Genomic DNA, 56,877 nt, shown 5'->3' on the forward strand with positions numbered 1-56,877 from the left:
GGTCAAGCCCGCTCCCACAAGGTTATCCACAACGCCTGTGGGAGCGGGCTTGACCCGCGAAAAAGGCCCGAAGGGCCTTCAACCCGCTCTGACGACCTGCCCCGTGGCCAGGTCGCGAATCACGCTCGGGTTGCGCCGCCCGCCCAGGCTGCCGCCCAGGATCACATCCAGCTGCCCGTGGAAGTACTGTTCCACGCGCAGGCGCGAGCGCGCTGCCGGCCGGCCCTGCGGGTTGGCCGAGGTCGACACCAGCGGGCCCACCAGCGAACACAGGTCGCGCACCACCGGGTGGTCGCTGACCCGCAGCGCCACGGTGTCATGCACGCCGGTGATCCATTCCGGCAACATGCCCTGGTGCGGCACCAGCCAGGTATTGGGCCCCGGCCAGGTGCTGGCCATGCGGTCCAGCCACAGCTCGGGGAAGTCCTCGAACAAGAAGTCGAACTGGCGGATGTTGTCCGCAATCAGGATCAGCCCCTTGTTCACCGAGCGGGACTTGAGCGCCAGCAGGCGGTCCACCGCCTCCTCGTTCCACGGGTCACAGCCCAGGCCCCAGACCGCCTCGGTCGGATAGGCCAGTACCGCACCCGCCCGAATTTCCCGCGCGGCTTGTTGCACACGCCAACTGTTCACCATCGTTGTCACTCCGCGTTCAAAGGCTGGTACGCAGTGTACTTAGCCCGGCCGGGCAAACCAACGCCCCGCGTCACTGCACACACGCCCGTCCAGCTCCAGTTCGGTGAGCGTGGCCAGCACCTGGGGCAGGGCCTGACCGCTGGCCAGCGCCAACGCCTCGGTGGTGTGCGGCGCCGCCAGCAGCAATCCCAGCAGCGGGTGCACCACCGGCTCGGGGGCGGCCGACGGAAGGTTCTGCCAGCCACGCAAACTTTCCAGAATCTGCTCTATGCTCTCCACCAGCATCGCGCCATCACGTATCAATTGATGGCAACCCCTGGCCCCCGGATGGTAGATGGAGCCAGGAATCGCGTACACCTCGCGCCCCTGTTCGGCCGCCAGGCGCGCGGTGATCAGCGAACCGCTGGCCAGGCTGGCCTCCACCACCAGCACGCCGAGCGACAGCCCGCTGATGATGCGATTGCGCCGCGGGAAGTTGGCCGCCACCGGTCCGGCATCCAGCGGGAACTCCGAGACCACTGCGCTACCGCGCTCGGCCATGGCCTGCGCGAGGGCATGATGTCGCTGTGGATAAAGTTTTTGCAGGCCGGTGCCGAGCACGCCGATAGTGCGTCCGCCAGCATCCATTGCAGCCTGGTGAGCGGCACCGTCCACCCCCAGCGCCAGGCCGCTGGTAATCACGAAACCGGCCTGGGCCAGTTGCCTGGAAAACGCGGCCGCGGTGTCCAGGGCCGGGCGTGAAGCGCGCCGGCTGCCGACGATGGCCAGCTGCGGCTGCTCCAGAATCGTCGGGTCGCCGGCAATGAACAGAAGGGGCGGGGCATCGCAAAGCTCGGCCAGCAAGCCAGGGTAGGTGGGGGCGTCCCACATCAGCAAATGCTGCCCGGGCCGCTCTAGCCAGGCCATTGCAGCCGCTGCACCGGCGTAAGCCTCGGCACTGTGGCGGGCCGTTATGCTGGCCGGGCTGCGGCCCAGCGCCCGCCATTGTGTGGCGGGCGCATCAAGCGCGGCGGCCGCGCTGCCAAAGGCTTCCAGCAGCAGGCCAAAGCCCTTTGGCCCGATATCGGGAAGGCGCTGCAGGCGCAGACGTGCCTCGAGTTCAACCGGCGAGCACGCCGCAACAGGCGGGAGGGGCATCGGATCATCCTTGATCGAAGGCGGGTCAGCCACGCGTGAAAACCTGTGGATAACTCTGTTGATAATAGTTTGACAACTCGCCGCCCGGTGCGGGCCGCCAGTCGCCTTCAAAACCCTAGCCGACCTTGAGAAGGGTGCCGAACGCGCCGAATACCTTTATTATGTGCATTCATGTTTGCAACCCATCGCACAGTGCAGCTCATACGCTTATGGCCATCTTGAACATCCTCGAATTCCCGGACCCGCGCCTGCGCACCATCGCCAAACCGGTGACGGAAGTGGACGACAGCATCCGTCAGTTGATCGATGACATGTTTGAAACCATGTACGAAGCCCCTGGCATCGGCCTGGCCGCCACCCAGATCAACGTGCACAAGCGCGTGGTGGTCATGGACCTGAGCGAAGACCGCAGCGAACCGCGGGTCTTCATCAACCCCGAGCTGGAAATGCTCACCGACGACATGGACCAGTACCAGGAAGGCTGCCTGTCGGTACCCGGCTTCTACGAGAACGTCGACCGCCCGGTGAAGGTCAGGGTCAAGGCCCTGGATCGCGACGGCAAGCCCTTCGAACTGATCGCCGAAGGCCTGCTGGCCGTGTGCATCCAGCACGAATGCGACCACCTCAACGGCAAGCTGTTCGTCGACTACCTGTCGAACCTCAAGCGCGACCGCATCAAGAAGAAACTGGAAAAGCAGCACCGCCAGAACGCTTGATCCCTCATTCCAAAAGGCTTGCTCCGGCAAGCCTTTTTCTTTTTAAGCGAGAACTGCATGCGCATCGTCTTCGCGGGCACCCCCGAGTTTGCCGCCGAACACCTCAAGGCCCTGCTGGCCAGCCCCCATGAAATCGTCGCGGTCTACACCCAGCCAGACCGCCCGGCCGGCCGTGGCCAGAAGCTGATGCCCAGCCCGGTCAAGCAGCTGGCTGTGGATAACGCCATCCCGGTGCTGCAACCGCCGACGCTGCGCAGCCCCGAGGCGCAGGCCGAGCTGGCCGCACTCAAGCCCGACCTGATGGTGGTGGTGGCCTACGGCCTGATCCTGCCCCAGGCGGTGCTGGATATTCCGCGCCTGGGCTGCATCAACAGCCACGCCTCGTTGCTGCCACGCTGGCGCGGCGCCGCGCCGATCCAGCGCGCGGTGCAGGCCGGCGACGCCGAAAGCGGCGTGACGGTCATGCGCATGGAGGCCGGCCTGGACACCGGGCCGATGCTGCTCAAGGTCAGCACCCCGATCAGCGCCAGCGACACCGGCGGCAGCCTGCACGATCGCCTGGCCGAACTGGGCCCGCCCGCGGTGCTGCAGGCCATCGACGGCCTGGGCGCGGGCACCCTGCACGGCGAAGTGCAGGACGACGCGCTGGCCACGTATGCCCACAAGCTGAACAAGGACGAGGCGCGTCTGGACTGGTCGCGCCCCGCCGAGGAACTGGAGCGCCTGATCCGCGCCTTCAACCCGTGGCCGATCTGCCACAGCACCCTGGGCGGCGAAGCCCTCAAGGTGCTGGGTGCGCGCCTGGCCGATGGCAAGGGCACGCCGGGCGAGGTCCTGTCTGCCAGCAAGGACGGCCTGATCGTGGCCTGCGGCGAGCAGGCGCTGTGCCTGACCCGCCTGCAACTGCCCGGCGGCAAGGCGCTGAACTTCAGCGACCTGTACAACAGCCGCCGCGAAAAATTCGCCAGCGGCACGGTGCTGGGCCAATGAACCCGCGTCTGGCCGCCGCCCGCGCCCTGGCCGCCGTGCTCAGCGGCAAGGCCTCGCTCAACAGTTCGCTGCCCGCCCAGCTGGACAAGGTCGAGGCCCGCGATCGCGGCCTCACCCAGGACCTGGCCTTCGGTACCGCACGCTGGCAGCCACGCCTGTCGGCACTGGCCGAGCGCCTGCTGCAAAAGCCGTTCAAGGCCGCCGACGCGGATGTCGAGGCGTTGCTGCTGGTGGGCCTCTACCAGCTGCTGTACACCCGCGTGCCGGCCCACGCCGCCATCGGCGAAACGGTCGGGTGCGCCGACAAGCTGAAAAAGCCCTGGGCCAAGGCCCTGCTCAATGCCGTGCTGCGCCGCGCCCAGCGCGAGAGCAGCGAGATGCTTGCCGAACTTGAACGCGACCCGGTGGTGCGCACCGCGCACCCGCGCTGGCTGCAGAAGTCGCTCAAGGCGTTCTGGCCCGAGCAGTGGGAAGCCATCTGCGCCGCCAACAATGCCCACCCGCCGATGATCCTGCGGGTCAACCGCCGCCACCACAGCCGCGATGCCTACCTGGGCCTGCTGCGCGAAGCCGGCATCGATGCCGCGCCGTGCACGTACAGCCGTGACGGTATCCTGCTCGCCGAGGCCTGCGACGTGCGCGGTTTGCCGGGCTTCGAACAGGGCTGGATCAGCGTGCAGGACGAAGCCGCGCAGCTGGCCGCCGACCTGCTCGACCTGGCGCCCGGCCAGCGCGTGCTCGACGCCTGCTGTGCCCCCGGCGGCAAGACCTGCCACCTGCTCGAGGCGCATGCCGGGCTGGAGGCGGTGGTGGCCATCGACCTGGAAGCCAAGCGCCTGACCCGCGTGCGTGAAAACCTCGACCGCCTGGGCCTGGAGGCCCAGTTGATCGCCTGCGATGCCCGCGACACCGCCAGCTGGTGGGACGGCAAGACCTTCCAGCGCATCCTGCTGGACGCTCCCTGCTCGGCCACCGGTGTGATCCGTCGCCACCCGGACATCAAGCTGACCCGCCAGGCCGATGACATCGCTGCCCTGGCCAGCCTGCAGGGCGAGCTGCTCGACGCGCTGTGGCCAACCCTCGAAGTGGGCGGCATCCTGCTCTACGCCACCTGCTCGACCCTGCCGACCGAGAACACCGAAGTGATCGAGGCGTTCCTGGCCCGCACGCCGGGCGCGCGCGAGCTGGACCTGGCCACCGAGGCTGGCATCCGCCAGCCCCATGGCCGGCAGTTGCTGGCGCAGGAAGGCGGCCACGATGGCTTCTACTATGCCAAGCTGATCAAGATCGCCGCCGTTCGCGGACACTAACCAGCACAAGGGAGAGCGGATGAAGATCATCATCCTGGGCGCGGGGCAGGTCGGCGGCACGCTGGCCGAGCACCTGGCCAGCGAAGCCAACGACATCACCGTGGTCGACACCGATGGCGACCGCCTGCGCGATCTGGGCGATCGCCTCGACATCCGCACCGTGCAGGGCCGCGCCTCGCTGCCGACGGTGCTGCGCCAGGCCGGTGCGGATGATGCCGACATGCTGGTGGCGGTGACCAACAGCGACGAGACCAACATGGTCGCCTGCCAGGTGGCCTACACCCTGTTCCACACCCCGACCAAGATTGCCCGGGTTCGCGAGTCGGCCTACCTGACCCGCAGCGGCCTGTTCAACAACGAGGCGATCCCGGTCGACGTGCTGATCAGCCCCGAACAGGTGGTCACCCACTACATCAAGCGCCTGATCGAGCACCCCGGCGCCCTGCAGGTGATCGACTTCGCCGAGGGCAAGGTCCAGTTGGTGGCGGTCAAGGCCTACTACGGCGGCCCGCTGGTGGGCCAGCAGCTGCGCCAGATCCGCGAGCACATGCCCAACGTGGACACCCGCGTGGCGGCGATCTTCCGTCGCGACCGGCCGATCAAGCCACAGGGCGACACGGTGATCGAGGCCGACGACGAGGTGTTCTTCATCGCCGCCAAGAACCACATCCGCGCAGTGATGGGCGAGCTGCGCCGCATCGACGAAACCAACAAGCGCGTGGTGATCGCCGGCGGCGGGCAGATCGGCGAACGCCTGGCCGAGGCCATCGAGAGCCGCTACCAGGTCAAGATCATCGAGATGAACGCGGCGCGTTGCCGCTACCTGTCCGACACCCTCGACAGCACGGTGGTGCTGCAGGGCAGCGCCTCGGACCGCGACCTGATGCTGGAAGAGAACATCGCCGACGCCGACATCTTCCTGGCCCTGACCAACGATGACGAAGCCAACATCATGTCCTCGCTGCTGGCCAAGCGCCTGGGCGCGAAGAAGGTGATGACCATCATCAACAACCCGGCCTATGTCGACCTGGTGCAGGGCGGCGAGATCGACATCGCCATCAGCCCGCAGCAGGCCACCATCGGCACCTTGCTGGCCCACGTGCGCCGCGGTGACATCGTCAGCGTGCACTCGCTGCGCCGTGGCGCGGCCGAAGCCATCGAGGCCATTGCCCACGGCGATTCGAAGTCGAGCAAGGTGATCGGCAAGGCCATCGAGGACATCGCGCTGCCGCCGGGCACCACCATCGGTGCGATCATCCGCGACGAGCAGGTGCTGATCGCCCACGACGACACGGTGATCGAGTCCGGCGACCACGTGATCCTGTTCGTTGTGGATAAAAAGTACATCCGCGACGTGGAGAAGCTGTTCCACGTGGGCCTGAGCTTCTTCTAGGGAGAAACCGGAATGCGCGAATCGCTGGAAAAGATGCTGGCCAAGGGTGTGGATAACTCGCTGCTGCGCTTCGGCCTGGGCAAGGCCTGGCTGGATGAGGGCAACGGCGCAGAGGCCGCGCTGCACCTGCGCCGCTGCGTGGAGTTCGACCCCAAGTACTCGGCGGCGTGGAAGCTGCTGGGCAAGGCGTATCAGGTGCAGGGCGACGTGGCCGGCGCGCGCCAGGCCTGGACCGAAGGGCTGGCTGCAGCGCAGGCGCATGGGGACAAGCAGGCGGAGAAGGAGATGACGGTGTTTCTCAGGAAGCTCGACAAGGCTGTTTAGGGCTGCTGTGCAGCCCATCGCGGGTCAAGCCCGCTCCCACAGGTACAGAGCAGATCCTGAGATCACTGATATCCCTGTGGGAGCGGGCTTGACCCGCGAAGGGGCCATCAGTACCAGCGCGTCTCGCCCGGCGGGCGCTTCTTGAAGCGCTTCATGCTCCACATGTACTGGCTTGGATACGCGCGCACATAACGCTCCACCACCTTGCTCATGGCCGCCGCCGAGGTCTCCACGTCGGTGCTGTACATCGCATCCGGCGCCGCTTCCAGGATCACCTTGAAGCCCGAACCGTCCGGCAGGCGCAACGCATGCAGGAACACCCCCACCGCCTTGCCACCGGCCAGCATGTTCGGCACGAACTTGCTGGTCAGTGCCTTGGTGGCAAAGAACGGCACGAACACCCCCGCCGATTCCGCCGGCTCCGGGTCGGCCGGAATACCCACCTGGCCGCCCTTGCGCACTTCCTTGATGATGCTGAGGATGCCTTCCTTGGTCGACGCCGCCACGCGGTTGCCCAGTTGCACGCGCTGTTCGCGCAGCAGGTCATCCACCGCCTTGAGCTTGGGCGGGCGGTAGAAGATGATCGGCTTGCACTGGCTGCAATAGAAGTGGTTGAGCACTTCCCAGTTGCCCAGGTGGCTGGTGATGCCCACCACGCCCTTGCCCGATGCCAGTGCCTCGTGCAGCACCTCCAGGCCCTCGACCTCGCGCACCAGGTCGATGGAGCGCTGCGCTGGCCAGATCCACGCACAGGCGCTTTCGGTGAACGACTTGCCGATGTCCATCAGCGTGCGGCCCACAAGGCGCTCGCGTTCGGCCGGGTCCATCTCGGGGAAACACTTGGCCAGGTTGATGCGCACAACGTTGCGCGAGCTGTTGGGCACCTTCCACATGATCCAGCCGATGGCCGCGCCAACCCGCTGCACCGCGCCCCAGGGCAACTTGGCAAACAATCGCAACACCCCGACCATCAAGGCGCCCTTGAACTTATCCACAGGCAGGTTCCTCCTTCTGCAAGCCGCGCATTGTAACCGTCAGCGGCGCAGGGCGGCGTAACGATCGCAATCGGTGGTGTGATCCATGACCATGCCAGTGGCCTGCATGAAGGCATAGCAGATGGTTGGCCCGACAAAGGTGAAGCCGGCCTTCTTCAGGGCCTTGCTCATGGCCGTGGCCTCGTCGGTCACGGCCGGCACCTCGTTGCGCTGGCTGAAATGATTGATTTTCGGCACCCCGCCGACGAACGACCAGAGCCACTGCGCCGGCTCGTCCAGCGCCAGCCAGGCCCTGGCGTTGCGCCGCGCGGCGTTGAGCTTGAGGCGGTTGCGGATGATGCCGGGGTCGAGCATGCGCTCCTCGATCTCGGCATCGGTCATCTGCGCCAGGCGCTGCGGGTCGAAGCCGAACAGCACCTCACGGTAGCGCTCGCGCTTCTTCAGCACCGTGATCCACGACAACCCGGCCTGAAAGCCTTCGAGCAGCAGCATTTCGAACAGCGCGCCGGGCTCGCGCTGGGGCGTGCCCCACTCGCTGTCGTGGTAGGCCTGGTACAACGGATCATCGGTACACCAAAAGCAGCGTGGCATAAGGCTCCAAGGGTAGAGGCGGGGGCGAATCGGGTTATACTCCCGCTCTTTATATTCGCAGCCCTGGAAAAGGTGAATTTCGTGAGCCAGCCTACGCCAGCCGTGCGTACCTTCCAAGACCTGATCCTCGCCCTGCAGCAGTACTGGGCCGAGCAAGGTTGTGTGGTACTTCAGCCCTACGATATGGAAGTAGGCGCCGGCACTTTTCATACCGCCACCTTCCTGCGCGCCATCGGCCCGGAAACCTGGAACGCCGCTTATGTGCAGCCCAGTCGTCGCCCGACTGACGGCCGCTACGGCGAAAACCCCAACCGCCTGCAGCACTACTATCAGTTCCAGGTGGTCCTGAAGCCGAACCCGGACAATTTCCAGGAACTGTACCTGGGCTCGCTCAAGCACGTGGGCCTGGACCCGCTGGTGCACGACATCCGCTTCGTCGAAGACAACTGGGAGTCGCCGACCCTGGGCGCCTGGGGCCTGGGCTGGGAAGTCTGGCTCAACGGTATGGAAGTGACCCAGTTCACCTACTTCCAGCAGGCCGGCGGCATCGAGTGCTACCCGGTCACCGGCGAGATCACCTACGGTCTGGAGCGCCTGGCCATGTACCTGCAGGGCGTGGACTCGGTCTACGACCTGGTATGGGCCGACGGCCCGTTCGGCAAGGTGACCTACGGCGACGTGTTCCACCAGAACGAGGTGGAGCAGTCCACCTACAACTTCGAGCACGCCAACGTCGACAAGCTGTTCGAACTGTTCGACTTCTACGAGAGCGAAGCCAAGCGCCTGATCGAACTGGACCAGCCGCTGCCGCTGCCAAGCTATGAAATGGTGCTCAAGGCCTCGCACACCTTCAACCTGCTGGATGCACGCCGCGCCATCTCGGTGACCGCGCGTCAGCAGTACATCCTGCGCGTGCGCACCCTGGCGCGTGCCGTGGCCCAGGCCTACCTGCTGGCCCGTGCCAAGCTGGGCTTCCCGATGGCGACCCCGGACCTGCGTGACGAAGTATTGGCCAAGCTGGAGGCTGCACAATGAGTGCTCAAGATTTCCTGGTAGAACTGGGCACCGAAGAGCTGCCACCCAAGGCCCTGAACACCCTGGCCGAAGCCTTCCTGGCCGGCATCGACAAGGGCCTGCAAGCGGCCGGCCTGAGCTTCGAGAGCAAGACCGTGTACGCCGCGCCACGTCGCCTGGCGGTGCTGATCACCGCCCTGGCCACCCAGCAGCCGGACCGCAGCGTCAACCTCGACGGACCGCCACGCCAGGCCGCGTTCGACGCCGACGGCAACCCGACCCAGGCCGCCCTGGGTTTTGCCAAGAAGTGCGGCGTGGACCTCAGTGAAATCGACCAGAGCGGGCCGAAGCTGCGCTACAGCCAGAACATCGTCGGCAAGCCGACCGCCAGCCTGCTGCCGACCATCGTCGAAGACTCGCTCAACGACCTGCCGATTCCCAAGCGCATGCGCTGGGGTGCACGCAAGGAAGAGTTCGTGCGTCCGACCCAGTGGCTGGTGATGCTGCTCGGTGACCAGGTCATCGATTGCACCATCCTCGCCCAGAAGGCCGGCCGCGACTCGCGTGGCCACCGCTTCCACCACCCTGAAGCCGTGCGCATCACCTCGCCTGCCAACTACCTGGCCGACCTGCGCGCCGCCTATGTGCTGGCCGACGCCAACGAGCGCCGCGAGCTGATCAGCAAACGCACCGCCGAACTGGCCACCCTGCAGGAAGGCACCGCGATCGTGCCGCCGGCCCTGCTCGACGAAGTGACCGCGCTGGTCGAATGGCCGGTGCCGCTGGTGTGCTCGTTCGAAGAGCGTTTCCTCGAGGTGCCGCAGGAAGCCCTGATCACCACCATGCAGGACAACCAGAAGTACTTCTGCCTGCTGGACGTGGACGGCAAGCTGCTGCCGCGCTTCATCACCGTGGCCAACATCGAGAGCCGCGATCCGAAGCAGATCATCGAAGGCAACGAGAAGGTCGTGCGCCCGCGCCTGACCGACGCCGAGTTCTTCTTCAAGCAGGACAAGAAGCAGAAGCTCGAAAGCTTCAACGAGCGCCTGCAGAACGTGGTGTTCCAGGCACAGCTGGGCAGCGTGTTCGACAAGGCCGAGCGCGTGGCCAAGCTGGCTGCGTTCATTGCCCAGCGCATCGGCGGCGACGCCCAGCGCGCGGCGCGTGCCGGCCTGCTGTCCAAGTGCGACCTGGCCACCGAGATGGTTGGCGAGTTCCCTGAAATGCAGGGCGTTGCCGGCTACTACTACGCCCTCAACGACGGCGAGCCCGAAGACGTCGCCCTGGCCCTGAACGAGCAGTACATGCCGCGCGGTGCCGGTGCCGAACTGCCCTCGACCCTGACCGGTGCGGCCGTGGCCATCGCCGACAAGCTCGACACCCTGGTCGGCATCTTCGGCATCGGCATGCTGCCAACCGGCAGCAAGGACCCCTATGCCCTGCGCCGCGCCGCCCTGGGCGTGCTGCGTATCCTGATCGAGAAGCAGCTGGACCTGGACCTGAACGAGGCTGTGAACGTCGCCGTCGCCCAGTTCGGTGCCAAGGTCAAGGCTGCCGGCCTTAGCGAGCAGGTGCTGGAATTCATCTTCGACCGCCTGCGTGCGCGTTATGAAGATGAAGGCATCGACGTGGCCACCTACCTCTCGGTACGTGCGCTCAAGCCAGGCTCGGCACTGGACTTCGACCAGCGCGTGCAAGCCGTGCAGGCGTTCCGCAAGCTGCCGGAAGCCGCAGCCCTGGCTGCGGTGAACAAGCGTGTGTCCAACCTGCTGAGCAAGGCCGAAGGTTCGGTGGCGACCTCGGTAGAGCCCAAGTACTTCGACAACGCCAACGAGTTCTCGCTGTACTCGGCCATTCAACAGGCCGATCAGGCGGTACAACCGATGGCCGCTGCGCGTCAGTACAGCGAGTCGCTGGCGCGCCTGGCCGCGCTGCGCGAGCCGGTGGATGCGTTCTTCGAGGCGGTGATGGTCAACGCCGACGACGCCAACGTGCGAGCCAACCGTTATGCCCTGCTCAGCCGCCTGCGCGGTCTGTTCCTGGGCGTGGCCGACATCTCGCTGCTGGGGTAGGACGTGAAGCTGCTGATTCTCGATCGGGACGGGGTGATCAACCAGGACTCCGACGCCTACATCAAGTCGCTGGACGAATGGATTCCCATCCCGGGTTCGATCGAGGCCATTGCGCAGCTGAGCAAGGCCGGCTGGACGGTGGCGGTGGCCACCAACCAGTCGGGCATCGCCCGTGGCTATTACAGCCTGGCCACCCTCGACGCCATGCACGCGCGCCTGCGCGAGCTGGTGGCGGCGCAGGGCGGCGAGGTGGGCCTGATCGTCTATTGCCCGCATGGCCCGGACGACGGCTGCGATTGCCGCAAGCCCAGGCCGGGCATGCTGCGCACCATTGCCAACCATTACGCGGTCGACCTGGCCGGGGTGTGGTTCGTGGGTGACAGCAAGGGTGACCTGGAAGCCGCGCGCGCCGTCGATGCACAACCGGTTCTGGTAAGGACCGGCAAAGGCGAGCAGACCCTGAGCAAGGACGTGCCCGAGGCAACGCTGATTTTCGATGACCTGGCGTCGATCGCCAGTGCACTTATCCACACACAGGCGGGTTAGCCCGCAACGGTACATTCCGCTATGTCGATCCTGCAGGCGATCAGAATTTTTCTTTTTTACCTGCTGCTGGGTACCAGCTCGTTGCTGTGGTGCACCCTGAGCTTCTTTATCGCGCCGTTCCTTTCGTTCCGCGCCCGTTACCGCTTCATCAATGTGTACTGGTGCCGTTTTGCGCTGGTGCTGGTGCGTGTTTTCCTGAACATTCGGGTGAACGTCACCGGGGCCGAGAACATTCCGGCGCAACCCTGCGTGATCCTCTCCAATCACCAGAGCACCTGGGAGACGTTTTTCCTCTCCGCCTATTTCCAGCCCTTGAGCCAGGTGCTCAAGCGCGAACTGCTGTACGTGCCGTTCTTCGGCTGGGCCATGGCCATGCTGCGGCCCATCGCCATCGACCGCGACAATCCCAAGGCTGCGCTCAAGCAGGTGGCCACCGAAGGCGACAAGCTGCTCAAGGACGGTGTGTGGGTGCTGATCTTCCCGGAGGGTACCCGCGTGCCGTTCGGCAAGATCGGCAAGTTCTCCCGTGGCGGTACCGCGCTGGCGGTTAATGCCAACCTGCCGGTGCTGCCGATCGCGCACAACGCCGGCAAGTACTGGCCCAAGGAAGGCTGGGGCAAGCGCGCCGGCACCATCGAGGTGGTGATCGGCGAGCCTATGTATGCCGAAGGCACCGGGCCACGCGCCATCGCAGCGCTCAACGACCGTGCGGCGGCATGGAACGAGCAGACCCAGCGCGACCTCGGTTCGCTGCCGGCGCACGCCCCCGATGACGCCCAGCCGGTGACCTGACCGTTCTGTGGATAACGTGTGTACAGTATTTGGATTTCTTTCAGAAAAATTCGCTAACCTTATGATTTAACTGCTTATTTCTCTGTATGACTGTTTTGCGAAAATCGTGCATAAGTTTTTTCGCGCGATAAAAAAACCGGCTTTTAGGCCGGTTTTTTTGTGGATTACTTAAGGCCCTTTCACACCTTGTCCAGGTCCACCTTGTTGGTCTCCTTCAGGCAGAAGATCCCCACCACCAGGCTCACCCCGGTAATCAGCACCGGGTACCACAGCCCGTAGAAGATATCCCCGGTATACACCACCAGCGCGAACGATACCGTCGGCAGGAAGCCGCCGAACCAGCCATTGCCGATGTGATACGGCAGCGACATCGAGGTGTAGCGGATGCGCGTGGGGAACAGCTCCACCATCACCGCCGCCAGCGGACCATAGGTCATGGTCGCGATCAGGATCATCACCACGATCAGCAGCACCACCATCGGCTGGTTCACGTTGGCCGGGTCTGCCTTGGCCGGGTAGCCAGCCTTTTCGATGGCCGCACGCATGGCCGCTTCGTCGAAGCCGTCGATACGCTGCTCGCCGATGGTCACCACCACCTCGGTGCCGGCAGGCACCGATTGCGAGCTGTACGGCAGGCCCTGCTTGACCAGGAAGGTCTTGACCTTGTCGCAGGTGCTGTCGAAACGTGCCTTGCCCACCGGGTCGAACTGGAAGGTGCAGCCCTGCGGATCGGCCATCACCACGATCGGCGCCTGGCGGCTGGCCGCGTCGATCTGCGGGTTGGCGTAGTGGCTCAGGCCCTTGAACAGCGGGAAGTACAGCACGGTGGCCAGCAGCAGGCCGAGCATCAGGATCGGCTTGCGCCCGATCCGGTCCGACAGCCAGCCGAAGAACACGAAGAACGGCGCGCCGATCACCACGCTGATGATCAGCAGGGTATTGGCCTGGGCCGGGTCCATCTTGAGCATCTGGGTCATGAAGAACAGCACGTAGAACTGAGCGGTGTAGAAGGTCACCGCCTGGCCGGCGTTGATGCTGAACAGTGCGGTGAGCACGATCTTGAGGTTGGCCCACGAGCCGAACGACTCACGAATCGGCGACTTGCTGGTCTTGCCCTGGGCCTTCATTTTCACGAAGGCCGGAGACTCGTGCATGCTCATGCGGATCCAGGTGGAGATACCCAGCAGCACGATCGACAGCAAAAACGGCAGGCGCCAGCCCCATACCTCGAACTGGTCGCCCGTGAGGTAACGGCTGCCCAGCACCACCAGCAGCGAAAGCAGCAGGCCGAGGGTAGCGGTGGACTGGATGAACCCGGTGTGAAAGCCGCGCTTGCCGGGTGGCGCGTGCTCGGCCACATAGGTGGCCGCGCCGCCGTATTCGCCGCCCAGGGCCAGGCCCTGGAGCATGCGCAGCACCACCAGGATGATCGGCGCGGCAATGCCGATGCTGGCGTAGTTGGGCAGCAGGCCCACCGCGAAGGTCGACAGGCCCATCAGCACGATGGTGACCAGGAAGGTGTATTTGCGCCCGATCATGTCGCCCAGGCGCCCGAACACCAGAGCGCCGAAGGGCCTTACCAGGAACCCGGCAGAGAACGCCATCAGCGCGAAGATGAACGCCGTGGTGTCGTTGACCCCGGCAAAGAACTGCTTGCTGATGACGACCGCCAGCGCCCCATAGAGAAAAAAGTCATACCACTCGAAAACCGTCCCGAGGGATGACGCGAAAATGATCTTGCGTTCTTCGCGGCGGCTGTTGCCCGCGGCTGCAGCGCCCTGCTGTTGAAGAGTGTCCGACATCGTGCTGTCCTCGGCCCTTGCGGGCACAGTGATTCTTGTTGTTGTTCCACTGTCGTCGCCGGCCGACTGCTGCCGACGTCACTGCACGCCGCCCTCAGGGCGTCGCTAACGCGGTCTTGCCACTGCTGTTGCTGGCTGCGGGTGCGGCCTTAAGAATCAGTTGCGCGGCCTTCTCGCCGATCATCAGGGTGGGTGAACAGGTATTGCCAGAGGTGATCTGCGGCATGATCGAGGCATCGGCGATGCGCAACCCCGCCACGCCATGCACACGTAGTTGTGCGTCCACCACATCCAGCGGGCCGTTGCCCATGCGGCAGGTACCTACCGGATGGAAAATGGTGGTGCCGATCTGCCCGGCAGCCTGCTGCAACTGCTCCTCGGTATTGAGTGCTGCGCCTGGCAGGTATTCGACCGGTGCAAAAGCGGCGAGGGCAGGGGCCTGCACGATCTGTCGGGTAAGGCGGATGGCCTGGGCGGCGACGCGCAGGTCTTCAGGCTCGCTGAGGTAGTTGGGGTCGATGACCGGTGCATCGCCCGGGTTGGCCGAGCGGATATCCACACGCCCGCGGCTGAGCGGGCGCAGGTTGCACACCGAGGCGGTAAATGCGGCAAAGCGGTGCAGCGGCTCGCCGAAGCGGTCCAGCGACAGGGGCTGCACGTGGTACTGCAGGTTGGGCGTGGGCTGCTCGGGGTGAGAGCGCACGAACGCCCCCAGCTGGCTCGGCGCCATGGCCAACGGGCCGCTGCGGTCATACAGATAGCGCAGGCCCATGCCCAGCTTGCCCCAGTGGGTGTTGGCCACCTGGTTGAGGGTGCGCACGTTGCTGACCTTGTAGATCAGGCGCAGTTGCAGGTGATCCTGCAGGTTGCCGCCCACGCCGGGCAATTCGTGCAATACCGGGATGCCTAGGCGTTCCAGCAATGGCCGCGGGCCGATGCCGGAGCGTTGAAGAATGCCCGGCGAACCCACCGCCCCGGCACACAGGATGATTTCGCGGCGGGCCTGGTAACGCTGTTCGCTGCCCTGCCAGCGCGCCTGAACGGCCGAAGCGCGACCATTGTCGAGCAGCACCTTGTCCACCTCGACGCCGGTCAGCACCGTCAGGTTGGGGCGGTGGCGCACGGGGCGCAGGAATGCCTTGGCCGCATTCCAGCGCACGCCGCTGCGCTGGTTGACCTGAAAGTATCCACAGCCCTGGTTATCCCCACCGTTGAAGTCGTCGATGCTGGCGATGCCGCTCTGGGCTGCCGCCTCGCGAAACGCATCGAGGATCGCCCACGAATAGCGCTGACGTTCGACCCGCCATTCGCCAGCGTTGCCGTGCAGCTCGCTGGCGCCGCCAAAATGGTTTTCGCTGGCCTTGAACAGTGGCAGCACGTCATCCCAGGCCCACCCGGGGTTGCCCTGTTCGGCCCAGTGATCGTAGTCGCGGGCCTGACCGCGCATGTAGATCATGCCGTTGATCGAGGAACACCCGCCCAGCACCTTGCCCCGTGGGTAGCCCAGGCTGCGCCCGTCGAGCCCCGGCTGCGCTTCGGTCTTGAAGCACCAGTCGGTACGCGGGTTGCCAATGCAATAGAGGTAGCCCACCGGAATGTGGATCCAGGGGTAGTTGTCGCGACCGCCGGCTTCGAGCAGCAGCACGCGGCAGCCAGGGTCGGCAGACAGCCGATTGGCCAGTAGACAGCCGGCAGGGCCGGCACCGACTACCACGTAGTCGTAGGAATGATCGGCTGGTGCCATGAAGACCTCGCGCCTGATTTTTATTCTTGTCCAGGCCAGTGTTATTGATTATTTTCGAGTTGAACACGTTAGATTTCACGCAACGGCTGTGCGTTTTAGAACAACGCAAGTGAACCTCTGATTCACAAGGAAAAGCATGTTCGACTGGAATGACCTGCGGTTTTTTCTCGAGTTGCAGCGTAGCGGCCGCCTGCTGACCGCGGCCAAGCGCCTCAACACCACCCATAGCACCGTGGCCCGGCATATCGAGAGCATCGAGAGCAGCCTGGGCACGGCACTGTTCGTGCAGCACGCCCAGGGCTATGAACTGACCCCGGCCGGGCAGGCCCTGCTCAAGCACGCCGAAGCCATGGAGAACGTCGCCTTGCTGGCGCAGGAGGAGATCACCCAGGCCATCACGCCGCTGGGCAAGATTCGCCTGGGGGTGACCGAGGGCATCGGCATCATGTTCTTCACCCCGCGCATGGGCAGCCTGTTCGAACGCTACCCCGGGCTGGAGGTGGAGCTGGTCGCAGTGCCGCGCTTTGTCAGCATCATCAACCGCGAGGCAGAGATCAGCATTCACCTGGAACGCCCGCATGCCGACCTGTTGATCACGCGAAAACTCACCGATTACCGCCTGGCGCTGTATGCCAGCCCCGAGTACCTGGCCAGGGCTGCGCCGCTCAACAGCCGCGAAGACCTGGCCCGGCACAGCTGGATCGGCTACGTGGACGACCTGCTGTTCAGCCAGCAGTTGCTGTTTCTCAACAGCTTCTGCCGCGCACCGAACGTGGTGTTTCGCAGCACCAGCGTGATCGCCCAGCAACATGCGGCGCGTGCCGGGCTGGGTATCGCGGTACTGCCCAACTACATGGCCCGCCACGACCCGCACCTGGTGCGCGTGCTGCCCAGCGAAACCATCCAGCGCAGCTACTGGATCAGCACCCGGCGTGAACTGCACAAGTCGGTGCGCCTGCGGGTAGTGTGGGACTACCTGCTGGCGCTGTGCGCCGACGAGCAGGGCGAACTGCTCGCCGAGTGAGCGGCGTTCAGCGCGCCAGGGTGTTGACCGCCAGCAACAGTGCAGCCGCTATCCCCACCAGCGCAAAGCCCTGTTGCAGACGCGGCCCGGCCAGGCGGTGGGCGAACTGGCGCGCAACCACCAGGCCCGTCACCGCACCGCCGGCAAACGGCACGCCGACACCCCAGTGCATTACCCCGCTGAGGCTGGCGCTCAACACGCTGCCCAGCGACACCAGAGCGATCACCGCCAGCGACGTGGCGACGATGCTTTTCATCTCAAGGTTGGTGTAGCGCCCCAGGGCAGGCACGATCACAAACCCGCCACCGACCCCGAGCAGGCCGGACAGCAGGCCGCTGAGCAAGCCGGTGAAGGCCAACGCGCGGGCGCAGGGCAGGGTCCAGCGCAAGCGCCCCTGCAACGGGTTGAGCACACAGGGCTGCAGGGCACGATCCGCACAGGGCGGCTCGCCCCGCAGCTCGCGCCGGGCCTTGCGAAGCATGCGTGCGCAGGCATACACCAGCACCACGCTGAACCCCAGCGCCAGCGGTGCGTTGGGCAGGCGATGCGCCAGCAGCAGGCCGAAGGGGGTGGCGCACATGCCGATCAGCGCGACGAACAGCGCGGCCCGGTAGCGCACCAGCCCCTGACGCAGCCCCAGCACCGCACCCACACCTGCCGCCAGGCCCACCGCCAGCAGGCCGACCGGGGCCGCCTCGACCATGCTCAGGCCCAGGCCGAACACCAGCAGCGGCACCGCAAGTATGCCGCCACCGGCGCCCGTCAGGGCCAGGATGATGCCAATGAGGGCGCCCAGACCGGCGCCGACCAGTTCATGCTCTGTCACTGGCGCGCCTCACGCAGTCGCGCTACTGGCTTGGCCAGCCATTCGCGCCCCTTGAGCATGCAGCGCCAGTACAGCGGCGGCAGTATCCGCGCCTTGAGCAGCCAGGCCAGGCGCGTGGGCCTGCGCCCGTCGAGCAACCAGCGCGGAAAGCTCGGTGCCAGCTTGCCGCCGTAGGTGAACTCGGCCAGCACGATCTTGCCGCGCTCCACCGTCAGCGGGCACGACCCGTAGCCGTCGTACTCGGCCAGACGCGACAGGCGCCCCAGTGCCACCAGCACGTTGTTGGCCACCACCGGCGCCTGCTTGCGGGCAGCGGCGGCCGTCTTGGCATTGCTGGTGTTGATCACATCGCCCAGGCCATGGATGTTGCCGTAGCGCGCATGGCGCAGGGTGGCCGGGTCGACCTCGAGCCAACCGGCCGCATCGGCCAGCGGGCTGTTGCGGATGAAATCCGGCGAAACCTGCGGCGGTACCACATGCAGCATGTCGAATGCCTGCACCACGGTTTCGCTGCTGCCGTCGGGCAGGGTGCGCAGAAAGGTCGCGCGCTTGCCCGGCCCGTCCACCGCCACCAGCCGGTGTGAATAGTTGAGGTCCACACCGTAACGGTCGATGTATTCCATCAGCGCCGGCACATAGTCGGCGACACCGAACAGCACGTTGCCGGCGTTGAAGAACTGCGCCTGGATCGCCCCCAGGCGCCCGCTGCGCAGCCAGTGGTCGCACGACAGGTACAGGGCTTTTTGTGGGGCACCGGCGCACTTGATCGGCATCGGTGGCTGGGTGAACACGGCGCGGCCTTCCTTCAGGCCCTGCACCAGCTGCCAGGTGTAGGGTGCCAGGTCGTAGCGGTAATTGGAGGTCACGCCGTTCTGGCCGAGGGTCTCGAGTAGCCCGTCGATGGCGTCCCAGGCCAACCGCAGCCCGGGGCATACCACCAGCTGTTCGTAACTCACCAGGCGCCCGTCATCCAGGCTGACGGTCTGCGCCTGCGGGTCGAACTGTTGCACGGCGGCCTTGATCCACCTGACCGCCGCCGGCACGGTCGAGGCCAGGGTGCGGGCGGTGGACGCTGCACGGAACACGCCCGCGCCGACCATGGTCCAGCCAGGTTGATAGTAGTGAACGTCGGCGGGGTCGATGATCGCGATATCCAGGGAGGCATCACGCGCCAGCAGGCTGGAGGCGGTGGCGATTCCGGCGGCACCGGCGCCGACGATCAGCACCTTGTGGTGGCTGACCTCGCGGGCAGCGGCAGAGGAGGGGGCAGGCATGGCAGTACGTCCTTTAATAATAATTCTGGTGCAGCAGGTTCAGAGCTTGTTGAGCGGGATCTTCAGGTAGCGCACACCGTTGTCTTCCGGCTCGGGCAACTGGCCGCTGCGCATGTTCACCTGCACCGAGGGCAGGATCAGTTGCGGCATGTCGAGGGTGGCATCACGGGCTTCGCGCATGGCCACGAAGCAGTCCTCGCTGATGCCGTCGCGAATGTGAATGTTGCTGGCGCGCTGTTCGCCCACCGTGGTCATGTAGCGCAACGCACGGCCTCCGGGCAGGTAGTCGTGGCACATGAACAGGCGGGTGGCATCCGGCAGGGCCAGGATGCGCTGGATCGAGCGGTACAGGGTGCGCGCATCGGCCCCGGGGAAGTCGCAGCGGGCCGTGCCGTAATCCGGCATGAACAAGGTGTCGCCGACGAACGCGACGCACTCGTCACCGGCCTGTACCAGGTAGGTCATGCAGGCCGGGGTATGCCCCGGGGTGTGCAAGGCGCGCAGCTTGAGCGTGCCAAGGGCGAGCTCGCCGTTGTCGTCCAGCAGCACATCGAACTGGCTGCCATCACGGGCAAAGCCGGGTTCGGCATTGAACAGCGTGCCGAACACCTTCTGCACCTGGGTGATGCGGCTGCCGATGGCCACCTGGCCTCCCAGCGCCTGCTTGAGATAGGCGGCAGCAGAGAGGTGGTCGGCGTGCACATGGGTCTCGAGTATCCACTGCACCTGACCACCCAGCTCGCGTACCCGTGCGATCAGCTTGTCGGCCGAGGCGGTATCGGTACGCCCGGCCTTGGGGTCATAGTCCAGCACGCTGTCGATCAGGGCGCAGTGCGCGCTGGCCTGGTCCATGACCAGGTAGCTGATGGTCGAGGTCGCGCTGTCGAACAGCGCTTCTACATACAGGTTACCGCCGATGATCATTACCGCTCTCCAGAGAAATCCGCTGATGCCTGCCGGCCAGCCGTGCAGGCATTCGACCAACAGTCATCAAGATATGTGCCAGCGCAGATTCACGCCTGCCCCCGGCCAGCACGCCCGGTTTACCTGAGTCTGGACCCTCTGGCCGAAACTGCCTGCCACGGTTCTGGCAGCTGGTTGGCAGAGGCTGGCAGTTTTTGGCAGTGGGCGTGGCGTTCGGTTAAGCTGCGGGCCTGCCTTGCCCCTGGTGCCGTCATGCCCATGAACCCCGACACACCCGCCAGCCCCGCCCTGCAGGCGCTGGTGTCCTACCTCGAACACGAACCTCAGCCGAGCATCGTGCTCGACCTGCAGTACAACATTCTTGCCGCCAACACCGCGTACCTGCATCAATTCGGGGTGGTGGGCGCCGCGCCGATCGGCCAGAAGTGCCACCACGTCTCGCACCACTACGCGGTGCCGTGCGACCAGGCGGGGGAGCACTGCCCGATGCGCAAGGCCAGGCATAGCCGCACCCCCGAGCGGGTGCTGCATGTGCATCACACCCCGCGCGGGCCGGAGCATGTGGACGTGGAACTGCGCCCGATCCTGGACGAGCAGGGCGAGGTGATTGCGTTCGTGGAGCGCCTGACCAGCATCGCCGTGGCGTCGGCACAGCCGCAGCAGTTCGGCCTGGTAGGGCGTTCGGCGGCCTTCCAGGAGGCCCTTGCCGGTGTCCAGCGGGCCGCGCCGGCGCAGATACCGGTGCTGCTGCAAGGGGAGTCCGGCACCGGCAAAGAGCTGTTCGCCCGCGCCCTGCATGCCAGCAGCCCGCGTGCCAGCGGTCCGTTGGTGGTGGTGGACTGCACGGGGCTGACCGAGACGTTGCTGGAGAGCGAGCTGTTCGGCTACGAGTAGGGCGCATTCACCGGTGCCAACCAGCGCAAGATCGGCCTGGCCGAAGCCGCCCATGGCGGCACCCTGTTTCTCGACGAGATCGGTGAGGTGCCGCTGGCGATGCAGGTCAAGCTGCTGCGTCTGATCGAGTCGGGCAGCTTTCGCCCGGTGGGCAGCCTGCGCACGGTGCATTCGGATTTCCGCCTGATCTCGGCCACCCACAAGCCCCTCAAGGAAATGGCCACCGCCGGCAGCTTTCGCGAAGACCTCTACTACCGTATCAGCGGCTTCCCGATCCGCCTGCCTTCACTGCGCGAGCGCTTCGAAGACCTGCCCCTGCTGATCGAGACCCTGCTGCAGCGCCTGGCCGGGTCCGCTGCGCCGCGGGTCGACGAGGAGGCCATGACCTTGCTGGGGCTGTACCGCTACCCCGGCAACATCCGCGAGCTGCGCAACATTCTGGAGCGGGCGAGGTTGTTCAGCGACGACGGCATCATCCGCGCCGAGCACCTGCCCACGGAGCTGAGAGCCGACTCGCCCGCCAGTGCCCCACACCGCTCGAATACCCGGTTGCGCGACATCGCCCAGGCGCTGGACAGCTTCGAAGGATCGCGCAGCGAGCTTGCCCGCCACTTGGGGCTGAGCGAGCGCACCCTGTATCGGCGCCTGCGCGAGCTGGGTGTGTAGGCGTCCAGGCAAACAGGGATATGACGACGATGACCTTTGAAATTGTCCATTGCTGACATGTGCCATAGACGTGACGCAAAGGATCGGCGCAACAGCGATCACCCTTTCAGCCAGGGAAACGGCAACAGGCTTCTATGAGAAGTTCGGCTTCAGGGCAGAGGGGAACGCTTCGAACGGCATGGTGTGGGCTATGTGAACATGCTTCTTGAGTGCTCACGCCTTGGGCGCAGCAGCACCTAGGCAGGAAAACAAAAAGGCCAACCCCTGAGGGTTGGCCTTTCGAGGGCGTTGTCACTGTGGATAACTGCCCGCTTTCAGAGGTACTGCAACCGGTGTAGGTTCACAAAATAGGTGATAGGCCAGACCCCGTGAAATTGGAATCTTCGCCATTTTTTTTGTGAAATGAAGGGGTGCTTTTCACAGAAAAGCCGAGAAATCCCTACTCACCAATCACAAAAGTTGATTGGCCTGGAAAGGGCCGTTTACGACCGACGCGTGACTTTTCGGTAAGGGATGAGGAGTAGTCGCAGCGATCCTTTAGCTCCTAGTCTGGCGACCTTGGGTTCAGAATCCGACTGGCAATGCCCGCCGTCACTACTTCAGAGGAACCAGCTTCCTCTGCTGCCAAAATTGCGGGGGGCTCATGCTGGTACCCAGGCCCGACAAATGCGCAGTTGCAGCCCTCAATTGCAAGGCTATCCAAAGCGGCACGCGTGTCAATCAAGATCTGATGCATGACGATGGCCGGCCTCACGGAGGTGAAACCGGAGATTCAGATTGACTAAACCGACCCCGTAGACACCAACCTCCACGAAGGCCGCTATCGACCCAAAGCTGTCCTTCAAGAAAGGCAGCTAACGGCGAGAAGCGGTCATTTTGTATCTACAGGTTTCGGGGCGATTCACTCGTCTGATGCTCAGGAGCACCAGGATGGGCGTCAAGGAGGTGGTCATCTTGAGGTGGACTATGCTGACCAGTTGCTCTCAAATCTAATCGTGAGGTCCTCCATGGCAAACCCCAATCTGCTGGCTCTATTCAGAGATGAAGTCCTTCTGACCGGGCCTGAAAGCTCCCTTCCAAGCAACCTATCTCAGTTCTGGCTTGAGGAGCTCCAGAGTCATCTGGAGAGGTATTTCGACGGTTTGAACTCGGATTCAGATGCAGAAGAGAAGGATCTCGACATCTCTCTCCCACTCGCAGCGATCATCCACATCTTGTTCGCGAAGAATGGTGGGGAGGAGATATCCGAGAGCTCTGAAAAGCTGTACGAGTATTTCCAAGACTACCGGCTCGAACTGGCCCTTGAAGAGATCACGCGAAAGACTCATGTGGCTGCCGAGGCTGCAACCATTGAGACCATCTTCACCAACCGAGATGTCCTGGTGGAACAAGGCCCCCTTCTTCAATAGGTACCTCCACCGATGCCATCGCCGGCGGGCACGCTCCGAGGCATTGATGGAATGCATTTTGACGGCTGCCGAGATCAGCGAATGAAAGAAATTGCTGCGCCGATGTTCGATCTAATCGCTTTGTCGCTTCCACGAGGGTTGGGGTTTGGGGACAGCCCGCCAGTAGGGGCATGGCTTAGTGAGGACGGAATTTCTTGTGCCGCTCTAACCCGAAATATCAATTCCGGCAGCTTCGGAATTGTCACCTTGCGGCGTCGTGTCGATAGCGTGTGGGTGCTCCTCAGCCATGGTGAGTGCACCACTGGCGAGTCCGAAGCCCGCGCCTCAATCAGCCATTTTCTCTATACCCAAGCCCATCCGCTTCCACTCCCTTCAGGTGAACGACGACGTGCTCCTCTAAGCAGAATGGGTAAGCGCACACCAAGCGTGGTGTTCAAATCACTATTTGATCCAAGCCGCCGTATTGGGGCGTGGGCGCTGAATCAACTGTATCTCGCACTGCCATCCCCAGACAGAAATTGGGTTCCCGATTGCCAGACTGAGAATTTTCACACCCGCCTCTGGGAAGCCCACCTATTAGCGATTTTTCGTGAACAGGGACTCTTGGTCACCCAGCCTAAAGAATCACCCGATTTTCACATCGAGAATAGGCTGGGAGATGAGGCCTGGGTTGAAGCAGTGACAGCCAACCCGGAAGAGCGGTATGAGCATTTTGGCGCCTCGCCGGTCCCCCCACCCGCTGACCGACATGAGCGTTTCTTAGGAGCGGCTGCAGAAAGGTTTGCGAGGACCATCCAAAACAAATTGGACAAGCGTTACGAATCCCTACCGCACGTGGAGGGTAAGCCGCTCATTCTGGCCTTAGCCGATTTCCATGCGCCCAGTTCAATGCTGTGGAGCAGGGAGTCGCTCATCAGCTATCTCTATGGCTTTGCAGTTCACTCATCTGCGCATCGTGGTACGCACCTGATAACTGTGGAGGAAGAGACATCTCTGCTATCAGGGCGCCCCAACGGCCTATTTACGCTAATGGAAAATGCCCATCTTTCAGCGGTCATTTTCACCAATGCCTGCACAGTGCCAAAGCTCAGCCGAGTGCCGATCTCAGGTGGAGCTCATCTAGACGGGTACCGATACTTGCGGTTTGGTGAGTTTTTCGACCGTTCTCCGGGAGCATCACGAGGTATCCCATTTCTGTTGGATGTAGCGTCCAGCGACTACGGTCAGCTCTGGCCGCAATATGGCTACGAGCCGTGGTCTGCTGAAGTGGAGGTATTCCATAACCCTATGGCACTATACCCGGTGCCTAATGAGTTGATACCAGAAGTCACCCACTGGAGAGAAGTAAACGGAAGAGTCGAGTGCGAATCTTTCTTTGATGTATCCATACTCCGATCCAGAACACTCGTCCTCAGTGCAAACGCTAAGGTTCCGTCACTCGATGAGTTGCTGACAGCAGCCAGTCCTCCAGAGCTCTGACGGCGGCGGGGTGGCCGCATCGTTGCCACGCAGGTAGATGAGAATTTCTCAGCAAGCTACCCAGCCAGGGGAAGGACATGAGATCCCCTGCGCAATTCAGGACCGTTGAAGCGTCACCTCTCTTCGGGTAAAAGCATGACCGTCATACAACGCTACAACAGCGTCATACCCGAGAGCATAGGAAGAAAAATGTCGATCCAAGGACTAAAACGATACTTTGGAAACAAGATTCACGCAGTGATAATGATGGCCCCGCTTAAGCGGGAAATGATACGCCTCGGCATATGCACCCTTATGGCGATTATTCTGAATATCATCTTGTATACCGGCGTTGAAGTAGACGGCACCATCAAGCCGTGGGCAGAAACCCCGATAAAACTGTTTGCATCGTCGATGTTATTCGCCTTCATGATCAAGGCTTTTCTGCCAGTTCTCGGCTGGACGATACTGAAAGCAATGCTGTTGAGTGCGAACAATGCCTTCAGCGGCATACTGAGTTTTTTGGGCAATCAGTTCACAGGCGTCATGTACTGTACCGGAATTATTATGGGTTCTATCACGATTAAATTGTATATGGTTTCCGGGGTTTTAGACTCTGAGTTTGCTTATCTGTCCGCAATCGTATTTGCTTCCGGGGTTTTATATTTCTATGTGCTGCAATGCGCCATTCAAAAAACAATGAGTCCGGCCCTGCGTACACCAGCAGTACCGCGTTAAACCACTAGGCTGTGACTATTCATCTCTGGTGCTCAGTAGGCGCTCGCTCTGCTGAACCCTCACCCATACACAACCATTAATGGACTGGCCCGCCTTCGACTTTATGAAGAAGGCGAGCGAGCACGTGACTGATTGCGCATGTATTCCGAGATGAGACTTTCGAAATTGATGTCCGCCTCCTCAACGAGAATATTGACGTGACAGTACAGCTCTTCAGGACCTCTGAGATAATTGAAAATCCTTGATCTAACGATGCCGCAAACCCCTTCTTTGACCGCCGTAGAGGGGAGGTTGATAACATCGCCAACGCACGGGATAAGAGCTAGGCCATGGTCGCTGTTGAAGACAATGTCAGCTGGACAGGCATCAATGCTGGCATCGGATTGTCCTTGCGAAACCTGCTGATAATCAATGCTATACCTCATGTACAGCCTACCTCATTTGTTGAGTGAGGAATCAGCGCCGCGGATCGTAAACAGAAACCTCAAGTTCGCAAGCGACGGGAGCATGTAGCGGATTTTCGGTACTAGAGAGCTTGGCAACTATCGTTTTTCAAGCACATACCCTACGCCCCGAAGCGTATGTATCAGTTTGGTCTCGAAAGGGTCATCTATCTTGGCTCTGAGTCTTCGAATCGACACCTCTACAACGTTTGTGTCGCAGTCAAAATTCATATCCCAAACCTGCGAAATAATTTGGGTGCGGCTCAGCACCACACCGGTATTACGCATCAGGTAATGCAGTAACGCGAATTCTTTCGTGGTCAGGTCAATGCGCTGACCGTCCCTGAATGCCCTGTGCCGGCTCTGATCAAGCTCCAGGTCAGCGACGCGAATGACCTCTACGGATGCAGGGTGATCTGACCTGCGCATCAAGGCGCGAACCCGGGCCAGCAGCTCAGGGAACTCAAATGGCTTGATCAGGTAGTCATCTGCTCCGTTCTCCAGCCCCCGGACCTTATCCGCCAGCCGGCTTCTCGCCGTCAGCATCATGATACGGGAAGGGCAGTTTTTACGACGCAACAACTCAAGGACCTGCCAACCGTCCATCTCTGGCAGATTTATATCCAGGATAATCAGCTCATATTCGTGCTGCTTAGCCAAGAATAATCCATCTGACCCGGTGTGGACGCAATCTACGACATAGCCACATTCCGTCAGACCTTGACGCACATACTCCGCAGTTTTTACTTCATCCTCAATTACCAGAATTCGCATGGGATTTTGTCTCGATATCACTGAGCAATTAACCGCGCACGCGCGCCGGCATTATTGAAAGGGATGGTAAATCAAAATGAGCGTGCCGGGGCTCAAATGACGGATTTGTAATTTCTAGGTAATACAGTTGATAGTCTGGCGGTATATCTTGTCGCGGTTTGGGTTTGACAGTTGCGGGCCCTCTCTCCAGCAGGTGATTTGACCTTATGAAGTATTGGGTTATTTTCTTCTTTGTGCTGGCTTCGTTCCGCTCAGATGACGGCGAGGTCGCTCACATTGAAGAGACTGGTCATTGGTGTAGTCATGAACTTCACCGGCATGCGATGCGTACAATCGAACGCCTACTTGAATTTTAGGCAAAAAAAAGGCGCCCAATGGGCGCCAAATATCCACCTTTTACCAAAGGAGCACTTAAGCCACTCAAGGTGAATGCGTAATGCTCGTTTTACTAACAGGACCCGCCAATGGATAACTGGCCCAGTTAGCCAATTACAGAATCGAAAGCGGGTACTCGATGATTACACGAGTTTCATCCAGATCCGATTCGAAAGCAGTGGCACGCGTGGTTGCCTGGCGCAACCGGAAGGACAGATCTTTTGCCGGACCGGTTTGGACAACGTATTTGACTTCGACGTCACGCTCCCAACGCTTCTGATTGTCGAGCGGGTTGCCGTTGTCGTCGGTGCGCATGTAGAACTGGTTAGCGTTCGAGTAATCCGCACCCGAGCCTCTGGCGTAGCGCGTCATGAACGTCAGGCCTGGAATGCCGTAGCTGGTGAAGTTCAGGTCATAGCGCAGCATCCAGGAACGCTCTTTCGGCGAGTTGAAGTCGCTGTACTGGATGGAGTTGTCGACGAAAATCGAGTCCGACTGACGCAGGTAGTCGAAATCGTCGTCGCCGTTGTTGCGCTGATGCGACAGGGCCAGGGTGTGGGCACCGTAACGCACACCGACCTTGGCACTCCAGATGTTGTTGTCGAATTCACCCAGGCGCTTCTTACCTTCATCTACGGCTTTGTAGTAGTTGAAGCCACCGATCAGCGCCAGATCGTCGCTCAGCGGGTAAACCACGCTTGTGCCGGCGTAGTACTGATTCCAGACGTCTTTCAGCTGGCTGGCGTAGACGCTCACAGTCCAGTTGTCGTTGATCGAGTAGTCACCGCCACCGTAACCGATCCATGGCGAGTTGACCGGGCCGCCGTAGAACGTCACGAAGTTGTCGTTCAGGTTGCTTGAGACCGGCTGGCTCATCGCATGCAGACGACCACCCTGGAGGGTAAGGCCCTGGATGCTGGTGTTCTCAACGGTCACACCGCGGAAACTCTCTGGCAGCAGGCGAGAGTCACCCGATGCGACGACCGGGGTCGATGGGAAGACATCACCCACTTTCACGATGGTATCGAACAAGCGGACTTTGGCTGCGCCGCCGACCTTGGTGTATTCGTCGCGAGCTTCACCCTTGTTATCAACGGGCAGCACGTCGAAGGAGCTACGGCCGCCGTTGCGCCCATCACCGGTGTCGAGCTTGAGGCCGATCATGGCAAAGGCATCAACGCCAAAGCCAACGGTACCTTGGGTAAACCCGGAGTTGAATTTGCTGATGATCGCGTGCGCCCAGGCTTCGGAGTAGCCGTTCGTATTGCCCTTGCCACTGTTGTAAGTGGGGGCGGTGCTGTCGCGGTTATCACGGTTGAAGTAGAAGTTACGGTTCAACACTGTAAGGCTGCTGCCTTCAATGAAGCCTTCTGGCTTGTCTTCAGCTTGTGCCGAAATAGCATAGCTTCCAGACAGCGCAGAAACTGCCGCCAAATACAGTGGTACTTTGATTTTCATCCGATGCTCCTTTGATTCACGGCAGTTTTTATTATGTTTACCGGCGCGGGTGTCGTTAATTGTTCTGACCAGGCGGCGCGCCTAGCGTAGCGCGAGCTCATATTTGCAGGCCGAAGATAACGGGGGGGTGATAGGAAAATTACAATTTCGTCATCTACCTGTTGTTCGGGCCTTCGCACCGCGTGTTTGCCATCTCCGTTGCTTGTAACGAAATCATCGTGTCGGGTTTGGTTTCCCAGTATTTTCGGGCATTACAGGACATTCTTACGGAATTGTAATTTTCTAGCCACCCCTCTGATAGCTACCGCTCATTAGAGTGCCATCACCTAATCAAGTGGGGCTTGGCAGCTGTTTCGGCGTTCTCGCCAAGCTTTATCGAAGTTTGTGCACGAGGACCATCAAAGTGCCCCGGTATAACCGCAATGTCTTACCCAAGACCCCCGTCTCGCCCTGGAAGATCGCTGCACTCTGTGCAGTCATCTCTGGGTTGATGGCGCCTGCAGCCCTTGCCCAAAGCATCAGCTTGCCCCAGGCGCTTTCGACGGCCATGGATGCCAACCCAGACCTGGCCGCGGCCAGGCAAGAAATTGGGATCGCTGATGGTGCTCGCAAGCAGGCCGGGCTTATCCCCAACCCCACAATCTCGTATGACGTGGAAGACACCCGTCGTAACACCAGCCAGACGACTGTCTCTCTCAGCCAGACCCTTGAGCTGGGCGGTAAGCGGGGGGCTCGTGTTGACGTCGCCACATACGGGCAGACCGCCGCACAGCTTGAGTTAGACCGTCGCGTTAACGGCCTGCGTGCAGATGTCGTCCAAGCCTTTTACGCCGCGTTGCGGGCCCAGACAGGTCTCGACCTGGCCAAGCAATCTCTCGAACTGACTGAGCGCGGTCTTCGCATCGTCGATGGCCGTGTTCGCGCAGGTAAGTCGTCCCCAGTGGAGGCGACCCGCGCTCAAGTGCAACTGGCCGAAGCCCAGCTGCAAGTTCGACGTGCAGAAACGGAAAAAGCGACCGCTTACCAACAGCTCGCTCAAATTACCGGGAGCTCAGTCACCGTGTTTGATCGACTCGAATCGCCAACCCTCTCCCCGGGCTTGCCACCTCGCACTGAAGATCTGCTGGCTAAGCTCGACCAAACAGCAGAAATGCGTCAGGCCGTGGTGCAGATAGACAAGAGCGATGCCTCGCTCGGCTCAGAGAAAGCTCAGCGTATCCCGAACCTTACTGTCAGTGTAGGTAGCCAGTACGACCGCTCTGTGCGCGAGCGGGTCAACACTGTGGGCCTGTCTATGCCTTTGCCGCTGTTCGATCGTAACCAGGGCAACATTCTTTCCGCTTCTCGTCGTGCAGATCAGGCCCGGGACCAGCGCAATGCTGTTGAGCTGCGCCTGCGCACCGAAACCCAAACCGCGTTGAACCAATGGTCCACCGCCATGCAGGAGGTCGAGTCCTACGACAAGACCATTCTGCCTTCAGCCCAACAAGCCGTAGAGACCGCAACCCGCGGCTTCGAGATGGGCAAATTCGGTTTCATCGAAGTGCTGGATGCCCAGCGCACCTTGATCGTCGCTCGTGGCCAATACCTCGAATCGTTGGCAGCGGCGACCAATGCGCGTGCGCAGGTGGAAAGGGTTTATGGCGAAGTCGGCTCAACCGCCGGCACTCGCTGAACGGGCCAAACATTTTCTTCGGCACACAGCCTTGAACAAGCCGGTGCCTACGATCAGCAGGAGTAGCAATGGATAACAAACGCAAGATCGCCCTCGCGGTAGCCGCTGTGGCAGCCCTCGGATTTGGCAGCCTTGCCTGGAACAACAGTTCCGGACAGCAGGCCGCCAGTACTGCCGAGCATGGCGCTAACGATGGCCATGGCGACGAAAAGAAAGCCGCATCTGCCGCCAAAGAGGAAGGTGATGAGGGCCATGGTGAAGAAGGCCACAGCGAAGAGGGCGGTGAAGAAGAGGGCAAGCTGACGCTCAGCGCTGAACAGATCAAGGCCGCTGGTGTTGCCCTGGAAGCTGCAGCGCCTCGTGACCTCGGTACCGTCGTGAGCTTCCCTGGCGAAATTCGCTTCGACGAAGATCGTACTGCCCACGTGGTTCCTCGTGTTCCTGGCGTTGTTGAGGCTGTCCAGGCCAACCTGGGCGAGACGGTCAAGAAAGGGCAAGTCCTCGCGGTAATCGCCAGCCAGCAGATCTCTGACCTGCGCAGCGAACAACAGGCCGCACAGCGTCGCGTCGAACTGGCGCGTGTGACCTTCGAACGTGAGAAGCAACTGTGGCAGGACAAGATCTCTGCAGAGCAAGACTACCTCCAAGCACGCCAAGCGCTGCAAGAAGCGGAGATCTCCTTGGCCAACGCCAAGCAGAAGGTCGGCGCAATCGGTGCCTCGGTTAACTCCGTTGGCGGTAATCGTTACGAGCTCCGCGCTCCCTTCGACGCCGTGGTAGTGGAGAAACACCTGACCGTCGGCGAAGTCGTCAGCGAGGCGACCAACGCCTTCATCCTTTCCGACCTGAATCAGGTCTGGGCGACCTTCGCAGTTCCGCCGACAGATCTGGGCAAGGTCACGACTGGCCGTGCAGTGAAAGTCTCTTCGCCTGACATGAACGTCGAGGTCGAAGGGAAGGTGGGTTATGTCGGCAGCCTGCTGGGCGAGCAAAACCGTGCAGCTACTGTCCGCGTCACCTTGACCAACCCCAACGGCGCCTGGCGTCCAGGCCTGTTCGTAAACATTGCGGTCACCTTCCAGACCGATCGAGTTGCCGTAGCGGTCCCTGAGCACGCTGTGCAGACCGTTGAAGACAAACCTTCGGTATTCGTACGCACCCCAGATGGCTTTGACACCCGCCCGGTAAAACTGGGTCGCCGCGACAATGGGTACGTGGAAATCATCGACGGTATTGAAGCCGGCGCCCAGGTAGCAACCAGTGGCAGCTTCACACTCAAGTCCGAGCTCGGCAAAGCTTCTGCCGAACACGGTCACTGATGCGAACTGACAGGATGATTTCTCATGTTTGAACGTATCATCAGATTCGCCATCGAGCAGCGCATCGTAGTAATGATCGCCGTTCTGATCATGGCGGGTATCGGTATCTACAGCTATCAAAAGCTGCCCATCGATGCGGTACCCGATATCACCAACGTCCAGGTGCAGATCAACACTGCAGCGCCTGGTTACTCGCCCTTGGAAACCGAACAACGGATCACGTTTCCAGTTGAAACGGCCATGGCCGGTCTCCCGGGCCTTCAGCAGACCCGTTCCCTGTCTCGCTCTGGCCTGTCTCAGGTCACCGTGATCTTCAAGGATGGCACTGACATCTTCTTTGCCCGCCAGTTGATCAACGAGCGGCTGCAGGTTGCGAAGGAACAGCTGCCAGAAGGTGTAGAGGCCGTCATGGGTCCGGTATCTACCGGCCTCGGCGAGATCTTCCTGTGGACTGTTGAAGCCGAAGATGGCGCGGTCAAAGAGGACGGTACGCCGTACACCCCGACCGACCTGCGCGTGATCCAGGACTGGATCATCAAGCCTCAGCTGCGTAACGTCCCGGGTGTGGCCGAGATCAATACCATCGGCGGTTATGCCAAGCAGTTCCTGGTTGCGCCGGATCCAAAGCGCCTGGCTACCTACAAGCTGACACTCAATGACCTGGTCGCAGCGTTGGAAAGTAACAACGCCAACGTCGGTGCCGGCTACATCGAGCGTAATGGTGAACAGTTGCTCATCCGTGCACCGGGTCAGGTAGGCAATATCGAAGACATCGCCAACATCGTGATCACCAGTGTGGATGGTGCACCGATTCGCATCAGCAGCGTTGCTGACGTCAGCATCGGTAAAGAGCTCCGTACAGGTGCTGCTACTGAGAACGGCCGCGAAGTCGTGCTCGGTACCGTGTTCATGCTGATTGGTGAAAACAGCCGCACCGTATCTCAAGCTGTCGCCGCCAAATTGGCGGACATCAACCGCACCCTGCCAAAGGGCGTGGTGGCTGTGACTGTTTACGACCGTACCAACCTGGTTGAAAAAGCCATCGCGACGGTGAAGAAGAACCTGGTGGAAGGCGCGATCCTGGTTATCGCCATTCTGTTCCTGTTCCTCGGCAACATCCGTGCGGCTCTGATCACCGCGATGGTGATTCCGCTGTCCATGCTGTTCACCTTCACAGGCATGTTCAACAACAAGGTCAGTGCCAACTTAATGAGTTTGGGGGCACTCGACTTCGGCATCATCGTCGACGGTGCCGTGGTTATTGTAGAAAACGCGATCCGTCGACTGGCTCATGCGCAACATAAGCATGGCCGCATGCTCACCAAAACCGAACGCTTCCACGAGGTCTTTGCCGCGGCGCGAGAAGCTCGCCGGCCGCTGATCTTCGGTCAGCTGATCATCATGGTGGTGTACCTGCCGATCTTCGCCCTCACCGGCGTCGAAGGCAAAATGTTCCACCCGATGGCCTTCACCGTTGTGATGGCGCTGCTGGGTGCAATGGTCCTGTCCGTTACCTTTGTTCCTGCAGCTATTGCCATGTTCGTCACTGGCAAGGTGAAGGAAGAGGAAGGCGTGGTCATGCGCACAGCTCGACTGCGCTATGAACCGGTTCTGCAATGGGTGCTGGGACATCGGAACATCGCTTTCTCGGCCGCAGTAGCCTTGGTCGTGCTCAGTGGTTTGCTGGCAAGTCGTATGGGTAGCGAGTTCATCCCAAGCCTCAGTGAGGGTGACTTTGCGATGCAGGCCATGCGTGTGCCTGGAACGAGCCTCACTCAATCTGTCGAGATGCAGCAGCGTCTGGAGAAAGCGGTGATTGCGCAGGTGCCTGAAGTTGAGCGGATGTTCGCACGCTCGGGTACCGCAGAAATTGCATCTGACCCGATGCCGCCGAACGCCTCTGACGCCTACATCATGCTCAAGCCTCAGGATCAGTGGCCTAACCCGAAGAAGCCTCGTGATGAGCTGATTGCTGAAGTGCAGAAGGCCGCAGCGGGTGTTCCAGGAAGCAACTACGAGTTGTCGCAGCCAATCCAACTGCGTTTCAACGAGCTGATTTCGGGCGTGCGTAGTGACGTCGCTGTGAAAGTCTTCGGCGATGACATGGACGTGCTCAACAACACCGCCAACAAGATCGCGGCAGCGCTCAAAGCGGTCCCGGGCTCATCGGAAGTGAAAGTTGAGCAGACATCCGGCCTGCCGGTGCTGACCATCAACATTGACCGCGAAAAAGCAGCACGCTACGGCCTGAACATCGCGGATGTTCAGAACTCGATCGCTATCGCCGTGGGTGGCCGTCAGGCCGGCACGCTGTATGAGGGCGACCGTCGGTTCGACATGGTAGTACGCCTACCAGAGACCGTTCGCACCGACGTAGCGGGTATGTCCAGCTTGCTGATCCCGGTACCTGCCAATGCGGCACAGGGTGCCAATCAGATCGGCTTCATCCCGCTGTCCCAGGTCGCCAATCTGGACCTGCAACTGGGCCCGAACCAAATCAGCCGCGAGAACGGCAAACGTCTGGTTATCGTCAGCGCCAACGTTCGAGGCCGCGATCTGGGGTCCTTCGTTGAGGAGGCGACCGCATCGCTGGACAAGAAGGTGCAAATCCCTGCGGGCTACTGGACGACTTGGGGGGGCCAGTTCGAGCAGCTGCAGTCGGCTGCCAAACGCCTGCAGATCGTTGTTCCAGTCGCCTTGCTGCTGGTCATGACCTTGTTGTTCCTGATGTTCAACAACCTGAAGGACGGCATGCTGGTCTTCACCGGTATTCCATTCGCACTCACCGGTGGTGTTGTGGCGTTGTGGCTGCGGGACATCCCACTGTCGATCTCGGCAGGTGTCGGCTTCATTGCACTGTCCGGCGTTGCAGTACTGAACGGCCTGGTGATGATTGCCTTCATCCGCGGGCTAAGGGAGGAGGGACGAACGCTCAGACAGGCAGTCGATGAAGGTGCATTGACCCGTCTGCGACCTGTTCTGATGACAGCCTTGGTAGCGTCCCTGGGCTTCATCCCGATGGCTTTGGCCACCGGCACCGGTGCCGAAGTTCAGCGGCCATTGGCGACGGTGGTGATTGGCGGGATCCTGTCCTCCACCGCACTGACCTTGCTGGTACTGCCTGCCCTGTATCACTGGGCACACCGCAAGGATGAAGACGGCGACGAGGCCGAAGTGGTTAGCTAACAGCCTCCGCTAAAGAGAAGCCCACAACACGTGTTGTGGGCTTTTTTGTTTAAAGTGAAGTAGATGCACTTACCTTTCAAAATTGTAAGTTTCTCGTCATGCCGGTGATGCCTATGCATTGCTAAGGTTACGCCCGAGAAGTTTTGAAATTGAGAGGGTTTTATGAAAAAGCTAATTATCGCTGCTGCACTTGTTGTTTTCTCGGTGGCTTCGCAGGCCAACACTTTCTCCGAGAGCAAGCAGCTTCAATACACCAAGGAACACCAGACCGCAGTGGCCAAGTACGCGGAGAAAAATGGCAAGCCAATGCCAGAGATTCAGGATTACAAATATGGCATGAAGATAGACGTTGCGAAATTCGTACGTCAGTCGCAGGACCCCCGTACCTGCCAGGTCTATCCACGGTTGATGACCTTCGAGGACTCCCAGGGCACGCTCAAGACTGTTCGTTACTCGATGTATTCGCAATGCATCAACAACAAGTAGTAAACGATTTGAACAGAACAATTAGAGAATTCATAAATGCCAGGCAGTGCCTGGCATTTTTTATTACGCCCGATACCCCATAGCTTCGAAATGTTAACGCCTGGGCTCGGGCAAACCGTGCAATAGATCTTAGCCAACCAACAGAGACGGCTCCCCAACTGCAGAGGGCAATTGGAAGCCTTGACCCCAGAAGGGACGAGTTATGAAGAGTTTGCTTGAACGCCCTGATGACCAAGCCGGGCATGAAGGTCATAGCCATGAGCATGGCGGCATTTTTGGAATGAACACAGAGCTGATTTTCGCGCTGATCTGTGGTGCTCTCCTGGGTGCCGGAGCTCTCGCAGGAAAACTTGGCCTGATTGATCGTCTGCCTCTGATTCTGTACGTGTCGGCCTACGTGTTCGGTGGATGGTTCACCACTAAGGAAGCGGTTACCAACATCCGTCAGAAACGCTTCGAGATCGACTCGCTGATGCTTCTCGCCGCAGTCGGTGCCGCGAGCATCGGCGCCTGGGCGGAGGGGGCTCTGCTGCTGTTCCTGTTCAGTCTGGGGCATTCCCTTGAAAGCTACGCGATGGGGCGGGCCAAGAAAGCGATTGAGGCACTGTCCAAGCTCGCACCAGCCACCGCGATCGTACGCAGAGCAAATGGCACGGTGGAGATGCCCGTGGAGCTGCTGGTTCCCGGTGACGTTGTCATCGTGCGCCCCAATGACCGCCTGCCGGCCGATGGTTTTGTAGTCGTAGGCTCCTCAAGTATCAACCAGGCGCCAGTAACCGGTGAGAGCGTCCCCGTGGACAAGCAACCTGTTCCTGATGCCGAACTCGCACGCAGCAAGCCAGATGCAGTGGATGCAGCCTCGAAAGTCTTCGCCGGTACCATCAATGGCGAAACGCTCATCGAGGTTGAGGTAACCCGGCGCTCTACGGAGAGTACCTTGGCGCGGGTCATCAAGATGGTCAGTGAAGCCGAAGTCAGGAAGTCACCGACCCAGCGATTCACGGACCGCTTCCAACGCATATTCGTCCCGTTGGTTTTACTGCTGGTAGTCGGGCTGCTATTTGCCGGCATTTTCCTTGACGAGCCGTTCCGTGACTCGTTCTACCGGGCGATGGCCGTACTGGTTGCAGCCAGCCCCTGCGCGCTCGCGATCGCTACACCAAGCGCCATTCTCTCTGGCATCGCCAGGGCAGCCCGAGGTGGCGTGCTGATCAAGGGCGGTGCGCCACTTGAAGAGCTTGGATCATTGAATGCCATGGCATTCGACAAGACCGGTACCCTGACCGAAGGGCGCCCACGTATCACCGATGTAATACCCATAGGCGGCACGCAGATCGAGGATCTGCTAAACGTCGCCATCGCTGTGGAGTCGATGAGCGACCATCCGCTGGCTGCGGCAATTGTGCGTGACGGTGAAGAGATGATTGGCACACGGCGCCGATTCCAAGCCAAGAACATGAGCAACATGATTGGCCGCGGCGTGCGTGCTGAGCTTGATGGGCAGTTCGTCTGGATTGGCAAGGTCGAGATGTTCGGTACCAATGGTATTCCCGCACTCAGCAAGGCAGCCCTGGAGGCTGCGGAGCGTCTACGTCAGTCAGGCCGTACCACCATGGTGGTACGGCGTGCTGACAAGGATCTGGGCGCTATCGGGCTATTGGACACACCCCGGGAGGGGGCCAAAGAGGCACTCCAGAAGCTTAGAGAGATGGGCATCGAACGCATGGTCATGATTTCTGGAGACCACAACCGCGTTGCAGAGGCTGTAGCCAAACAAGTTGGCTTAGATGAAGCGTGGGGAGACCTGATGCCGGAAGACAAGGTCAAGGCCATCAAAAACCTGCGCCTTAGCGCCAAGGTGGCCATGGTGGGTGACGGCGTCAATGATGCCCCTGCCATGGCCAGTTCGAGCGTTGGTATCGCAATGGGGGCTGCTGGATCTGATGTTGCCCTGGAAACGGCTGATATCGCGCTTATGGCTGACGACATCAGGCAACTCCCATTTGCGGTGGGGCTGAGCCGTCACACGCGATCGATCATCCACCAGAATCTGTTCGTCAGCTTGGGGATTGTGGCCATCCTGGTTCCGTCCACCATCATGGGCTTGAGCATTGGTGCCGCTGTTGCGATCCATGAGGGCTCCACACTGTTGGTCGTCTTCAACGCCTTGCGCCTGTTGGCCTACCGCAGAAGCACCTGATCCCTGAGCTTCAATCATGAAGCTAAGCAGGGAAATGACCTGAAGTAGAAGTACGGGTCGTGCGCGATCAGCGCACGACCCGTACTTTTCTCTCACTCGTCGATCCCGATGCGCTTGAGGCTTTCAAGGGCCTTTCCGCACTCAGGTGAGCCATGCCGTAAGCCGCAGGCCAATGCAGCTTTGAGGCTCATGACACCGGCTACGAAACCGACTTGATTGCCGACTCCGTGTCCGTCCGCAAATCCCTGATCATACGCAATCTCGACAAGCGCATTGATCGCCGCCAGGGTGTCCTGTTTGTTTTTACTCTTTTGCATATCTACTCCGCGAGCATTCAGCTCATATCGCTCGGTTAGGTGGCGGCGCCTTCAGGTTTGGGGTGAGCGAATCCCGCTCCCATAGCCAATCCCTAACGGGGGGCTCAGCCCGCCACCGTAAGGAAAATCAGCTATTGAGAGCAGATGACTCGTTTTGGTCACCCGTGCTGCTCGCCTCACCGCATTGGCACTGAGTGGGTACATCCGGGTAGTCGCTGTGATTCTCAATGAACAGCGTTCGGCAGGTTTCGCACCCATAGATCCGGGGCAGGGATTTAAGGCCGCTCGGAAGCACGTCACTCAGAGGCTCGTTATGCCAAGGAGCCCCGTCAAGGATTCTTGAACGCAGGATGTTTCCCAGGCGCCAGGTGTCACTTTGTGCGCGCCAGGACCACATCGGCGCAGAAAGCGAATACTGGATGAAGGTCTCTTGTGACTGCCTGGATAGCGGGTACTTGGGGCGGGTCCAGCCGGAATCGATGATGCTGAACCCCATGCCCATTTCTGCGCTCGGGTGGGTCTTTTCACCAAAGAAACGGTCATGCGTCGCTGGAGCCGTCGCATGATGGTCAGTCGGTGGGAATACCCACAGATAACACTCATCCCGGTTGACCATGCTGATGAGCTCGCTTGGCCCCCGCATGGGGGAATTTGCAGCCAGGGCGAAGCGATCCTTCCACGACATTTTGGGAGGCGGCGCAATACCAGCAGCGATGGCCAACGTGGCAGTCTTGGGGACGAAGCGATCGCCTAGCTCGTTCAGATCCAGGTTCTTGCAGAGAGCCTTGAAGGCCTTTTTGCGAGTCTTCGAGCTGAAGGAGGGGTCAAGGAGCAGGCGAACCTGGTTCACGCCGATTCCCGCAGTTCGTAGCACCTCAATGACTTCTTCAGCCACACCGACTGCTTGAAGATCGGTCAATCCTAAGCACGTTTTCGCCCGCTCGACCGCCGCGTAGAGGTTGTACTGCCGTGTCTCGTTGTCACGACAGACCTGAATTGGCAGCTTGTCTTGGATGGCAACTTGCGGTGCAACGGAGCCGATGGCCGCGTGGAACAGCTGGTGGAGGTGCAGATGAGAGTACGGGCGGCCAGAAGCCGAGAACGAGGCGTGCAGCTGAGCAGCGAGAGGTTGAAGCAGCTTTTTTGCAGACATGACTATCCCCTAATGAGCGACGTTGGGGTAGCTGCGCTTGTAGGGCCGTTAGACGCGAAGCTGGACGTCGAATCAGGTTCAATCATGAATAGGAGTCAGGTTTGATTTGCTTGCACGGCCACCATGCAAAGCCCGACGCGGCAATCACATCAGATTCGCCGAGCTTTGGCAAGAGCGGTCATCGGTAAGCGAAAGCAGGTAGGAGGAGGGCGCTCCATGCTTGATCACCTCCAGAAACAGGAAAGCCGGAAGCACGTTGAGCGCTTCCGGCTTTCTCACGTCAGACTGATGAGAGGGATCAGAAGACGTATTGCAGGCGGGTCACGATGGCATTGCCGCTGTCGTCGCCCACGGTGTTCTCGTTGTTGTCGGTGCGCACGTTGATGTAGTTGGCACTGACTTTCACCGCCTCGTTGACGTACCAGTTCACACCCACCGTGTGGCTCTTGGCCTTGCGCTCGTTCGATTGGTCCGCCGCGGTGACCAGGTTGCCGTCTTCGACCTTGATATCGTCAAAGCGGTAGAAGACTTCCCAGGCCCCCAGTTCCTTGTTCTCTGGTTTGATAGTGTCGAACTTGGCACCATCGAGCTTGTAGATACGCGGCTCGCCGGTCAGGGTGTAAGCCATCTGGGCGTAGTAACCGGAGGCCTTCATGTCGTTGTTGGCCTGGTCAGCTTTCAGCTTGCGGCGAAGGTATTCCGCTTGAACCGAGAACGGGCCGGTGGCCCAGGCACCTTCGAGACCCCAGACCGAGTCGTCCTTCCACAGGCCATCTTGTGCAGCAGCACCGCCAAACAGCATGCGGTTGCCGTTGGTGCCGGCATCGCCGCCGCCATTGGTATCTACACCGCGGACGCCCAGACGCGAACGAATCCGGGTATCGACCGCACTGTTTTTGAGGTCGCGGTAAGCGTACTGAGCACCGACGTGCAGGACGTTGCCATCACTGTGCAGCGGTGCGAACACGCCACGTACGTTGTAGCGCTTGGTGCTGTCGCCATCCGAGTTGTTATTGGTTTCGCTGAAAACGCTACCGGAAACATAAGCCATGTCAGCGATGGTGCTGGTGGCTTGAACACCCATGCCGGCGTTGTCGTTGATCCAGTCCGCCAGGTCGTACGAGAGGTTCCGCTCCATGGCGGTGGTCCACTTCGAACTGGTGGCTTTCTCAAGACCGAAGTCGGTGTAGAAACGGCCAAAGCGCAGTTGCACCGGCTTGAAACCCGTGTAGGTCAGGCTGGCTTCGTCGAAGTAGCCGTCGGAGTCGTTGCCCGTGTTGCGGGAAAGGTCGTAGTTGAGCTGATACTTCCAGTCGCGGTACAGCACGCCACCGAGCTCAAGGTAGGCGCGACGGAAGTAGCCTGCGTCAGCGGTATCGCCATTCTTGGTGAAGACACCATCGAAACGGCCGTAGTCGGCCTGAACTCGGCCGCCCAGTTTGAAACTGAATTCCTTGTCAGAAGTCGATACTTCAAGACCGCCCTTGGTCTTCAGAACGATGTCAGCTCCGTCAGTGGTTACTGTTCCGGAGAATGCTTGCGAGGAAAATGTGCCTATTATTGCGGCAGCCAACAGCTTTTCCCGCATGTTCGAAGAACGGATCATTGCTTGCCTCTCGTATGTTAAGTGCTTAGCTACCGACGTTATATTTCGCCCTGCGCCGGCCTAAATTTATCTTGCAGATGGGAGCAGGCCACGGTTGTCACCCGCTGTAACAAGATGCCTTTGTTCTAAGCACTCTGACTAGGTTGCAAGCGAATATGACAGTTGTGTTTCTGTAGTGTTAACGGAGGAGTTTGAAACCTAACAAAACTGTTACCGAACAAGCCAGTCCTTCTTATCAAAGAAGCTCTTCTTGATCAATCTTCGAATTTCCAAAACCTGCGGATTGCGGACAAGCTTCGTTTTGATAACAAGATAGACATCTTTCTCCTCCAGGTCGTCCAGGAAACCCGGCACGGGTAGGATATTTCTCTCCAGTTTTCGGCTGTAGTCGGGCAGCACTCCAATACACGCACCGCCAACGACAAGGCCTCGTGATAGGTTGTAGCTCTTGACCCGAGTGGTACCGCCCTGATGCTCAGCCATTATCGATGCCCACTTTCGTGAGCCCGCCAAGATCTCTTCATCCCAAGGGACAACGAGCATGAAGTTGTGCAAATCCAAGCTCTCCACTGGAAGGGTGACGCTTCTTGAATAGCGGCTGGAAATGAACAGGGCGTGCCCAATCCGGCCAAGCCTTTCAAACCTATACGTAGGATGGCGATCAAGCGCGCCTTTATCATCTGGGCTCACCAAAGCGATACCCACATCGACTTCACACTCAGAAAGCATCTGCGTTGTGCATTCTGAATGGATTTCCAGCTGCATTTCGGCATGATCACGCACGTAGGCGACTAGATCGCGGTTTACGATGTCGTTCAGCACTGGCTCTGTGATCGCGATGGTAAGCCTGGGGACTTCCTTTTCACCGGACTTGCCAAGGCCGTCTGGGCCGAAGAGCTGGCACAGGTAATGGCTGACCCTCTCGCCTGTGCGGGTCAGGGCAAGCTTGTTGTGTTTGTAGACAAACACGGGAGCACCAATGTGCTCTTCCAGTTTCTCCAAGCGTTTCCGCAGGCCTACCACTGGCACATTGAGCCCTCGGGCAGCCTGTTTGAAACTGGCACAACGTGCTGTTGCGAAAAACTCTACGGCCAGCTGATCATCAATTGGCAAATCATCCAATATGTCAGGGCTGTAAGGAACAACGCTGCTTGTATATGTTTCATTTTGTGTAACCATTAGGTCCCCCTTAATTCGGGGAATCTATCTCAATGCCACCCGGTGTTTCCTTATCTTGTCAACATTGTAATCCACGGGTCATGCATGCGTTATCGGAAGGCTTTTATTTCGAAAGCGTAATTTTCAGGCAATCCCTCTGATATTGTAGCGTGCTAGCCTAGTGCGCCGACTTGTTACTTACCATATATAGATTCGGCTAATTACGCATTTACATTTAGTTCACTATTTTTTCACCTTTGCCTCCATAGGCTTTGGGCATGGAAAATCAAACCCCACCTCTTACTACCTTACTGATTCGTTATCTGGGGATCGGCTTCATAGCAACGGGAGTCCATTATGCGGTGTTCCTATTGCTGGTTACGACAGAATTCGTTACTCCGTTACTGGCCAGTATCTGTGGCGGCATGGTTGGCGCAATCGCGAGCTTCATTGGAAATAGGGCGCTCTGTTTTGTGGCAGATGGCTCTCGTAAGTTTCAGCCTGTCAGGTTTGCACTGGTCGCGTTAACCACAAACTTCGGCAATGGCGTGGGTATGTGGTTCCTCATCAAGTCGAATCTGTCACCGCTCATCTCCCAAGTCGTAGTGACCTTAAGCCTCACTGCACTTGGATTCATTGCACATCGTTTTTGGACATTCAATCATGCAGACATTACATCGCTTTCCCGAGCGCCCTGATCCCTTGTTAACCATCGTGGTCCCTTGCTTCCAGGAAGAGGAAACCATCCCCGAGTTCCACCAGCGAATCACCCGCGTGGTGAAGCGCTTACCCGTCTCCTGCGAAATCCTCTATGTCGACGACGGCAGTAATGACCGGACGGCCGACATTCTTCGCCACTATCAGGATGGGTCATCTGTACGTTGCCTGTCCCTGAGTCGCAACTTCGGCAAAGAGGCTGCACTGAGCGCCGGGATAGACCATGCCCGTGGCAGTGCGCTGATCTTCATTGATGTCGACCTGCAGGATCCACCAGAGCTCATCGCGGCCATGGTGGACTACTGGCAACGCGGCTACGACGTGGTGAACATGCAGCGCAACCTGAGAATCGGTGATTCGTGGTTCAAGCGCATGAGTGCCCGGGCTTACTACTGGGTCATGCAGCGCCTGGTGGAGAAGGTGGACATGCCGGCCGATGTCAGCGATTTCCGATTGATTGGGCCTGCGCCGCTGGCAGCCCTGCGGGCCCTGGATGAACGCTCCAGGATTCTCAAAGGCATGATCGGCTGGGTAGGCTTTCGTACCATCGAACTCCCCTACAATCGCACTGTTCGCCATGCCGGGAGCACCAAATGGAATGCAGCTGGCCTGTTCAATCTGGCCATCGAGAGCATCGTCAGCTTCTCTCGCAAACCACTGCGCATTTTCAGCCTCATCAGTTTCGGTCTTTTCGTCTCCAGCATCTGCTACATGCTTGCGTCGCTTGTGGCAGGCAGTTTCGACATCCATCACCTGATCGTCGGAATGGCTTCATTCATGTGCGTCGGTGTCGCCATGGTGGGGGAGTACCTGGGCGTGACACTCGCGGAAGTGAAGCGCCGGCCTCTCTATTTCCTGAAGCACAGCAACAAGGCAGATCCCGTGTCACTCCACCCTTCGATGGCTTCGATCGAGGGTAAGAAATGCTGAACCTGAAGAACGAGAGGACGCTGTGGTGGGTCCTGGGTTCGATTTTGCTATTGCGTTTGGTGGGGCTGGGCATCTACCCGCTGATGGACACATCTGAGGCCCGTTACGCTGAAATGGCTCGCAAGATGGTCGAGTTGAATGACTGGATCACGCCCATGTTCGACTACGGGGTACCGTTCTGGGGCAAGCCTCCGTTGTCCTTCTGGACCCAGGCCGCGAGCATGACGGTCTTCGGCGTTAACGAGTTCGCTGCGCGCTTCCCAGCGTGGCTACTCCACCTGGCAAGCTGTTTCATCATCATCAAACTCGGCACGCAGCAGATTTCTCGTAACGCCGGCATCTGGGCTGCCATTATTTTTTCCAGCACCACACTTGGCCTGGTCTCCAGCGGTGTTGTGCTGACTGACCCTGTTTTGTCGTTCTCGATTCTGCTGGCCAGCTACGGTTTCTGGCGTTGGATGAAGTGCGCCAGCAAGGCGGATGCCTACCTGATGTTCGCAGGTCTCGGGCTGGGCTTGCTTGCCAAAGGGCCGCTGACCCTGGTGCTTATGGGGGCGCCGGCATTCGCCTGGTTCGTTATCTACAAGGAATGGGGACGGGTACTGAGGCTTCCCTGGATTAGCGGCCTTGTACTCATGTTCGGTATATCCGTGCCATGGTATGTCGCGGCCGAGATGAAAACGCCCGGCTTCATGGAGTACTTCTTCGTTGGTGAGCACTGGAGCCGCTACGTCGTCAGTAACTGGGCAGGGGACCTCTATGGTAGTGCTCATGCCAAGCCGTACGGCAGCATCTGGATCCAGCTCGGATTGTCGCTACTGCCATGGGCCTTGTTTCTACCACTGTTGATCCGCAAGCGTGGATCGATGCAGCGCTTCAAAGCCTACCTCTGGCTGTGGGCCTTGGCGACACCGGTCTTCTTCACATTTGCAGGCAACATTCTGTGGACCTACCTGCTACCCGCGCTGCCAGCGTGGGCATTGCTGCTGTCTGCACGGGTCAGCGAAGTTGGCCCGAAGACCACCTGGGCTGCCGCTGCGAGCGCATTGGTGTTGCCAATCATCGGTGCGGGCATCATCTACGCCGGGGTACTAGAGGAGCGCCCTCAGAATCAGCGGGATGTGGTTCAAGCCTGGCTCAATGTGCAGTCTGCTCATTCCGCTCCCCTGATCTATCCTGGCCGCCGCTCATACTCGTCGGAGTTTTACAGCAGCGGGAAGTCCGAGAACATCAAGGATCCTGCCAAGTGGCCGCGGGATGGCTCGTTCTATCTGTCCAGGCGCTTGCGAGACAGCAAGGATGGTCTGCCCGCTGATCTAGCTTGCACATCGATCACCGAAGCGAACGCCAGCCAGCTCCTGCTGTGCCATTGGAAACGCCCCGCACAAGGTGCCGAGGGTCTGGCCGGAGAAAGCAATGCGGAAACGCCTCGCAAGAACGAAGGCTAAATTCCAAGCACAAAAAAGCCAGGTTTTACCCTGGCTTTTTTGTCGATTTCTTTCGTCATTTGAAGTCCTATTTAACCGCCGATTAATTGTCGGCTTGTTCCTTACCATCCTTGCTTTCTTTCTTTTGCTCTTGAGCGACTTGTTGTTTGTTCTGGTCCGAAGAGTCATCGCTCCATAGGCGAGCCTGTTCGGTTCGGAAGTTCTCGTTGAACTGTTTCGTTCGCTCGAAGCCGCCTTCAGCGTAAGCGGTACCCATGAGACCCAGCAGCAGGCTGCCAATAGCGATAGATTTGACAAATTTCATTGTGAACCTCGGTTCATACTAGGCCAACCTGATTAGCGGCCTTTGTTGGTTTGTAGTTTAGGAACGCGAAGCTAACGACAAGGTGAGTCAATAATTACAATTCCGTAATTTTGGCTGCAGATAGGATGCGTTAAATCTTCAAATCTGGAAGGATCATGTCTATCTCGGCACTGTCGAGGGCGACTTCGAATTTTCTCTTAAATTACAATTTTGATATCTAGCGCGTTAATTCAGCGCGGCGTTGTTGGCCGCCCTAGGAGATAGCCATGAATGACATAGAGCCCTGGGCAGTTGCTATCGGTGACTTTCGCCGCTGCACTGAAAAACTCACTGTCCAGCTCGATGAGCTGACCTCGCAGACGCGCACCTCCAGCGCTGTTCTGGAGAGGTCGAACGAACTGGTGGAGCAGGTGGACGCTGTCGGCCGGCAGATTCAGGAGGAGGTGCGAAAGGCGGAGAAGGCTTGGTCGAACGCGGAGGAGGTTGCCTTGCGCGCCGCTGCATCAGCGTATTCAGCTGCATGCCGCGGAGTCGACACCGCCATCCAGCCACTGATCTCGGAGCTTACAGCAGCGACAAAGGCGGCGGACGCCTCTATCCAGGAGCTCAAGCGGGCACCGGTGCTGGCCAAGCGTTATGTGATGGTGGTCGCCACGGCGTTCTTCATTCTGGCGCTGATCTGTGTCTACTCGACCATGCGCCTGATCGATGCCGCCGGCAGCGTAAGTGCTCAAGAGAAAGTGAATGCTCAGTACTTCTCACACCTGTGGAAAAACGCCAATCCTGACGAACAGAAGATTATTAAGTCGGTGATTCTGCGGTCGCCCATGGACCCTGTGGTCCTTCGGCACTGATGCATTGAGGCAAACAAAAGGCCCGTCGATTGACGGGCCTAATCGTGTCTGCGCAATTTAAGCGGCGGTCATTGCCGGCTGCATTTGCTGGGCTTCCGGAAAGTGAAGGTGGAACCAGGTGAAGTTTTCTTCGGTCACCTCCACGCTCGCCGATCCCTGGTGCAGACTCATGATCGACTGCACAATGGCCAAGCCAAGACCGGTACCGCCTTCGCTCCGTGCTCGGCTCTTGTCCACACGGTAGAACCGCTCAAACAAGTGCGCGTGGTGTTCCTTGGCAATACCACGGCCGGGGTTGCCGACACTCAACGTCGTACCGCTCGCACTATGCTGCACCTTAACGTAGACCGTGCGGCCGCGAGGGCAGTAACGGATCGCGTTCGAGACCAGATTCGAGACGGCACGTTGAACCATCAGGCGATTCCCGCGCACCACGTCATCACTGCCGGAGATCTGCAGCTGAATCTCGCCTTCTTCTGCTGAAATGCTGAAGAGCTCGCACACTCGCTGAACCTCGTCGACCAAGGAGACGGATTCGAACTCCACCATTGATGCTGGATGACTGACCTGGGCCAAGAACAGCATGTCGGAAACCATGCGGCTCATGCGGTCCAGCTCTTCTGTGCACGACTCCAGAACCTCCCGGTACTCGGAAAGCGATCGTTCTCTGGTCAAGGCAACCTGGGCCTTGCCCATCAGGTTGGAAAGCGGTGCTCGAAGTTCGTGAGCAAGGTCGTCAGAAAACTGCGAGAGCTGCTGAACCCCATCATCCAGGCGAGCCAGCATGATGTTGATGCCGTCGGCGAGCATTTTGAGTTCTGCCGGCATCCCATCAGTTGGAAGGCGATGGTCGAGGCTCTCGGTTGAGATTTTCGAGGCGATCTTGAGGAACTTGGTCAGTGGTAGCAGGCCTCTGCGCACAGTCCACCAGCCAATGGCCAAGATCAGTGCGAGGATGACGGGGGACATCATCAAGGCCCAGGTCAGCAACGCATCGAGCAGCGCCTCACTGGATGACTGGTCCATGGTCATATAGACGCTGACCTCTGTTCCATCGCCCAAACGCATGATTCGAGAAGCACTCAGCAGAGGACGGTCCTGCGTATCACGCCATTCGTGCTCTTTGGGCTGGGCCGCCGGCTGAAACTTGTGCACCTCCAGATTGACCTGTTTCGAGCCAATCGAGAGCAGGGGAGTCTGATTCTGTGAGGTATCGAATATGCTCACATACAGGTTGTTGTGGCCCATGACCAAATCGACAAGCTGATGCGCATCCGCGTTGACGCCGGAGATGTCCGGGATGGTGGACAGGTTGTGAGCCATCCCCGCCATCTTTACTTCCAGGTCTGCTCTGGCATTTCTTTCCAGAGCCTTGCCTACCATCAGATAGCCAAAGGTGGCGAACAGAAGCAGCAACGCTGCGCTCATCAACCCAACTTTTAACCCCAGCTTTGCAGCCAGGCTGAATGGCCTCATGCGCGTTCCTCAAAAACGTACCCAACGCCACGAAGCGTGTGAATGAGCTTGGTTTCAAACGGGTCATCGATCTTCGAGCGCAAGCGCCGGATGGCTACATCGATGACATTGGTGTCGCAATCGAAATTCATATCCCAGACCAACGAGATGATCTGAGAGCGAGTCAGCGCTTCGCCCGTTCGGCTCATGAGCAGGTGCAGAAGCGCAAATTCCTTGGTGGTGAGATCGATGCGTGTGCCACCGCGGAAGACGCGATGGCGGACGGAGTCGAGTTCCAGATCGGCAATTTTCAGCGAGCTCTTCTCGACTAACTCATCACCACGGCGTTGCAGCGAACGGATGCGAGCAAGCAGCTCAGGGAATTCGAATGGCTTCACAAGGTAGTCATCCGCGCCGCCGTCCAAGCCCTTGAGCTTGTCATTGATGCGTCCGCGGGCGGTCAGCATGATGATGCGGACCCGGCTGGTCTTACGGATGGTTTCCAGCAGGTCCCAGCCGTCGATACCCGGGAGGTTCACGTCCAGGAGGACCAACGAATAGACATTAGTGTTGAACAAGTGCAGAGCATCTACACCGTTGTGCACGATATCTACGACATACCCGCTTTCGGATAGGCCCTGCTGAAGATATTCGGCAGTTTTAATTTCGTCTTCCACAACTAGAACGCGCATAACTTATCTCAAGGTGTGAGGAAGGAGTTGGCCTAATCCGCCAAGATTATGGTTGCAGGCTGTTCGAAAGTTTGGCTGAGGGTATGGCATGTGGTAGTCGCTACCTCTGTCCATACGCCGGGTCACCTGAGGACGCTTGAATCTTAACGCGAAGAAGCTGGCCGCGGCGAAATCCTACAAATTTGTAATGTAGCCGCAAGATTTCTGACAGTCATGCAGGCTCCACCCCTAAGCATAGCGGATTCTGGGGCCTGCGGCGGTGTATGACAGATTCGCCTGGCAGGTGGAATCGGCCAGGACAGGCAGCATTTCGGTCGTTAGCTTGCAAGGACTGGTACTGGCCTTGGATCGAGGGCGCCACGCAGGCAGACCCCATGCACGGCCGCAAACCGCAGCGCCTTTCTGCAAATTAGTTCACGTGGCGGCTCGATATTCTCTCGAATAATTATCTTACAATCTATTACATGTCCAAATTGTAATTGCCCGATCATCTTGGTGTTAGCCTCCTTTGCTAGTTTAAGGGCAGCGGAAGAGGCATCGCTGCTTTGGAAATTGTCTCATTTCAAAGCAGCTTGGCAAGAGCACCGAGCAGTTGTTCGCGCCAGTGCATTCACCTGTAAACCATACGCTCCTTTGGTAGGTGAATTTTAGCGCCCCCCTACGGGCGCTTTTTTATTAAGGGACTTCTTATGAACACTACTGTATCAGCGATCGCCGTGTTTTTGCTCTTTACATCACTAACAGCCAATGCCCAAAGCGGTATGGAGATCAATAAACGCATCGAGCGTACTGCTAGAGAGGCTACAGCGGATTATGCTCAACGCGTAAAAAAGCCCATGCCTCAACTAGAAGACTACGCCTATGGCATGGACCTGGACGTTGGTAAGTTGGTGTATGTATCACCCAGTGTGCGGTACTGCGGTAATGTAAGAAGCATGATGACCTACGAAGACTCGAAAGGCGAACTGCACATGGTTCGCTACCTGGTGAAGGGCGAGTGTGTTAATAGCCGTTAAGACTCATCAAGATGATCCCTGCGGCCACCGGATCATAGAAGCTCAATGCCGAACCGGCGCAGCAGTATGGCGAAGCCTCCGAAGCTGGCCATTGTGATGAGGATGCTGCTGATCAGTGTCGGCCAAAAGCCGAGCTTAGGTAGCAGCAATGGAAAAGCAATAAACATCGGTAGGGTCGGAAGCACGTACCAGAACGTGTACCAAGCATGGTTGGAGATCTTCTCCATGCTCTGGTTCTCTAAATAGAGCCAGACCAACGTCACGACCGTGACCAAGGGTAGGGCGGCGACCAAGCCGCCCAGCTTGTCGCTGCGTTTCGCCAGCTCTGACACGAGAATCACTATACCGGCAGTGAGTAGGTACTTCGTGATGATCCAGGCCATCGCTGAGCCTTCTGGAGGTTGTTGACGAGGGCAGGCGAAGCCATTCACCAACCCCCTTGAAGCGCTCCTGCCGTTTACGGCATCCCTCACCGCATTTTTTTTGCAACATCACCCTCAGCCAGGAGGGTGATGTGTTTGCATGGTGTTTACCGATCGGTCAGTGCGAGGGTGAGGGAACGCTCTCGTGGAAAGCTGCCCGCTCGATCTGGATGGTGCAGTGATGGATTTCGAATGCATCGCTGACAGCATCCACGACGGCCGCCAACACAGCATCCCCATCTGCAGAATCCCGAACCACTACGTGCGACGTCATCACGTTACTGCCACTGCTGACAGCCCACACGTGCAAGTCATGAACGTCCGTCACGCCATCTACTCCGAGGATGGTGGCCTCGATTGCCGTAACGTCGAGCCCCCTCGGGACACCCTCCATGAGGATCCCCAGGCTTTCGCGAAGCAACTGCCACGTCCGCGGCAGAACCCAAAGGCCGATCGCCACAGCGACAATCGTGTCGACCCAGGTCCAGCCGGTGAAGCGGATGATAAGTGCCGCGATGATTACGCCAAGCGAGCCGAGCATGTCGCTCCAAACTTCGAGGTAGGCTCCTTTGACGTTGAGGCTTTCGTTGCTCGCAGATGCCAGAAGGCGCATCGAAATTAGGTTGATGATCAGGCCGGCGATTGCGATCCACATCATCGCTCCGGTAGCGATCTCCGCCGGCATGAAGAAGCGCTGGTAGGCCTCATACAAGATGTACATCGCCACCAGGAAGAGCAGCACGGCGTTGAACGTCGAAGCCAGAATTTCCAGGCGCGCATAGCCGAAGGTTCTTTTCTGATCCGCCGGCCGCTTGGCTATCTGAAGTGCAATCAGTGAGATCGCCAAGGCGGCAGTATCTGTGAACATGTGAGATGCGTCCGACAGCAGCGCCAGGCTGCCGGTAATCCACGCACCGATCACTTCTGCAATCATGAAGCTGCCAGTCAAGCCGAGCGCCATGATTAGCTTCTTCTGATGCCCCTCGCGTACTGCAGCGCTGCCATGGTCATGATTTGAACCCACGTATTTCTCCTTGCGCAGGGTTGTGGTCTCGTTGGCCTTCCTGTCTACCTAGCCTTAGAGCGTCGCTTGGCCACAGTGACTGCAAAATCTTGCTCCTGCACTCAGCAGCGAGCCGCAGGCGGTGCAACCACTCGATAGCGGTGTTCCGCAGTTTAGACAAAAGCGTGCTGACGGATCGTTGGCCGTCCGGCACTGCCTGCAGCCCTGCAGATCTTTGATGGGGGCAGGAGTGGGAGGGCGCCCGCCGTCATACACCTGATTACCGCCGTCGCAGCCCTGCTGCCGGCCATGGCGATCATATTGCTCGGCCCCATGTCCCCCGCTGTGGTGCTTGCCTCCACCGTGGTTTCCACGGCCATGGTGCCCGCCCAGGATGTTTTTGAAAAAGCTCATGGTATTCGCCCCTCATTGATGGGTGACATATTAACGAGCAAAAGTTGAAAATAATATTCTGCTCGCGAGAAAGACTTGTAAGTTGAATTGAAAGTTCAAAATTAGCCTACGACAAAACGAAACCGTTTTGTTTGTGAAATTAAATTTATCTAGCTGAGCGGAGCATTGCTTTTGGTGGGTAGTATCCCCCTAATTTTGATCATAGCGTGATCAATGACAATCAAAACAGCAGTAATTGGATTTCTGTCAGCATTGTAATCCCGAGGTCATCGTGTCGTTATCAGGTCCCGGAAATAATGCGCTCAGCGAGATTCATTTCTCTTTTTATCCCTATGCCTCACACATACTAAGCGTCCCCAACGCCTAGGGGCCTAAGGCCTCTGACGCTCCGCACATTGCGCAATCGCTCAGCATCTGTCGACGGTTTGCCTTGTAGCTCCCGCTAACTCCATAGCTACCGCCATGGATAAGCAGCTTCCAGAGTTTGATAATGACACCTTCCAAATCCATTGTTCACACCCTGTTAAGCAAATGGATCTTTGCTATTCGCAATGCGCGGCAGAAAGGCATCAGTACTAATTTGCTAATCGGCCTGGTGACTTTTTGGTTACTGCTATTCGCGAACGCTGAGCTCTGGAACGTGCTCTGGAAGCTGGTATTCAAAACCGATGAAGTGAACTGGCAGCTAGCGGCTAGCCTCCCAGTCATAGTATTCGCATGGGTGTTTACCGTTCTGAGCTTGCTGTCATGGGGGCGGCTGGCCAAACCCATACTGTGCCTGGTACTGATCAGCGCGTCTTTTGCGAGTTACTTCATGAATGCCTACGGCATCGTGATCGATTACACAATGTTCACCAACGTTGTGGAGACCGACGTCGCTGAGGCAACCGAGCTGCTGAATTGGAAGCTCGGTCTTTGGGTCGCAATGGTTGGGGTGTTGCCCGTCTACCTGATTGCCCGGGTTCCCCTCCGGCGCAAGCCTTGGGCCAAAGCTTTGGTCAGCAGGTTCATTGCTCTGTCGCTCGCTCTGTTGACCTTATCTGGCATCGCGTTGAGTCAGTACCAGTCGTATGCCTCCTTGCTGCGCAACAATCGGGAGATCCGGCTGATTCTGGTACCTACCAACTTGTTTGCGGCTGGCCATGGGTACCTGAAGCGTCAGCTGGCCTCACCTAAAACGCTGACGGCCATTGGTACTGATGCGGTAGTTAATCGACAGGGTGCGGCTCGTAAACCCAGGCTGCTGGTACTGGCAGTAGGAGAGACCGCTCGCTCCGCCAACTTCTCCCTCAACGGCTACTCCCGTGAAACGAATCCGGAACTAGAAAAGCGAAATGTCATTAGCTTCACGAACGTGAGCTCCTGCGGTACCGCTACCGCGGTCTCGCTGCCATGCATGTTCCTGGACGTGGGTAAGGCCCAGTACAAAGATGGCTTGGCCAAGAGCCGAGAAGGGCTGCTCGACGTGCTTCAACGCGCTGGCATCAGTGTCATGTGGACTGACAACAACTCGGGGTGCAAAGGGGTCTGCGACAGGGTTCCCAACCACAAGGCTGCCTCTCACGCGGATTCCCAACTGTGCACCAGCGAGGAGTGTAAGGACGGGGTGCTGCTCACGGAGATGCAAGACTTCATCAAGCGCCAGGAAGGCGATGCTGTCCTGGTGCTCCACTACAAAGGCAGTCACGGCCCGGCCTACTACAAGCGCTACCCCTCGCAATTCAAGAAATTCGCACCGGTGTGCGAGACCAACGAGCTCGACAAATGTAAGCAGGAGGAGGTGGTCAATGCCTACGACAACTCAATCCTCTACACCGATTATGTGACTGCAAATCTCATCGATATCCTGGCGGCCAACACCAAGTTCGACACTGCGCTGATGTACGTTTCGGACCACGGCGAATCGCTGGGGGAGGGTGGGCTCTATCTACACGGGCTGCCTTACGCGATGGCTCCTGACGAGCAAACAAAGGTGCCGTTGGTACTTTGGATGTCTGACTCGCTCGCGAAGAGCGAAAAGGTCAACGTGGGTTGTTTGAAAGCTCAAACCACGTCACCGCTGAGCCACGACAACCTGTTCCACACCGTGCTCGGCATGATGAACGTCCAGACGTCTTCGTATCGCTCAGCGCTGGATTTCACTGCCCCTTGTAAGCCCTTTGTCGGAGGCTCTTATTCTGGCCTCTGAATGTTCGATGTGGACCGGATCATCGGCCAGGCGGTTCTGCACCAGCCTGCTTTGACAGCTGAGAGAAGCTGGACTAATTACATAGCTGCATTCAACAACCCAAGCGGAAAAGGAAGTTTTGCATGAGCATCAAGCCAGGCCCAAAGCGCACCAATGAAGATGGCACTCCGGACAAAAGGCAGCGAGTCACCCCTGAAAAGCAGAAGGACCATCCGGACCTGAAACCCCACAAGCACAAAAAGGGGGAGTAAGAAAAAAGCAGCTCTCGGGAGCTGCTTTTTTTTTGGGGCTGTGTGCAAACCCTCCCGACCGTCTCGCTGATCAATCGGACCGCGTCGTGAGTCTTCCGCTTGGCTTGATGGATTCTGAAGCTACCTCCGGATCGGTTATCCCTTCAGTGCGGACGACGAGACTGATATCCCAGAGCGTTGAGCTGATACTCGCTGACAGCCCGAAATTGTGATTCTGCGATTTGACGCAGGCGCTCAACCTCTTCGGCAGATGAGCCAGAAGCCTGCGCCTCGTGGTATTGCTTCATCGCATCCACTGCGTCGGTATACATGGGGTGGTCGGGGAGAAGAGCTGGTATCTTTTTCGTCATGTAGCGGCAGGTCCTCACTGGATAGTCGACGGTGGTTTACCTGCTTTGAGGAGCTGAAAATCAATGACCGCCTGATAGAGCGAATCTGCCAATAGGTGAAGACGCTGTACCTCAAGGTCTGGCAATCCAGCAGCCTCCGCTTCGTGGGCCTGTCGGATAGCTTCAAGCGCTTGCCTCATCAGTGGCTCACCAGCCTCGACCATTCCAATGAATGTGCGCTTCACAACATTTTGCTCCACTCAGCTGAAGATGAATTATAGGACACCGCGGCGTGGCAAGGCCCCGAGCAGCACAGGTGTTCGACGTCCGGCTGAACGAACCAATGAGGAGCGCGCTGGCCTGGGGAGTGGCCAGGGCGCGTGTCATAGCTACGTTGTAAACCACTTTTTTCACTGTAAACCACTGTGGTTTACAGTGAAAAAAAGTGGTTTACAGCAGGCCTCCTCAGGCCTGAGTCAGCTCCAGCAGATCGCCCAGTTCCTCCCGGGCCATCTTCACTCTATCCATTCTGCGATAAGGATGATCAACCGGCATCCGGATAAGAGATTCGAACCAAGCCGAATCGAATTTGATGACTTCCTTGTGAATGTGCTCAAGCTCACCTCCGCGAGGCTGTGACACTACAAACTCCATGCTTTCAACCAAGCCAGACGCTTCACTGTCTTTGACGATTCGATGGCGGATGAAACTCATTTTGAGATCAAAATATGCCGCCTTCGAACCAGGCACCTTCTTCGATTCCAGCCGACCAGTGCTGCTGATTTCCGCCCCCGGCACCTCAGCGGCAATAGCTTTCACCAGCTCAGCATTTCCACTGACCTTCTGGCCAAACAGGCGGGTGGCGTCCGACATGTAAGCAAAGATCCATGGCACATTGCGAAGCGTCGCGCCGGTATAGAGGTAGCCACGCTCTCCCTTGTAACGCTGCAGCATGCCTCTCAACGCGTTCTCGGAAAGGACCAGTTGGGTCTCTTTCTCCAGGATGTAAACCACGCGATCGAACTGTTCGATCAATAGCTTGAGAATCTTCCGCGGGACGCCGTCAAACCTGGTTTTTCGTTCTGTTTTCTTATGCTGGCGAGGCTTGAAGTACGGGCAATCGTTACGGGCCTCACTATCAAATGGAGCGATGCCGCGAATGCTCTTAGTAGCATGTTTCCCGAATGGGTTCTTCACGTTAGGCGGTAGCTCATACAGCCCAACCAGCTGGACAGGGTTGTCGCATGCCGGGCATACAGCAAACTGAGCTAGCTTGCCCGCACTTCCAGGCTGGTACCACGGATCTCTGCGGAAGGTCTCGGCCTCGAAACCTTCCTTGTCGATGATCTTGCTTTCTGTGTCTTCGATGCGGAGCTTATAGACATCCATCTTTGCTGAAACCGTATCAATAGAGGGTTTCTGGATGGTAACGAGCGAGGATAGGCAGCAGTAGGCCTAACTGACCCTTTTGGTGGTCACCCACTGGTTTGAGGCCAGCCCAAAGCATGCCTGATCGACCTGGGCGGGCCCTAGAAACAACTAACCCCCTGATGCGCAGTACAGGTCTGGGACCTGCCCGAGGCGTGGGGGCTATTCTTGGAGCGACAGTGACACCGGCTCCGGAGAAAATCAATTGGTTTGTAGAGCAGCCGGTCAGCTAAGGTCAAACCCAGATCCTAAAGGGGAGGCCGATAGCAGCTCAGTCAGCATCATCGGCACCTTCTTCATCTTCATCGGTATCCCCAACACTGAGCCAGTCGTGAAGGTTGTACCGCACGAAGTCTTCCGCATCGAGCATGGTAAAGTCTTGTAGCACCGTGACGTCTGCTCCACCGAAGTACAGCCCATCGTTGAGATTTCTGGCCACCCCGAGCACTTCATTCAGCTGGTCGTGCAGCTCATTTGCGCGCCTGGCGTGCTCTCGTTTGGTCAAAAACCGGAACACCACCTCGTAGGGCTCAGGGGTGGTATTACCCGCTTTGCTTCAAGCCGCAGGAGTTGCAGGTCCGTTGCAGCTTGATGGTTTTACTTAAGGAGCCAAGCCAGCTCTCCAATCCGCAGATGCTGTGCACATTTTTTTGCACATATCTCACGCCACGATACCCCAGTAGATTCAGGCTTTTCGCAGCCTTTGCATAGGTGAGTCGCGATGGATTTCTACACATCTCAATGAGGAAACCTAAGCTCCGTTTTCCACGTATTCCTCCGCTACAGAACGCTTTTCTGCGGTGTGTCCCCTGACATTCGCTTTTCAGGGCGAGCTATGGGGGCCACTCAAGACGGCTATCTTTTGCCTGGCACCAATGAAAAGGCCCTCAATATTGAGGGCCTTAAATTCAATGCGGATCCGTCACGCGGGCATTTTTTGCAGCTGTCGAACTCGATCATGGACCACAAATTTAATGATTCCTTTGACATCGTTGGTGCAGTTTTCAAAGGCAAGGCGCGATACCACCTGGCGACCCTCCTTCAGAATCAGCGCCCCGATCAACTCGTCGACGAAGGACTGAGTGACATCGTTCCCAGCGAAATCTATGACAACGCTCTCACCACTGCTGAGCGAGCGTTCGATTTCGGTACGGTAGGGGATCGCTGAAGCTCGCATTCCGTACGTTCGGATAGAACTATCCCTACTTAATCGAATTTGAGTTTGCATGTCGTAACCCCTTGTATTGCATAATCCTTTTTTGCAGCCCGAGAGTTTCAGTTGACGCTGAATCTCCCATTTACCGCTCCTTGCATGATCGACTCTAGCCCTCGAGCTATCAAAAAGCCAGAGCTAGCGGAAATTCAGATCTAGGTCGAGATCGTCGTCAACCTGTCCTGCATCGTCCTTCGGCAGCAAGTCACTGATCGAAATGGTGGGCAGCAGCTCACGGGTACAGCTAAACGCGATCGATACACCATTCCACAGCGCATCATGCAGCTCCTGAGACTGCCGACGCTTTGTGTCATGTATGCCATTGCCGCTCACGATGATCAAACCACCGCCCGCCGCGTCTGCAATTTTTGCGGTAGTTGTTAACCCGATACCTTGGTTCTCGCTACCCAGGATCTGGGCCATCGCACCCCGGTTGCAGCTCACTCGCGGTTTGAGTGCCGCCTCGATCGCGTGCAAATGCGTGCGGTCATGAAGCTCAGGGTGATTCCTCAGTGTCGCGAGAAACCCACACCCATTATCGACGATGGCCATGCGTACAAGGTTCAATTTTGGATAAAACTGACAGGTCAGCCAAACGGCGGCGTCACCACGTCCCTCTCTGCGGGCGTGAGTAAGCGAGTTTTCCAATAGCTCCTTGAGCGAATACTCCAGAGGGCCCCGGTAGGAGTCAAACTCATTCCGTCCCGTGTGCTCGTCGACTGGGGCATCCGGGTCCGATTGAGTCAACCTTCCCGTAATAGCTCTAGCGAGGCGAGAGGCTGCAGCCT

General features: G+C 59.0%; 53 protein-coding genes and 1 pseudogene (1 of these 54 only partly in view). 27 read left to right on the forward strand and 27 right to left on the reverse strand.

All coding sequences use genetic code 11. The features are described from left to right. Positions 1-78: 78 nt before the first annotated feature. Both QMX96_RS12330 and dprA read right to left on the reverse strand, forming a co-directional pair. The gene (locus tag QMX96_RS12330; RefSeq protein WP_043862251.1) at positions 79-636 is read right to left on the reverse strand and encodes an L-threonylcarbamoyladenylate synthase; all 558 of its coding nucleotides are present in this window, start codon (positions 634-636) and stop codon (positions 79-81) included. Positions 637-675: 39 nt separating this feature from the next. Continuing rightward, the gene (gene dprA / locus QMX96_RS12335) at positions 676-1,773 is read right to left on the reverse strand and encodes a DNA-processing protein DprA (RefSeq protein WP_282361857.1); all 1,098 of its coding nucleotides are present in this window, start codon (positions 1,771-1,773) and stop codon (positions 676-678) included. Between the two features lie 209 nt (positions 1,774-1,982). On the opposite strand from dprA, the gene def reads away from it, so the two are divergent. Genes def through QMX96_RS12360 form a run of 5 tightly spaced genes read left to right on the forward strand, consistent with a single transcriptional unit; the run spans position 1,983 to position 6,506 of the window. Beyond that, positions 1,983-2,489, forward strand: coding sequence for a peptide deformylase (gene def / locus QMX96_RS12340; protein WP_043862249.1), 507 nt, complete (start codon positions 1,983-1,985; stop codon positions 2,487-2,489). Positions 2,490-2,546: 57 nt separating this feature from the next. After that, a complete protein-coding gene (fmt, locus tag QMX96_RS12345) occupies positions 2,547-3,479 on the forward strand; it encodes a methionyl-tRNA formyltransferase (RefSeq protein ID WP_282361858.1) in 933 nt (310 codons plus the stop codon). Further along, positions 3,476-4,789 carry a 16S rRNA (cytosine(967)-C(5))-methyltransferase RsmB gene (rsmB, locus tag QMX96_RS12350; protein ID WP_058541981.1) on the forward strand — a complete coding sequence of 438 codons (1,314 nt, stop codon included), beginning with the start codon at positions 3,476-3,478 and terminating at the stop codon, positions 4,787-4,789. The genes fmt and rsmB overlap by 4 nt, the downstream gene beginning before the upstream one ends. Before the next feature lie 19 nt (positions 4,790-4,808). Then, on the forward strand, positions 4,809-6,182 hold the full coding sequence (gene trkA / locus QMX96_RS12355) for a Trk system potassium transporter TrkA (RefSeq protein WP_043862246.1): 1,374 nt from the start codon (positions 4,809-4,811) through the stop codon (positions 6,180-6,182). A gap of 12 nt (positions 6,183-6,194) precedes the next feature. Then, on the forward strand, positions 6,195-6,506 hold the full coding sequence (locus tag QMX96_RS12360; RefSeq protein ID WP_043862245.1) for a tetratricopeptide repeat protein: 312 nt from the start codon (positions 6,195-6,197) through the stop codon (positions 6,504-6,506). 107 nt (positions 6,507-6,613) lie between these two features. On the opposite strand, the gene QMX96_RS12365 is transcribed toward QMX96_RS12360, so the two are convergent. Together QMX96_RS12365 and QMX96_RS12370 are read right to left on the reverse strand one after the other, a co-directional pair. After that, positions 6,614-7,501 (reverse strand): lysophospholipid acyltransferase, encoded by an 888-nt coding sequence (locus tag QMX96_RS12365; protein ID WP_282361859.1) that lies wholly within the window; start codon positions 7,499-7,501, stop codon positions 6,614-6,616. Positions 7,502-7,540: 39 nt separating this feature from the next. Then, on the reverse strand, positions 7,541-8,092 hold the full coding sequence (locus tag QMX96_RS12370; RefSeq protein ID WP_043862243.1) for a DNA-3-methyladenine glycosylase I: 552 nt from the start codon (positions 8,090-8,092) through the stop codon (positions 7,541-7,543). Positions 8,093-8,173: 81 nt separating this feature from the next. Here QMX96_RS12370 and glyQ point away from each other — a divergent pair, with 81 nt between their 5' ends. The 4 genes from glyQ to QMX96_RS12390 are packed head-to-tail and all read left to right on the forward strand — an operon-like array spanning position 8,174 to position 12,516. After that, positions 8,174-9,127 carry a glycine--tRNA ligase subunit alpha gene (gene glyQ, locus QMX96_RS12375; RefSeq protein WP_043862242.1) on the forward strand — a complete coding sequence of 318 codons (954 nt, stop codon included), beginning with the start codon at positions 8,174-8,176 and terminating at the stop codon, positions 9,125-9,127. Continuing rightward, positions 9,124-11,178, forward strand: coding sequence for a glycine--tRNA ligase subunit beta (gene glyS, locus QMX96_RS12380; protein ID WP_282361860.1), 2,055 nt, complete (start codon positions 9,124-9,126; stop codon positions 11,176-11,178). Before glyQ ends, glyS begins: the two co-directional genes overlap by 4 nt. Before the next feature lie 3 nt (positions 11,179-11,181). After that, entirely contained in the window at positions 11,182-11,724 is a 543-nt protein-coding gene (gene gmhB, locus QMX96_RS12385) for a D-glycero-beta-D-manno-heptose 1,7-bisphosphate 7-phosphatase (RefSeq protein WP_282361861.1), read from the forward strand. A gap of 21 nt (positions 11,725-11,745) precedes the next feature. Then, entirely contained in the window at positions 11,746-12,516 is a 771-nt protein-coding gene (locus tag QMX96_RS12390) for a lysophospholipid acyltransferase family protein (RefSeq protein ID WP_043862239.1), read from the forward strand. A gap of 179 nt (positions 12,517-12,695) precedes the next feature. Here QMX96_RS12390 and QMX96_RS12395 read toward each other — a convergent pair whose 3' ends face one another. Continuing rightward, a complete protein-coding gene (locus tag QMX96_RS12395) occupies positions 12,696-14,318 on the reverse strand; it encodes an MFS transporter (protein ID WP_043862238.1) in 1,623 nt (540 codons plus the stop codon). A 94-nt stretch (positions 14,319-14,412) separates the two neighbouring features. Continuing rightward, positions 14,413-16,062 (reverse strand): GMC family oxidoreductase N-terminal domain-containing protein, encoded by a 1,650-nt coding sequence (locus tag QMX96_RS12400; protein WP_282361862.1) that lies wholly within the window; start codon positions 16,060-16,062, stop codon positions 14,413-14,415. A 136-nt stretch (positions 16,063-16,198) separates the two neighbouring features. On the opposite strand from QMX96_RS12400, the gene QMX96_RS12405 reads away from it, so the two are divergent. Beyond that, positions 16,199-17,086: a LysR family transcriptional regulator gene (locus tag QMX96_RS12405; RefSeq protein ID WP_054916053.1), complete on the forward strand. Its 888-nt coding sequence runs from the start codon at positions 16,199-16,201 to the stop codon at positions 17,084-17,086. A 7-nt stretch (positions 17,087-17,093) separates the two neighbouring features. On the opposite strand, the gene QMX96_RS12410 is transcribed toward QMX96_RS12405, so the two are convergent. Genes QMX96_RS12410 through QMX96_RS12420 form a run of 3 tightly spaced genes read right to left on the reverse strand, consistent with a single transcriptional unit; the run spans position 17,094 to position 20,110 of the window. Continuing rightward, positions 17,094-17,912, reverse strand: a complete 819-nt coding sequence (locus tag QMX96_RS12410) for a sulfite exporter TauE/SafE family protein (RefSeq protein ID WP_282361863.1) — start codon at positions 17,910-17,912, stop codon at positions 17,094-17,096. Next, positions 17,909-19,186, reverse strand: coding sequence for an FAD/NAD(P)-binding oxidoreductase (locus QMX96_RS12415; protein WP_104571754.1), 1,278 nt, complete (start codon positions 19,184-19,186; stop codon positions 17,909-17,911). The genes QMX96_RS12410 and QMX96_RS12415 overlap by 4 nt, the downstream gene beginning before the upstream one ends. Before the next feature lie 39 nt (positions 19,187-19,225). After that, the gene (locus QMX96_RS12420) at positions 19,226-20,110 is read right to left on the reverse strand and encodes an MBL fold metallo-hydrolase (protein WP_043862233.1); all 885 of its coding nucleotides are present in this window, start codon (positions 20,108-20,110) and stop codon (positions 19,226-19,228) included. Between the two features lie 252 nt (positions 20,111-20,362). Here QMX96_RS12420 and QMX96_RS12425 point away from each other — a divergent pair. The 4 genes and pseudogenes from QMX96_RS12425 to QMX96_RS12440 all read left to right on the forward strand — a co-directional run bounded on the left by QMX96_RS12425 (position 20,363) and on the right by QMX96_RS12440 (position 25,275). Beyond that, positions 20,363-21,670 (forward strand): annotated as a pseudogene (locus tag QMX96_RS12425) (sigma-54-dependent Fis family transcriptional regulator). 1,007 nt (positions 21,671-22,677) lie between these two features. Then, the gene (locus tag QMX96_RS12430) at positions 22,678-23,079 is read left to right on the forward strand and encodes a hypothetical protein (protein ID WP_012269857.1); all 402 of its coding nucleotides are present in this window, start codon (positions 22,678-22,680) and stop codon (positions 23,077-23,079) included. A gap of 81 nt (positions 23,080-23,160) precedes the next feature. Beyond that, entirely contained in the window at positions 23,161-24,558 is a 1,398-nt protein-coding gene (locus QMX96_RS12435; protein WP_223296393.1) for a hypothetical protein, read from the forward strand. Between the two features lie 189 nt (positions 24,559-24,747). Then, positions 24,748-25,275 (forward strand): hypothetical protein, encoded by a 528-nt coding sequence (locus tag QMX96_RS12440; RefSeq protein WP_012269855.1) that lies wholly within the window; start codon positions 24,748-24,750, stop codon positions 25,273-25,275. Positions 25,276-25,376: 101 nt separating this feature from the next. On the opposite strand, the gene QMX96_RS12445 is transcribed toward QMX96_RS12440, so the two are convergent. From QMX96_RS12445 to QMX96_RS12455, 3 genes are all read right to left on the reverse strand, one after another. After that, complete coding sequence (locus QMX96_RS12445; protein ID WP_010951457.1) at positions 25,377-25,700, reverse strand: hypothetical protein; 324 nt, start codon at positions 25,698-25,700, stop codon at positions 25,377-25,379. 117 nt (positions 25,701-25,817) lie between these two features. Next, a complete protein-coding gene (locus tag QMX96_RS12450) occupies positions 25,818-26,492 on the reverse strand; it encodes a heavy metal response regulator transcription factor (RefSeq protein ID WP_003253420.1) in 675 nt (224 codons plus the stop codon). A gap of 489 nt (positions 26,493-26,981) precedes the next feature. Beyond that, complete coding sequence (locus tag QMX96_RS12455) at positions 26,982-28,325, reverse strand: OprD family porin (protein WP_003253422.1); 1,344 nt, start codon at positions 28,323-28,325, stop codon at positions 26,982-26,984. A gap of 403 nt (positions 28,326-28,728) precedes the next feature. Between QMX96_RS12455 and QMX96_RS12460 the strand changes: the two genes are divergently transcribed. The 5 genes from QMX96_RS12460 to QMX96_RS12480 all read left to right on the forward strand — a co-directional run bounded on the left by QMX96_RS12460 (position 28,729) and on the right by QMX96_RS12480 (position 37,191). After that, positions 28,729-30,000, forward strand: a complete 1,272-nt coding sequence (locus tag QMX96_RS12460) for a TolC family protein (protein ID WP_010951456.1) — start codon at positions 28,729-28,731, stop codon at positions 29,998-30,000. A 68-nt stretch (positions 30,001-30,068) separates the two neighbouring features. After that, complete coding sequence (locus QMX96_RS12465) at positions 30,069-31,319, forward strand: efflux RND transporter periplasmic adaptor subunit (protein ID WP_012269854.1); 1,251 nt, start codon at positions 30,069-30,071, stop codon at positions 31,317-31,319. A gap of 24 nt (positions 31,320-31,343) precedes the next feature. Next, the gene (locus QMX96_RS12470) at positions 31,344-34,505 is read left to right on the forward strand and encodes a CusA/CzcA family heavy metal efflux RND transporter (RefSeq protein WP_010951454.1); all 3,162 of its coding nucleotides are present in this window, start codon (positions 31,344-31,346) and stop codon (positions 34,503-34,505) included. 162 nt (positions 34,506-34,667) lie between these two features. After that, positions 34,668-34,991: a DUF2790 domain-containing protein gene (locus QMX96_RS12475; RefSeq protein WP_003253432.1), complete on the forward strand. Its 324-nt coding sequence runs from the start codon at positions 34,668-34,670 to the stop codon at positions 34,989-34,991. A gap of 202 nt (positions 34,992-35,193) precedes the next feature. Beyond that, positions 35,194-37,191 carry a heavy metal translocating P-type ATPase gene (locus tag QMX96_RS12480; protein WP_010951452.1) on the forward strand — a complete coding sequence of 666 codons (1,998 nt, stop codon included), beginning with the start codon at positions 35,194-35,196 and terminating at the stop codon, positions 37,189-37,191. 92 nt (positions 37,192-37,283) lie between these two features. Here QMX96_RS12480 and QMX96_RS12485 read toward each other — a convergent pair whose 3' ends face one another. From QMX96_RS12485 to QMX96_RS12500, 4 genes are all read right to left on the reverse strand, one after another. After that, positions 37,284-37,508, reverse strand: a complete 225-nt coding sequence (locus QMX96_RS12485; protein WP_010951451.1) for a hypothetical protein — start codon at positions 37,506-37,508, stop codon at positions 37,284-37,286. Positions 37,509-37,635: 127 nt separating this feature from the next. Continuing rightward, the gene (locus QMX96_RS12490) at positions 37,636-38,661 is read right to left on the reverse strand and encodes a hypothetical protein (RefSeq protein WP_011953109.1); all 1,026 of its coding nucleotides are present in this window, start codon (positions 38,659-38,661) and stop codon (positions 37,636-37,638) included. Positions 38,662-38,959: 298 nt separating this feature from the next. Beyond that, positions 38,960-40,267, reverse strand: coding sequence for an OprO/OprP family phosphate-selective porin (locus tag QMX96_RS12495; protein ID WP_009395904.1), 1,308 nt, complete (start codon positions 40,265-40,267; stop codon positions 38,960-38,962). Between the two features lie 210 nt (positions 40,268-40,477). Continuing rightward, positions 40,478-41,446: a LysR family transcriptional regulator gene (locus QMX96_RS12500; RefSeq protein ID WP_011953108.1), complete on the reverse strand. Its 969-nt coding sequence runs from the start codon at positions 41,444-41,446 to the stop codon at positions 40,478-40,480. A gap of 257 nt (positions 41,447-41,703) precedes the next feature. Between QMX96_RS12500 and QMX96_RS12505 the strand changes: the two genes are divergently transcribed. Genes QMX96_RS12505 through QMX96_RS12515 form a run of 3 tightly spaced genes read left to right on the forward strand, consistent with a single transcriptional unit; the run spans position 41,704 to position 44,520 of the window. Next, complete coding sequence (locus QMX96_RS12505; protein ID WP_010951446.1) at positions 41,704-42,123, forward strand: GtrA family protein; 420 nt, start codon at positions 41,704-41,706, stop codon at positions 42,121-42,123. Further along, positions 42,089-43,072: a glycosyltransferase family 2 protein gene (locus tag QMX96_RS12510; protein ID WP_010951445.1), complete on the forward strand. Its 984-nt coding sequence runs from the start codon at positions 42,089-42,091 to the stop codon at positions 43,070-43,072. The genes QMX96_RS12505 and QMX96_RS12510 overlap by 35 nt, the downstream gene beginning before the upstream one ends. Then, positions 43,066-44,520 carry a phospholipid carrier-dependent glycosyltransferase gene (locus QMX96_RS12515; RefSeq protein ID WP_010951444.1) on the forward strand — a complete coding sequence of 485 codons (1,455 nt, stop codon included), beginning with the start codon at positions 43,066-43,068 and terminating at the stop codon, positions 44,518-44,520. Before QMX96_RS12510 ends, QMX96_RS12515 begins: the two co-directional genes overlap by 7 nt. Before the next feature lie 82 nt (positions 44,521-44,602). Here the strand turns inward: QMX96_RS12515 and QMX96_RS12520 are convergent, their stop codons facing one another. Beyond that, positions 44,603-44,824 carry a hypothetical protein gene (locus QMX96_RS12520; RefSeq protein ID WP_010951443.1) on the reverse strand — a complete coding sequence of 74 codons (222 nt, stop codon included), beginning with the start codon at positions 44,822-44,824 and terminating at the stop codon, positions 44,603-44,605. Positions 44,825-45,090: 266 nt separating this feature from the next. Here QMX96_RS12520 and QMX96_RS12525 point away from each other — a divergent pair, with 266 nt between their 5' ends. After that, complete coding sequence (locus tag QMX96_RS12525; RefSeq protein ID WP_010951442.1) at positions 45,091-45,678, forward strand: hypothetical protein; 588 nt, start codon at positions 45,091-45,093, stop codon at positions 45,676-45,678. A 57-nt stretch (positions 45,679-45,735) separates the two neighbouring features. Here the strand turns inward: QMX96_RS12525 and QMX96_RS12530 are convergent, their stop codons facing one another. Both QMX96_RS12530 and QMX96_RS12535 read right to left on the reverse strand, forming a co-directional pair. Further along, positions 45,736-47,154, reverse strand: a complete 1,419-nt coding sequence (locus QMX96_RS12530; RefSeq protein ID WP_011953107.1) for a heavy metal sensor histidine kinase — start codon at positions 47,152-47,154, stop codon at positions 45,736-45,738. Further along, positions 47,151-47,825 (reverse strand): heavy metal response regulator transcription factor, encoded by a 675-nt coding sequence (locus QMX96_RS12535; RefSeq protein ID WP_003253457.1) that lies wholly within the window; start codon positions 47,823-47,825, stop codon positions 47,151-47,153. The genes QMX96_RS12530 and QMX96_RS12535 overlap by 4 nt, the downstream gene beginning before the upstream one ends. A gap of 689 nt (positions 47,826-48,514) precedes the next feature. Between QMX96_RS12535 and QMX96_RS12540 the strand changes: the two genes are divergently transcribed. After that, entirely contained in the window at positions 48,515-48,841 is a 327-nt protein-coding gene (locus tag QMX96_RS12540) for a DUF2790 domain-containing protein (RefSeq protein WP_011953106.1), read from the forward strand. Positions 48,842-48,873: 32 nt separating this feature from the next. Here the strand turns inward: QMX96_RS12540 and QMX96_RS12545 are convergent, their stop codons facing one another. The 3 genes from QMX96_RS12545 to QMX96_RS12555 form a co-directional block, all read right to left on the reverse strand. Further along, positions 48,874-49,224, reverse strand: coding sequence for a DUF3147 family protein (locus QMX96_RS12545; protein WP_011953105.1), 351 nt, complete (start codon positions 49,222-49,224; stop codon positions 48,874-48,876). Between the two features lie 157 nt (positions 49,225-49,381). Next, complete coding sequence (locus QMX96_RS12550; protein WP_010951438.1) at positions 49,382-50,287, reverse strand: cation diffusion facilitator family transporter; 906 nt, start codon at positions 50,285-50,287, stop codon at positions 49,382-49,384. A 54-nt stretch (positions 50,288-50,341) separates the two neighbouring features. After that, a complete protein-coding gene (locus QMX96_RS12555; RefSeq protein ID WP_071890582.1) occupies positions 50,342-50,680 on the reverse strand; it encodes a zinc ribbon domain-containing protein in 339 nt (112 codons plus the stop codon). 490 nt (positions 50,681-51,170) lie between these two features. On the opposite strand from QMX96_RS12555, the gene QMX96_RS12560 reads away from it, so the two are divergent. Then, positions 51,171-52,868 (forward strand): phosphoethanolamine--lipid A transferase, encoded by a 1,698-nt coding sequence (locus QMX96_RS12560; protein ID WP_003298414.1) that lies wholly within the window; start codon positions 51,171-51,173, stop codon positions 52,866-52,868. A gap of 122 nt (positions 52,869-52,990) precedes the next feature. Next, positions 52,991-53,119 carry a hypothetical protein gene (locus QMX96_RS12565; protein ID WP_003253468.1) on the forward strand — a complete coding sequence of 43 codons (129 nt, stop codon included), beginning with the start codon at positions 52,991-52,993 and terminating at the stop codon, positions 53,117-53,119. Between the two features lie 143 nt (positions 53,120-53,262). Here QMX96_RS12565 and QMX96_RS12570 read toward each other — a convergent pair whose 3' ends face one another. The 4 genes from QMX96_RS12570 to QMX96_RS12585 all read right to left on the reverse strand — a co-directional run bounded on the left by QMX96_RS12570 (position 53,263) and on the right by QMX96_RS12585 (position 55,381). Then, positions 53,263-53,469 (reverse strand): hypothetical protein, encoded by a 207-nt coding sequence (locus QMX96_RS12570; protein WP_011953104.1) that lies wholly within the window; start codon positions 53,467-53,469, stop codon positions 53,263-53,265. A gap of 14 nt (positions 53,470-53,483) precedes the next feature. Continuing rightward, the gene (locus QMX96_RS12575; protein ID WP_015268418.1) at positions 53,484-53,693 is read right to left on the reverse strand and encodes a hypothetical protein; all 210 of its coding nucleotides are present in this window, start codon (positions 53,691-53,693) and stop codon (positions 53,484-53,486) included. A gap of 220 nt (positions 53,694-53,913) precedes the next feature. After that, positions 53,914-54,837, reverse strand: a complete 924-nt coding sequence (locus QMX96_RS12580) for a hypothetical protein (RefSeq protein WP_011953102.1) — start codon at positions 54,835-54,837, stop codon at positions 53,914-53,916. A 310-nt stretch (positions 54,838-55,147) separates the two neighbouring features. Then, a complete protein-coding gene (locus QMX96_RS12585) occupies positions 55,148-55,381 on the reverse strand; it encodes a hypothetical protein (protein ID WP_156867445.1) in 234 nt (77 codons plus the stop codon). A gap of 330 nt (positions 55,382-55,711) precedes the next feature. Here QMX96_RS12585 and QMX96_RS12590 point away from each other — a divergent pair, with 330 nt between their 5' ends. Then, complete coding sequence (locus QMX96_RS12590) at positions 55,712-56,044, forward strand: hypothetical protein (RefSeq protein WP_012269851.1); 333 nt, start codon at positions 55,712-55,714, stop codon at positions 56,042-56,044. A gap of 183 nt (positions 56,045-56,227) precedes the next feature. Here the strand turns inward: QMX96_RS12590 and QMX96_RS12595 are convergent, their stop codons facing one another. Continuing rightward, a protein-coding gene (locus QMX96_RS12595) for an ATP-binding protein (protein ID WP_015268415.1) crosses the window boundary here: on the reverse strand, positions 56,228-56,877 show its 3' portion. It continues 370 nt past the right edge of the window; only the last 650 of its 1,020 coding nucleotides appear in the window; its start codon lies off the right edge, out of view — the gene reads right to left on this strand; it ends in the stop codon at positions 56,228-56,230.

Source organism: Pseudomonas sp. PS01300 (assembly GCF_029960155.1).
Lineage (GTDB): Bacteria > Pseudomonadota > Gammaproteobacteria > Pseudomonadales > Pseudomonadaceae > Aquipseudomonas > Aquipseudomonas palmensis.

Coding starts and splice junctions, on each gene's coding strand:
- QMX96_RS12330 (WP_043862251.1), bottom strand. CDS start 636: ATGGTGAACAGTTGGCGTGTGCAACAAGCCGCGCGGGAAATTCGGGCG.
- dprA (WP_282361857.1), bottom strand. CDS start 1,773: ATGCCCCTCCCGCCTGTTGCGGCGTGCTCGCCGGTTGAACTCGAGGCA.
- def (WP_043862249.1), top strand. CDS start 1,983: ATGGCCATCTTGAACATCCTCGAATTCCCGGACCCGCGCCTGCGCACC.
- fmt (WP_282361858.1), top strand. CDS start 2,547: ATGCGCATCGTCTTCGCGGGCACCCCCGAGTTTGCCGCCGAACACCTC.
- rsmB (WP_058541981.1), top strand. CDS start 3,476: ATGAACCCGCGTCTGGCCGCCGCCCGCGCCCTGGCCGCCGTGCTCAGC.
- trkA (WP_043862246.1), top strand. CDS start 4,809: ATGAAGATCATCATCCTGGGCGCGGGGCAGGTCGGCGGCACGCTGGCC.
- QMX96_RS12360 (WP_043862245.1), top strand. CDS start 6,195: ATGCGCGAATCGCTGGAAAAGATGCTGGCCAAGGGTGTGGATAACTCG.
- QMX96_RS12370 (WP_043862243.1), bottom strand. CDS start 8,092: ATGCCACGCTGCTTTTGGTGTACCGATGATCCGTTGTACCAGGCCTAC.
- glyS (WP_282361860.1), top strand. CDS start 9,124: ATGAGTGCTCAAGATTTCCTGGTAGAACTGGGCACCGAAGAGCTGCCA.
- QMX96_RS12390 (WP_043862239.1), top strand. CDS start 11,746: ATGTCGATCCTGCAGGCGATCAGAATTTTTCTTTTTTACCTGCTGCTG.
- QMX96_RS12395 (WP_043862238.1), bottom strand. CDS start 14,318: ATGTCGGACACTCTTCAACAGCAGGGCGCTGCAGCCGCGGGCAACAGC.
- QMX96_RS12400 (WP_282361862.1), bottom strand. CDS start 16,062: ATGGCACCAGCCGATCATTCCTACGACTACGTGGTAGTCGGTGCCGGC.
- QMX96_RS12405 (WP_054916053.1), top strand. CDS start 16,199: ATGTTCGACTGGAATGACCTGCGGTTTTTTCTCGAGTTGCAGCGTAGC.
- QMX96_RS12415 (WP_104571754.1), bottom strand. CDS start 19,186: ATGCCTGCCCCCTCCTCTGCCGCTGCCCGCGAGGTCAGCCACCACAAG.
- QMX96_RS12420 (WP_043862233.1), bottom strand. CDS start 20,110: ATGATCATCGGCGGTAACCTGTATGTAGAAGCGCTGTTCGACAGCGCG.
- QMX96_RS12430 (WP_012269857.1), top strand. CDS start 22,678: ATGGCAAACCCCAATCTGCTGGCTCTATTCAGAGATGAAGTCCTTCTG.
- QMX96_RS12435 (WP_223296393.1), top strand. CDS start 23,161: ATGAAAGAAATTGCTGCGCCGATGTTCGATCTAATCGCTTTGTCGCTT.
- QMX96_RS12440 (WP_012269855.1), top strand. CDS start 24,748: ATGTCGATCCAAGGACTAAAACGATACTTTGGAAACAAGATTCACGCA.
- QMX96_RS12445 (WP_010951457.1), bottom strand. CDS start 25,700: ATGAGGTATAGCATTGATTATCAGCAGGTTTCGCAAGGACAATCCGAT.
- QMX96_RS12450 (WP_003253420.1), bottom strand. CDS start 26,492: ATGCGAATTCTGGTAATTGAGGATGAAGTAAAAACTGCGGAGTATGTG.
- QMX96_RS12455 (WP_003253422.1), bottom strand. CDS start 28,325: ATGAAAATCAAAGTACCACTGTATTTGGCGGCAGTTTCTGCGCTGTCT.
- QMX96_RS12465 (WP_012269854.1), top strand. CDS start 30,069: ATGGATAACAAACGCAAGATCGCCCTCGCGGTAGCCGCTGTGGCAGCC.
- QMX96_RS12470 (WP_010951454.1), top strand. CDS start 31,344: ATGTTTGAACGTATCATCAGATTCGCCATCGAGCAGCGCATCGTAGTA.
- QMX96_RS12475 (WP_003253432.1), top strand. CDS start 34,668: ATGAAAAAGCTAATTATCGCTGCTGCACTTGTTGTTTTCTCGGTGGCT.
- QMX96_RS12480 (WP_010951452.1), top strand. CDS start 35,194: ATGAAGAGTTTGCTTGAACGCCCTGATGACCAAGCCGGGCATGAAGGT.
- QMX96_RS12485 (WP_010951451.1), bottom strand. CDS start 37,508: ATGCAAAAGAGTAAAAACAAACAGGACACCCTGGCGGCGATCAATGCG.
- QMX96_RS12490 (WP_011953109.1), bottom strand. CDS start 38,661: ATGTCTGCAAAAAAGCTGCTTCAACCTCTCGCTGCTCAGCTGCACGCC.
- QMX96_RS12495 (WP_009395904.1), bottom strand. CDS start 40,267: ATGATCCGTTCTTCGAACATGCGGGAAAAGCTGTTGGCTGCCGCAATA.
- QMX96_RS12500 (WP_011953108.1), bottom strand. CDS start 41,446: ATGGTTACACAAAATGAAACATATACAAGCAGCGTTGTTCCTTACAGC.
- QMX96_RS12505 (WP_010951446.1), top strand. CDS start 41,704: ATGGAAAATCAAACCCCACCTCTTACTACCTTACTGATTCGTTATCTG.
- QMX96_RS12510 (WP_010951445.1), top strand. CDS start 42,089: ATGCAGACATTACATCGCTTTCCCGAGCGCCCTGATCCCTTGTTAACC.
- QMX96_RS12515 (WP_010951444.1), top strand. CDS start 43,066: ATGCTGAACCTGAAGAACGAGAGGACGCTGTGGTGGGTCCTGGGTTCG.
- QMX96_RS12520 (WP_010951443.1), bottom strand. CDS start 44,824: ATGAAATTTGTCAAATCTATCGCTATTGGCAGCCTGCTGCTGGGTCTC.
- QMX96_RS12525 (WP_010951442.1), top strand. CDS start 45,091: ATGAATGACATAGAGCCCTGGGCAGTTGCTATCGGTGACTTTCGCCGC.
- QMX96_RS12530 (WP_011953107.1), bottom strand. CDS start 47,154: ATGAGGCCATTCAGCCTGGCTGCAAAGCTGGGGTTAAAAGTTGGGTTG.
- QMX96_RS12535 (WP_003253457.1), bottom strand. CDS start 47,825: ATGCGCGTTCTAGTTGTGGAAGACGAAATTAAAACTGCCGAATATCTT.
- QMX96_RS12540 (WP_011953106.1), top strand. CDS start 48,515: ATGAACACTACTGTATCAGCGATCGCCGTGTTTTTGCTCTTTACATCA.
- QMX96_RS12545 (WP_011953105.1), bottom strand. CDS start 49,224: ATGGCCTGGATCATCACGAAGTACCTACTCACTGCCGGTATAGTGATT.
- QMX96_RS12555 (WP_071890582.1), bottom strand. CDS start 50,680: ATGAGCTTTTTCAAAAACATCCTGGGCGGGCACCATGGCCGTGGAAAC.
- QMX96_RS12560 (WP_003298414.1), top strand. CDS start 51,171: ATGACACCTTCCAAATCCATTGTTCACACCCTGTTAAGCAAATGGATC.
- QMX96_RS12565 (WP_003253468.1), top strand. CDS start 52,991: ATGAGCATCAAGCCAGGCCCAAAGCGCACCAATGAAGATGGCACTCCG.
- QMX96_RS12570 (WP_011953104.1), bottom strand. CDS start 53,469: ATGACGAAAAAGATACCAGCTCTTCTCCCCGACCACCCCATGTATACC.
- QMX96_RS12580 (WP_011953102.1), bottom strand. CDS start 54,837: ATGGATGTCTATAAGCTCCGCATCGAAGACACAGAAAGCAAGATCATC.
- QMX96_RS12590 (WP_012269851.1), top strand. CDS start 55,712: ATGGGGGCCACTCAAGACGGCTATCTTTTGCCTGGCACCAATGAAAAG.